Source organism: Vibrio sp. BS-M-Sm-2, assembly GCF_041504345.1.
Taxonomy (GTDB): Bacteria; Pseudomonadota; Gammaproteobacteria; order Enterobacterales; family Vibrionaceae; genus Vibrio; species Vibrio satsumensis.
This window is the reverse complement of record NZ_CP167895.1, coordinates 575,512-633,182: the sequence shown is the minus strand read 5'-3', so window position 1 is coordinate 633,182 and position 57,671 is coordinate 575,512. Positions and strand designations below refer to the sequence as shown.

The following is a 57,671-nucleotide window of genomic DNA, read 5'->3' as shown; positions in this document are numbered from 1 at the left end:
ATGGGCTGGTTGGTCAACAATACGCGCACCCGTTGGGGCAAATTCAAACCTTGGATTTTAATTGGCACGCTCGCTAACTCAGTGGTTCTTCTGATGGTGTTTAGTGCGCATTACATCGAAGGTCCTTGGTTAATCGCATACGCCGCTGTCACTTATATTTTGTGGGGCATGACTTACACACTAATGGATATTCCTTTTTGGTCGTTAGTCCCAACACTCACCTTAGATAAGCGCGAACGCGAAGAACTTGTTCCATACCCTCGATTTTTCGCGAGCCTTGCATGGATAGTAACTGCAGCTATCGCTATGCCTTTCGTGAACTACGTAGGTGGGGACGATAAAGGGTTCGGCTTCCAGATTTTTACTCTCTTGTTGATCGCTTGTTTCTTGGTATCAACTTTCATTACTTTGCGTAATGTAAAAGAACGTTATTCAACCGCCAACCTAGACACAACACAACCCGAAGAAAAGGTTTCACTGAAAAAGCTTCTAGCGCTTATCTACAAAAACGACCAACTGACCAGTGTTCTGTGTATGGCGCTGTCTTATAACCTCGCGACCAACATCATTACAGCGTTCGCGGTTTACTACTTCACTTATGTGGTGGGTAATGAAGAACTTTTCCCTTACTACATGGCTTATGCAGGTATTGCTAACCTCATCACACTGGTGCTGTTCCCTAAACTTGCCCAGATGTTTTCACGCCGAGTTCTGTGGGCGTGTGCGTCCTCTTTCCCTATTTTAGGCAGTGCTGTACTCATCTACGTTGGCATGTACGACAAACAGAGCATTCTGCTGATATCAACAGCAGGCGTTTTTCTACAAATTGGTACAGCGCTGTTCTGGGTGCTTAACGTCATCATGGTGGCAGACACGGTCGATTACGGTGAGTTTAAACTAGGGTCTCGTTGCGAAAGTATCGCTTACTCAGTGCAAACCTTGGTCGTAAAAGCAGGTTCGGCATTTGCCGCTTTCTTTATCGGTATCGCGCTCACCGCTGTTGATTATGTACCTAACGTAACGCAAAGCCCTGAAACCGTATTTGGCATGCAATGCATCATGGTCGGCCTACCTGCTTTCTTCTTTGCCATTGCGTTAATCATCTACTTCCGCTTCTACAAGCTGAACGGCGCGTATCACCAAAAAATTCAAGATCACCTCACTGAAAAGTATGACCACATCACCAACGATGGCTCAAATAAGAACGACAATCACAAACCAGCAGAACCGGTACAAGCAACATAAGTAGTAAAGCAACGTCAATGTGGGTATTAACCCTCATTGACGTTCATACCCACAACTCTCCAACCTCACTAGCCTTCTACTTCCAATAAAAGAGAACTGTATGAAACTCAAAGTCCTTGCTTCTGCCGTCACTTTCTCCCTTATGTTATCTGCTGGAGCAAACGCACAAAAAAACGACAATATTCTTACTAACCCTATCTTTGAAAACAAAGGATTAGGGTGGAATTATTGGTTTTCTAATATCAAAGACGACTTCACTCATAAAGGTGAATACCGAGGTCGTATCGCTCAAGGTAAGAATCACCACATTAGTCAAATAGTGACGATTCCTGAGACGGGCTATTACGATTTATCCGCTTACTTTGTGAGCCCTTCTAACGATGCCACACTTGCGATGACTAACCTCACCGATCAAGTATTGGTAAGTGAACAAATTAAGCCGAGTACCAAGTACAAGCGAAAAAATTTGAAACACATCCCATTAGAAAAAGGCGAACAGCTAAAAGTCTGGTTCTCAGGTTCAGCGCAAAGTGGCGTCAGTGTAGACAGCGTTGCATTAATAAAAAGTAATAAAAACAAACCCCTAAATTTCAACCAAATCATTCAGTTCTCAGTTCAAGAACAAGTCGGAGTCACTAGCGTCAATAAAATTTCTAGGGATATAAAGTTCCAGGTCCCATTCGGCACAGATCTAACCACATTGACCATTGAGAACATCCTAATATCTGAATACAGCTACTCGTCAGTCAACTCGGGGGATGTGATCGATTTCCGTCACCCTGTACAAGTCGCAGTGATAGATGACAACAATAAAGAACAGCTGTGGACGCTCACCGCTATCGAAAAAGAAAAGCAAGTGGTGGTCACCTCTTCGAATGCTAAGCTCCAAGACTCTTTCGAATGGGCGATAGAGAAAACTCAACGCTTCGTAATGACAGGTCAACATGACCTCGTAAATCGGGATGAATACAATAATGACGGTGATGGCAGCGCAAATTACATTCCATCTTATTGGGCTGGCTATTTTGACCGAACCGCTTTTTACTCGAGAGACTTCTTACACCAAGCAAGTGGCGCAAAAATCGCAGGGCTTGAACCAGAAAACTTCTCAATGTTCAAAACATTCGCCAAGCATTCAACGGAATCAAGAAAGTGGTACACACTATGGGCCATTAATTTCGATGGTACGCCACATACTATTGATTATGATGACGACAATTGGTTTGTTCGTGAAGTGCCAGCACAGTTCGAATTTGTTGAAAAGGCATGGAAGCAATATCAATGGACAGGGGACAAACGCTATATAGAAGATGATGATCTCTGGCAGTTTTATACCAAAGTTCTCACCGATTACATCGAGCTACATGATGACCAAGATCCTAATGGAATCGCTGAAGGTTATGGCGGTATTTTTGAAGGATCTGCCACGTACAACGAACGAGGCGAGTTTCCAATTGAAGCTGGCGACGGAATTGGTTCTCAATACCAAGCTACGCTCGCTTACTCAGCAATGCTAGAAGCACGTGAAGAATACAGTGAGGCAACACTATGGCGAGAAAAAGCCCAAGAGCTTAAGCGTTATTTTAATGAAGACTGGAGCATCGTAGATCCAAATAAACCACTAGAGAACTACGTTAACATTGTTCAAAAAGATGGGCTGCGCCTAAACGATTTTGGTAAAGAGAATAGTTGGTTCATGCCGATGAAACTCATCACTGAACCTGGAGAAAGAAACAACAGGTATCTTGATTTCATTGCTAACAATTTAGGTAATGGCATTGGCAGCACACCGGAGGCACCCAACAATATTGAAGCCTACACCTACATTCCTGAAACCTACTTTCCATATAATCGCAATGCCGATGCATGGAAGTGGATGCAGTACATAATGGACACTAAAGATGAGCCGCACGAACGTCCAACTCAAGGAACCAATGGTGACTACCCAGAAATATCCTTTACATTCATTTCGAATACGATTGAAGGCTTAATGGGCATAAAACCAAACGCCACAGAGCACCGAGTTACGACAGCTTCTCACCTCACCAGTGACATAGAGTGGCTAAGTGTGGATCAGTTACCAATGGGTGAACATGAGCTAACCCTGCGTCATGATGGGCTCACGAAGTCAACGCTGACCAATCGCTCTGATCATGTCCTCGAATGGGAAGCATGGTTCTATGGCGACTACCCTACGTTAGTCGTAGATGGTCAAGCCATCCGCAGTCAAAACAAAGAGGTGAACGGGCAACAAGTCAGCTATGTGATTGTACCCATAGCGAAAAACTCTACTCGAGTTATTGAAAAGTAGCACTTAAAACAAAGCCTAGCGATTTATCGCTAGGCTTCTGAGTTCAAATGCCTGATTAGTAAAAAACTAAAAATAAGCTCAGGCATACTTGTTCAACTACAGCTTACTTCAGGGGGTCATTGTCAGGAAGTGCTTTGTGAATCCATAGCGCCAAACGTTTTTTAATATTTGCACCATCAAGCTTATCGTCAGGTAACGGTGTGATCTGATTGACTTCAACAAGGAACAAATACACCGCTTTAACCTTTATTGGTTGGGATGAATGTGGCAAATCAAAACCTTGTAGTTTTGCCATCTTAAAACCGACCTCAACTGCTTTTTTTACCAGCTTATCTTCATTAATGATCTTCGCGGTTTTCGACATATCATCTCCGTCATCTTTTTCGAACGAATTATGAATATATCAAACACGACAACTGACAAGATTACTGTGATCTCAGTTTGAGGCGTCGCTTTGATAAATAACAGAAAAAGTGTAGCTGGTTAAAATTTTGATTGTAGCCTGAGTGATATTTACTAGGTAAATATTAGTAAGCAACCAGCCTCTTAATAGAAGACTCAATAAATGAGATCTTCAGTCAAGAAACCAAAAATCGAACAATATTTGACTTACAATACTAAAGAATACGGAATACCATGATTCTCATATAAATGTTATGTATTCTATCAATATAGAATAACTTTATGTTATTTAACCAGTTTTATACTAGAACGACTTAGATCATATTTATGGGCACCTGTAACTAAAACCTATTTACAAAATACTCATTAAGAAAATAGAATAAATCCACTAATATTGTACGGGTGTTAAAAATGCGTTACCTATGGGCTTCATTCTGTCATAAAAACCCTATTCTTGGACGAATCGTTCATATCCTTATTATGTTGGTCGCGTTGGCTTCTATCGTTGTTCCATTGATATCAAAAGACGCAACAACCATCTTAGTTTCACTGTGCGTCGCTCTGGTATGTTTTGTACTATTTGTCTTCTTTGCTCTTGCCGACAAAATGCGCTCAGGTATGCACTAATAAGCTCAATATTCGCCGAGCATTCTCTTTTCTAAACTTCATTATAAAATGCATGCGACCAAGTACGGAAAAGCCCAAAGTTATTAGCTTTGGGCTTTTCTTCTAGCGACTGTGTTTGATTACAACCGAATGATAAGAATCAATCAGGCATTACAACAATACCCATACTTTCAAGCAGTTGCTCTTGCTGCCACGCGACGATTTTAATCCCCGATGTATCTACCTTGCGAGGATCTAACCCTTCTAATTCAGCATGGCATAAATTAGCACCTTGCATACTGAATTGCCCCCATACATCTTCCGAGAACACGCCTCGGCTGAGATCAGACTCTTTCAGTGACGCGCCGCCAAGGTAAGTCCCTATCCAACGGTTCTCAAACAGCTCGCACTTCTCTAAACAAGCTTGTTCAAAATTGGCGTATGACAGGTTGCAGCCCGTGATATACGCAGAGCAAAAATACATTCTATTGCTTACCTGATTGGCAAAGTTAGCACGAGTGAAGTTCGCCCCTTTTAAGTCGCAATCACGTAACTCAATACCGTAACAATTCGCGTTGCTAAAATTCGCCATCGCCAACTGGCAATTCTGGAAGCTTGCATCTCGTAAGTCGGCAATATCAAAGTGGCATCCCTCAAGATCGCCTTGCTCAATAAACTTACAGTTAATGAACGTTGCATCACATAAGTTCGAACGTCTGAAATCACAACGGATAAACGTGCAGGCTGTAAATGTAAGCTCTGATAAATCTTGCTGAGCAAAACTGTGGTGATGATAAGTGCTGTTATTGGTGTCCATTTAGCCCCCTAAAGAAATTAAGCTAAGACTATCATTGCGATCTTAAGAAAACACTAAATTAAAAATCAACAAAAACAGCAACTTAAAGCACCCGAAATTAGTCATTTTAAGGCACCAAACAAGCTCTGTAAGGCTGTTATTTTCGTTTTATAGCATGCGCTTATCTTGAAAAAAGTTTTGTCGCTTAGAAGGGGGATATAAGAGAAAAGTCACTTTGACGAAGCGAGTCAACTATTGACAGCGTCCTAACGCGCTAGACTGGACGGTTGGTATGTTGCTGGTTACACTATTCCTCATTCTCAGCATAAAGAGTAAGAACAATGAAAGACATGCGACAAGCTATGCTCGATGCAGGGTTTAGCCTTATTAATGAACACGGGTTTGCTGGTGTTGGCCTGATGAAAATCATCAACCAAGCGGAAGGCACCAAGGGTTCTTTTTACCACTACTTTAAATCCAAAGAGCACTTTGGCGAGATCCTTCTTACTAACTACTTTGATGAGCACCTCGCTAAGCTGGACGACTTTTTAAGTGATGAATCGCTTTCTCGTCGTGATCGCGTTAAAGCCTATTTCGATTTTTGGTGCGCGTCGAAGCTGACTGAGGGCTTCAATATCCAATGTCTTGTCGTAAAACTGGCTGGAGAAGTGTCTGGGTCTGCTAACCCGCTGCAATCGACCATGGCGGAAGGCGCAGAAAAGATCATCCTGCGTATGGCAAAGCTATTTGAAGAAGGCAATGAGGACGGTGATTTCACTATCGCAGAGCCAGAATCGCTATCTCGAACGCTTTATGGCTTGTGGCTAGGCTCAACGCTCATGGCCGCGATGCAGCGCAACCGTTCGATTCTAAACAATGCCATGGATGAAACCATTCTTGCCATGAGCCCAGCACAATAATCGGCTGACTAGATACCCCCGTAACCAGAAGCCAAATACCAAAAGGCTCGCACAATTTAGCGAGCCTTCTATCTAACTTTAAATCTTGATTGAATCGATTCACGCCAACTCACTACCCCAGACGAGACGCAATATTATTGGCTTTGAGTAAGCCCTTAATAACCGGGTCGATATGCTTGAAGAAGCTCAGCCACCCTTGACACAGGTAATTTAGTCCGGCTTCACCATCACGACTGTTGATAATTCGGTTCTTAGGGCACTCCCCATGGCATGCGAACTTAAACTCACAGGTTTGGCATTGTTTCGGCAAATACTTCTGTTTGGCGAACCCAAAACTCTGTTGCTTTGGCGAAAAGGCTAAAGATGAAAGTTCTTGTTCCTGAATATTACCCAACTGAAATTCAGGAAAGACATAATGGTCACATGAATACACATCACCATTGGGCTCAACCGCTAACCCTTTTCCGCAGATCTCACTCAAGGTGCACATGGTACTGTCTCTTCCCATCCACACGCCGACGAAATTTTCAAAATAAGGCACGAGTACTCGACCAAAATCGTGTTCGAACCACTCATCAAAAACCGTCGAAAGAAACTCTCCCCATTGCGTTGAACCGACACTCCAAGGATCTACTTCACCAGAAACGGGAATGATCGCTTGTTGGTTGCTCAACCATTTATTGTTGGTATGAGCCTCGTGCTTATCCACCACAGGGATGAACTGCAGCTGCTTTGAACCGACTTCGTCACGCAGAAAACGATAAACCTCTAACGGGTATTTGCCCGTCACATCATTCACACAGGTAAGGGTTGCAAACTCAACGTTATGTTTTTTTAGATAGCCGATTCCCCGTATGGTTTGGGAAAAAGTGCCTTTGCCTGCGCGATTAGTGCGGTAATGATTATGCAGATGCTCTGGACCATCAATGCTCACACCGATGATAAAATCATTGTTCTTGAAGAACTCACACCAATCATCATTCAACAAGGTGCCATTGGTTTGCAGGTCATTGCTAATCTTACTGTGGCTAGGGCAATATTTTTTCTGTAATGCCACGACCCTTTCAAAGTACTCAATGCCGAGCAGAGTTGGCTCACCACCATGCCAAGAAAAGATAATCTCCGGCGTATTCTGCCCCTCAATATACTGCTTGATATACAACTCTAGCAGTTCCTCATCCATCACATATTGAGTGCCCTTAGGGTATTCAAGCAGGTGTTGCTTTTCCAAGTAATAACAGTAGGTACAGCTGATATTGCATACGGCACCAATGGGTTTTGCCAACGCTTGAAGCTTGCTGTGCGCCTTGCCATTAAACTGCGGAACCGAACTCAGGTTTGATAGTGATAAGGTCGTCATGAAGAATTCCTCGATGTAAAAGTTATTGTATTAGCCAAAACAATTCGTAATTCCTTTACATGGTGTTCATCGGCCAACCAAGCCTGATGGCATTAGGTTGGCCGAGTGGTTTTTTTCCTCTATTTCACGTTCTCAAACGGGTTCCACGCTTCATCAACTGGCACAATGTTTTGCGCTTTTTCGTACTCTTGATACTCAGCAACCATCTCTAGGAACAAGTCTGGCATTTGATTTCTTAAGTCATGCTGCTCAGCCGGATCCTGTTTGGTGTTGTACAGATGCCATTCACTGTCACCGCCCATGCCTGTAGAGATTCGGATGATCTTGTAATCCCCTTTGAGCAAAATGCCACTACCGAACAACTCAAATGGAATCGCATTATCGGCACTGTGCACCTCTGTAGTTTCTCCCTTAAAGTAAGGCAACAAGCTCACACCACTCATCGGGGCCACTTCACGACCTTGATACTCTGTTCCTGGATGTTCTACATCGGCAATTTCAAGAATGGTGGCAGCGATGTCTTTTACTTGTGACAAATCATCAGTTTGAGTACCAGGCTCTAACGCTTGCTCCCCCTCTAAGACGACTTTCGCAGGTTTAACAATGAACGGAACTCGGATACCACCTTCCGCGGTATAGGCTTTGTACCAAGACAAGCCACCGGTAGACGCACTCGCCCACTCAGGACCAAGTGACACACTAGAGTTTGCTTTGCCTAAGTTTTCAGTTGAGTTATCAAAGTGATGCGCCGTCCATGTTCGAATCAGATCACTGATGTTTTCACCGGTAATATCTGCAGCTTCTGGGCCGTTATCTGCCAGATACATGATGTAAGTATTGTCGTATTCCCCAATGTCTTTTAGGTAGTCGACAATCTGGCCAACTTGCTGGTCTTGCATCTCCATCATGCCCATCGCGACAGCCATCTTCTTGCCATACCATTTTTGTTTTTTCTCAGAGAGTGAATCCCAAGGGCGACTCAATGAATTACGACCTGAGATATCCGCATCTTTAGGAATCACGCCCATCTCTTTCATGCGTTGAAAACGGTCTTCTCGAACCGAGTCCCAACCATGCTCGACGTAGTAATCGACTTTATCTTGATACGCTGATTCTGGTGCTTGCAGCGGAAGGTGTATCGCAGTGAAAGGAAGATAAGCAAAGAAAGGCTTACCGTCGTCTTTCTTGCCATCGATCATCTTGATGAGTTCGTTGGTGTAGACTTGGTCGGAGTACTCGCCTTTGTATTTGTCCTCAACCACTTCACCGTTTCTGTAGGTAGGCTCAACTTCAACACCGGGAATGTCACCTTTTTGCAGCGCATCTGCTGTCGCTGCATTTTTGGCTGGGAACATCATGTCGCGGTTAAAGTGATTAGAACCGCCCGCTAAAATGCCGTAACTCTCCGAAAAACCTCTGTCGTCTGGTAAAAACCCATCATCATGACCTAAATGCCATTTGCCCGATAAATACGTGTTGTAGCCATTTTCCTTGAGCAGCGTAGCCACTGTTACGCCCTTCTTGGTCAGGTAACCTTCATAACCCGGCTTACCAATCGCACCTGGATAGACAGCATAATCAAAGGTACCTAGCCCAACCTCGTGGCTGTTCGCGCCAGTTAGCATCATTGAGCGAGTGACTGATGAGGTCGGTGAAGCGTGAAAGTTAGTGAATTTAACCCCCTCTTCAGCCAACGCCATCAAGTTCGGTGTTTCGACTTCTGAACCATAAGGCTGGGTATCAGCAAAGCCAACATCATCACCGACAATAACAACGATGTTCGGCTTGTCTGATTCGGCGGCGAAGGCGGCACTACTTGCGGCGGCCATCGCGGTGAATAGTAGGGATTTCTTGAATGTCTGCATAAGACGTCTCCAATAGCTGTGAATAATTTTTCTGTGATTAGCTTTTTCTGTGACTAACTTTGGTTAGAATCTGAATTAGTGCGCGGCTTGGGACATCCAATGTAATAAGTCGAGCGCAGGGTCATAATCTTGAGCTGCTGCCAACCCGATCCAGGTGACAGCTTCCGCCTGGCTAACCTGAACACCACTTCCAGAGAAGTACATTAGGCCAAGCTGTGTTTGAGCTTCAGGGCTACCGGCACTGGCTGCGGTTTCAAACCACCGCGCCGCTTTCTCGTCATTTTGCTCAACACCATCACCGCTCAAATACCGATAAGCGAGAGCAAGTTGTGCTTCAGACTGTCCTCCATAGGCTTCATCCAACACCTGAACAACATCTCGGTGCTGTTCAGACAAAGCCGCGGAGCTTTCACTTCCAACGCTTGCCTTGGCAAAAAGCAGAACAGCCAAAACACCAGTCAGAATCACGGTAGTTAAACGTTTATTGAACATTTATTTCCTCCTCAGGAATAAAGGTCACAACGTCCCTGTCGAGTGAATTAGGTGAAAAGTAGGAATGGCGCGATGATGCACAAGCTCGATAGCAATACGTTTTCAATCTTCATAATTTGTCCTCGATTTTCAGTAAATTTTGGGATGCTTAATCAGACGACTAAATTGATTTTTCTATAATCTGTTCAATCGTTTGTTTTGAGATTGGGTAGAACTGGAAGCAGATATCTTTCTCAATCGCTTGAGCAATATTGCGCTTCTCTTGGTCATCAAATTCCCAGCTACTGAAACGCTTCATCGCACCAACTTGGGTTTGGAAGTTGTGTAAGAAATCCAACACTCGTTGGTAAATCATCTCGTCCGTTCCAGTGCTCTCTAGCGAGAATGCTTGAGCCAATTTAATTGCGTTCGGCATATAGAACTCGGGCAGAGCCTCAATCACAACTGGCATCAGTACCGTGTTAGCGTCGCCATGTGGAATATGGCTAATCGCACCAAAGGCATGGGCGCAGTTATGAATTGGGATGCCACCTAACGATGAATAAAATGCAGAAATCGCCATGGTGCTTGCCTGAAGTAGATTGCCTCGTGCCGTTAGGTTTTCAGGCTCCTCAAGTGCCACGGGTAAGTTTTCAACAATCAGTTTTGCAGCTTGGATACCGTAAGCATCGGTAAAGGCATTGCTCATAGGAGAAACAATGGCCTCAACGGCGTGCGTTAATGCATCCATTGCTGTTGAGCGAGTAAGGTGAGCAGGTAATTTGGTCGTAACTGTAGGATCAAGTATTGCGATGTCAGCTTCTAAACCGGACGCGACTAAACTTGCCTTAATGTTTTCATGCTCGTTGTAAAAAACAGCAATCGGAGAGGCTTCCGCGCCAGTTCCCGCGGTTGTCGGTACGGCAATGTGAGGAACTCGAATGTCTTCATTGTTTGGCCAAACATCCATAAAGCCACCGCCTGCAATCACGGTACGGATATCATCAATCTGCTTATGGAGTGCGTATTTCACGCCCTTAGAAGCATCAATCACGCTGCCCCCACCGACAGACAAAATAGCGTCGGCATTTAAGCTATTAGCAAACTCAATCGCAGCGTTGATATTGTCGCAAGTCGCGTCTGGCGCAATATCTGTATACACACCAGCGAGCTGAGTCGTTTGTTGATTTGCTTCTTGATTCACCGTCTGGTTTGCAAACAACGCTGAAAATTGCTCAACAAAGCCCAAAGACTCCAAACCTTTGTCAGAAAAAAGCACGACTCTTTTTGCACCTAAGCGAGCAAATAAAGAAGGGATATTTTCGATGCCGTTCTCTTGCGCATGAACAATGGTTTTCAGTTGAAAGTTAAAGTTATTGGTAGTCATGGTGTTTACCTCGTTTATGTTTGATGACTAAACAATAATCAATACAAACCGGTCGGTCTAGAGTGGTAATGTCAAAGATATGTCAATTAAGATCGTTGAGGATCATTTGTCGAAAACGAAAAAAGCCCGCAAATGCGGGCTTAGGAATATTAGATTCAACGAGCTGAACAACAGAGGTTAACGCAAGTGAGCGGGTACCTTTGTTTTGTCTCGATTGAGATAGTAGTAGAGATAAACCAAAGAGTAGACGGTTACAAACGCATCGAGCGCAAACACACCACTCCAACCATAAAACCACTCATAGTCATTAATGCAGACGTTGTATAAGAAGATGCCAACAAACATCGACTTCTCAAATGCGCTGTAAATCATGGTCGAAGTGCGCAGCGATTTGTACTTGGCCGAGAACATCAGCAACACACCAATACAGCCAACCATCACACCCCAGTGCTGATATGTCCCCATCAAATACGTACTACTGCCCAACATCGTATCGTTGTAAGAGAACAGGGTCTGCATGCTCCAATCAGGCGCAAGAAAAGTAGCGAAAGCCGTAGCCGTTAAGAAACCAGTAACCATCAAATACGCTTTCATGGTTCGTTCAAAAAATCGTTCTAACATAAAAATAACCTCTCAAAATAAACAGTGTCATACCAACAGTGATTTACTGACCAAGCATGCTCATCACTGCTGTTTTTAATTCGTTTTCTTCTTTTGCAAACAGATGCTTAACTCGATGATCTAAGCCCGTTTCCAAGACTGTTTTGGCATGGGAGAAAGTGATAAACCCTTCTTTACCGTGATAATTGCCCTGCCCTGATTCACCAATGCCACCAAACGGCGCGTCGTCTACCGCCAAGTGGAAAACACAGTCATTGATACACATTCCACCGGAATGAACTTGGTGCTTAACCTGAGACTGTAAACTCAAATCAAAGCTCATCAGATACAGCGCCAAAGGCCTTGGTTTGCTATTGATGATTTGGAACGCCTCTTCTATATTGCGATACGTAATCAACGGTAATAGTGGGCCGAAAATCTCTTCGTTCATCACCTTGGATGACAAGCTTGGTTCAACAATCAGATGCGTCACTAATCGATGAGTATCTAGGTCCATCGCGTCGTCATGGCACGCTACGGTTCGAGTTCCGGCTTGTTGTTCTTCATTCAACAAACCCACTATACGGTCGCATTGGCGAGGGTTGATTAAGGACGTCAAATTCTCGGAATAAACCCCTTCATCAAACAACAGTTGGTACTGTTTTTTGTACTCCAAAATGAAAGCCTCGAGTTTGTCTTCAGACAGTAACACGTAGTCTGGAGCAACACACACTTGGCCGTTATTGAGGCTCTTGCCGTAAATAATTCGCTCGACCGCAATATCGATCGGCATGTCTGCTGCCACGATAACTGGAGACTTGCCACCGAGCTCAAGAGTGACGGGAGTTAACGTGTCAGCCGCTGATTTCATCACTTGACGACCCACTTGGGTTGAACCTGTAAACAGAAGATGATCAAACGGCAACGCAGAAAACGCAGCAGCAATGTCAACCTCACCTTCAACCAAGCACACCTCATCGGCATTGAAAACTTCATCCAATAACTGTCTTAAAACGTCATTGGTTGCTGGCGTAAATTCACTCATCTTGATCATGGCGAGATTGCCCGCCGCTAAGGCTGAAATGAGCGGGCCAATCGACAACATGATAGGGAAGTTCCACGGGGCAATGATCCCCACTACGCCTTTAGGCTGATAAACCACTTCAACGCGAGAAGTTGAAAGCAAAGGGCCAGAGTGGCGAATTGAAGATGTCGACCAATGCGGCAAACACTCGATGGTGTGATCAATATTTCCTAAGCAAGGCAATATGTCAGCCATCAAAGTGTCTTGTCGGCTACGGTGACCATAGTCCTCACTCACCGCGACACACAAACGGTCTGTGTAATCGATAAGAGCAGATTTCAGCGCAAGCAACTGTTCAATTCTCACCGGCACAGTGGGCATCGGATCATCTGCAAAAGCTTCCTGCATACTCTTCAACGTCGCTGTCATTTGTGTAGCCGTCAATTCATGTTTCATACATCACCTCGTGGTTAAGAGATGCACACAATAATACACAACAAACCGGTCGGTCTAGTATTATTTTGTCAGAGAATCGTCAATGCTGTCTGAAAGAAGTGGCTAGATATTGAATAAATAACAGGTAGTAAATTTGAAAAAGTGGGAAGAAGAAAAGGATAAAGAAAAGACAAATCAGGCTGATATAACCAGAGAAATGGGGAGTAACAGGTTCAAAAATGGCCGCTTAAAGCGACCATTAAAAATTATCTTAATACATTGTTTTTAAACAATAAGCTCAGCTAACTAACTAGCTCTTAGCAACGTTGGCAATGCCTTCAAGCTGTAGAACTGGTGCAGCGTCGATGTCTTCTGCATTCATCATTGACGATACGCGTTGCATCGAAGAAAGCAGTAGGCTTTGTTCCCACGGCTCTAGGTTTTGGAATTTTTTAACGAAGTTATCTTGCAGCGGCGGTGGCGCATTGTTTAGCAGCTCTTGGCCTTTTTCAGTCAGATTTGCGTGTACTTTGCGGCGATCTGACGAGCTGCGAACACGTTGTACATAGCCGTTCAGTTCCAAGCGATCGATGATCGTGGTTGTGGTGGCTTGGCTTACATTGGTGTGATTAGACAATTCTTTGATCGTCACATTACCCATTTCTTGGATTGCTCTCATTAAGATTAATTGAGGGCCAGTCAAACCATACTCTTTACTCAGCTTTTTCGAGTGTAAATCGATAGCGCGAATAATTTGGCGAATAGCGACCAGGATTTCGTCATGTTTGTCCAAGATGCAGACCTTTGTACTAATATACTGTGAATGGTTTTACAGCGTCGAAGCGATGAAATATCCTGATTATTTACGTCAGGTGAGCTCGGATTACACTGTAAATTGATAAATTACTTCATTGATTTTTCCGCATTGTACTGATGTTCATACTATTCTCAATCTTTTATATGCCTCTGAATTTGCGCATGGCAACACTTTTGTACAATGAGTAGCGATCTTCAGTCTTAAAGTGGCAAACAAGGCAAGAAAAAGCGAGATATTGTCGGTAAATAAAAAGCCGCATACTCAAAATAATTGGATTTGCTGCTAGGCAACAAGTAAGTTCATCCTTATGAGCATAGAAGTTCTATGTGATTAGGGTGCACTTAAGCAGTTACAACGCTGTAGCTTCAAGTATGAAGAGTATAGATTCATCTAGGTAGCGAGATTTGAACACCTCACTACCTATTTTATTCGTTAGAGAACGAATTATTTCAGTTCAAACCACTAAGCGGCATTATTGAGTTGAAAATTACCCGTTAGCGCGTTGTAAAACTCGCTGTTATCCAGAATGCCCACCAATTGGTTGTCTTCAACGAGAAGAATTGGTGGTTACTGATCTGCTTGAGCTTAATCGCATCACGCATGCCAATTTCCGGGCTTGCCACGACCACACTCGACGCGCTGATCGCAGCTAAGCCATCTGACTCGCTCCACTCGACAAGCGCCAAAGTAGATTCACCTTTTACTGATAAAGCACCTTCACTCTGTTCAATCCAGAGGTCTTTAGAATCGCAGATCTTCCAGCTTTCATTCTCTTGTGTCAGTGAATCAAGAGGCTGCATTAAAGAACGACCTTTAAGCACATTCAATGGATTGGTGTGAGCAACGAAGTCTTTTACGTATTCGGTTTTTGGCGTCAGTACGATCTCTTCAGGCTTACCGTGTTGAATCAGTTTGCCTGACTCCATGATCGCAATGTTATTGCCAATCTTCAGAGCTTCATCTAGGTCGTGACTCACGAACAGAATCGTCTTGTTGAGTTTGTTTTGCAGCGTGATCAGTTCATCTTGCAGTTGAGCTCGAATCAATGGGTCAAGCGCCGAAAACGGTTCATCCATCAACAGGATATCGGTGTCCATTGCAAACGCACGCGCCAAACCAACACGTTGCTGCATACCGCCAGAAAGCTCATGTGGAAATTTGGTTTCCCACTCTGCTAGGCCGACCATTTCTAATTGTTCACGCGCTTTGGCACGACGAATATCTTTCGCCACGCCCTGCATTTCAAGACCAAATGCCACGTTGTCTAATACGTTAAGCCATGGCATCAAAGCAAACTTTTGGAACACCATAGATACGCGGTGAGTACGAAGGTGACGCAGAGTCGCTTCATCACATTGCGCTAAATCGACTTGCTGGTCACCGTCTTTGATTGTTAGTGAACCACGGCTGATCTCATTCAAACCGTTAACTGCGCGAAGCAAAGATGATTTACCAGAACCAGACAAACCCATCAATACACAGATCTCGCCTTCTTCCACCGTCAGCGACACATTATCCACACCAACAACTTGCCCAGTTTCATCGATGATCTCTTGGCGAGTTTTACCTTGGTCGAGTAGATCAAGCGCTTGATTGGCTTTGTTACCGAACACAACATCAAGGTTTTTAATGGTAATCGCGTCCATTGGCTTTTGTTCTTGAGAGGTAGACATGATTAAGCTTCCTTCTGGTTTGGTGTTTTGCACAAGCGGTCAAGGATGATTGCGACTAAAACAATCGCTAATCCGGCTTCAAAACCTTGTGAGATATTCACTGTGTTCAATGCACGAACAACAGGTTTACCAAGTCCGTCAGCACCGACAAGAGCGGCGATAACCACCATCGAAAGCGACAACATAATACATTGGGTTACACCCGCCATGATGCTTGGCAGAGCGGCAGGTAATTCAACTTTGAGCAGTAACTTCATGCGACTTGCACCAAAGGCTTTACCCGCTTCAATCAACTCTTCAGGGACTTTCGTTACCCCTAAGTAGGTCAAACGAATCGGAGCAGCTATCGCGAAAATAATGGTCGAGATTAAGCCAGGAACGATGCCCAAGCCAAATAGAACCAGAGTTGGAATCAGATAAACGAAAGTTGGGACTGTCTGCATCAAATCAAGGATTGGACGCAAAACTGTATAGAGCCAAGGACGGTGAGCAGCCATGATGCCAACCGGTACGCCAATTAATACGGAAATCGTTGTCGCCGCAAAGACGAGAACAAAGGTTTCCAGCATTTCTTGCCAATAGCCAAGGTTAAGAATAGTCAGCAGTGCTGCAACCACAAAGATCACTAGCGAAGGTTTACGGTGTAAGTACCATGCAATCGCAGCAGTCATCACGATTGGCAGTGCAGGCGGCATCCACTTAAATACATCGACTAAAAACATAATGATGGTTTCTAAAAAGATAGAAATAGCATCAAAAAAGCCTGCTGCATTGATTGTTAGCCAATCAACACCCGCTTCCATCCATTGTCCGACAGGGATTTTGTTTTCCGTAATAAAATTCACAATATTGCCTTTTATTATGGGTGGGCTACTTCAAACCAATCGATAAATTGGCAAGCCCACCTTTATTATTTATATAGCTGTTGAGATAGGTAGAACTAAGCTTTTACTTGCTTTAGGTATTCAGTAACGGCTTGAGTTGCTGATTCACCTTTATGTGTTTTTACATTGTCTAACCAAGCTTCAACTTGTTGAGGGTTATTGTTCAACCATTGTTGAGCCGCTTTTTCTGGCTTCACTTTTTGGTTAAGAATCTCTTCCATCAACTGGTTTTCCATCTCTAGAGTGAATTCTAAGTTTTGTAGAAGTTGACCGACGTTTGCACACTCAGACAGGTAGTTTGAACGAACGTTAGTGTAAACATTCGCGCCACCGTAGTTAGGGCCAAAGAAATCGTCACCACCTGATAGGTATTCCATCTCAACATTGCTGTTCATTGGGTGCGGTGCCCAACCAAGGTAAACAATCCACTGGCTACGACGAGCAGCGCGAGATACTTGCGATACCATGCCCGCTTCACTTGATTCCACTAGGCTGAAATCTTTCAAGCCAAACGCGTCAGAATCAATCATTGATTGGATTAAGCGGTTACCGTCGTTACCCGGTTCGATGCCGTAGATGCGGTCTTTAAATTTGTCGGCATGTTTTGCTAGGTCTGCGAAGCTTTTCACGCCAGAGTCGTACACGTATTTTGGTACGGCTAGTGTGTATTTTGCCCCTTCAAGGTTGGCACGCACTGTCTCAACCGTTCCCGCTTCGCGGTACTTAGCGATGTCGCCTTCCATAGTTGGCATCCAGTTACCTAGGAATACGTCAATATCGCCGTTCGCCATTGAAGAGTAAGTCACCGGTACTGAAAGTAGGTCGGTTTTGGTTTGGTAACCAAGGCCTTTTAATAGTTCTGAAGTAACGGCGGTTGTTGCGGTAATGTCAGTCCAGCCTACATCAGCGAAGCGAACGTTTTCACATTGCTGTGGTTCTACTGAAGCGTTGGCGTAAGCACTGAACGCGAATGAACTGATTGCTAGCGTTGCGAGCGCCTTTTTTGTAGCGGTTTGTTTATGTTGAGTCGTCATAATGATTCCTTTTTATCTTTCCTTTTTCTGCCCTAACTCATACTCATCGGGGCTGTTTTGCTGACTTTTGACTAATTTTGCTATTTTTATCTCAATAACAGAGGCTTACGCATCTCTTGCTGGTTTATTTATTCTTTGCTTCTCTTCCCACTCAGGTGCAATCCACACTGGAACGTCTTGCGCTTTGAGCATTGGTTTACCCAAAATCAAATCGGATGCGCGCTCGGCAACCATGATGGTCGGTGCGTTAAGGTTGCCGTTTGGAATAACAGGGAAAACAGACGAGTCGACAACACGCAGGCTATCAATGCCGCGAACACGACACTCTTCATCAAGTACAGCCATAGGGTCATCATCAGCGCCCATTTTGCAGCCACAAGAAGGGTGATAAGCACTTTCAACATTTTGCTTAACCCATTCGTCGATCGCCTCATCAGAAGTTACACTCAGACCCGGCTGAATCTCTTCGCCACGGTAAACATCCATCGCAGGTTGCGACAAAATCTCACGCGTCAGACGAATACAATCGCGCCAATCTTGGCGGTCTTGCTCAGTCGAGATGTAATTGAAAATGATCTCTGGCTTGGCATGCGGATCAGCCGAAGTGATCGCCACCGTACCGCGACTCTCTGGCTTGTTAGGTCCAACGTGTACTTGGAAGCCATGGCCATCAAAGGCTGCTTGTCCGTCGTAACGCATCGCTGCTGGCAGGAAGTGATATTGAATGTTTGGCCACTTCAATCCTTTGCGAGAACGAATGAACGCGCACGATTCAAAGTGGTTAGTGGCACCCAAACCTTTGCGAGTCAGAATCCACTCTGCGCCAATCATGCCCTTGCTGACTAAGCCCAGCTTGCTGTTGAGCGTGATGGGGTCGTTACAGTGATATTGGAAGTACACTTCTAAGTGATCTTGTAGGTTTTCACCGACGCCGCTCAGTTCGTGTTTCAGCTCAACACCCGCCTTTTCAAGCACCGCTTTCGGGCCGATACCAGATAATTGAAGCAGTTGAACAGAACCGATAGAGCCCGCAGAAGAGATCACTTCTTTGTTCGCTACCGCCACTTGGGTATTGCCTGACTTTTCAAACTCGACACCAACGGCTTTCAAGCCTGATTGGCCTGTTGAGTTTTGTGCTTCAAGTAAGAAACGACGCGCCACGATGCCTTTCTTCAATGTTAGGTTTGAACGCTTCAATGCACGGCGTAGGTAAGCGTTAGAGGTTGAGGCTCTAACACCCTTGTCTACCGTCATATGCATGGTGCCGAAGCCTTCTTGCTGGTAGCCGTTATAGTCTTGTGTTTCTGGGTAACCGGCATCTTTACCTGCATCTATGAATGCTTGGTAAAGCGGGTTAAGCTCCATATCGTTACCATTACAAGTACCTACAGGGCCATTGTCACCACGATATTCGTCACCACCTTTATTCCATGATTCAGCGCGGCGGAAGTAAGGCAAGCAAGCTTGGTAATTCCAACCAGCAGCGCCCTCTTCTTCCCATTGGTCGAAGTCACAAGCGTGGCCTCGCACATAAACCATGCCATTGATTGATGAACTACCACCCAACACCTTGCCACGTGGGCAATGCAGTTCACGTCCATCAAGGCCCGGTTCTTGCTCTGTTTCAAATTGCCAAGCGTACTTTTCAGTATTCATTGGGTAAGAAAGTGCGGTTGGCATCTGGATAAAAATGCTCTTATCCGTGCCACCAGCTTCCAGTAATAAAACGCTATGTTCACCGCTTTCCGTTAGCCTATCCGCTAACACACAGCCGGCCGAACCCGCGCCGACGATAATATAATCGTAGCGTTGTTCCATGTTTTGATTTCCCTGAGATGAGTCAGTAGGGCTAGCTCTGTTAAGCTAACCCATAAAATTGAGTGTTACGCGTTAGGCATAAGGGCTGGCGTAGTCGCCAAGTTCAATAAGAATGCTCTTAGTCTGCGTATAGTGGAGTAGAGTCTCTGGCCCGTTTTCGCGGCCAACCCCTGAAAGTTTGTAGCCACCAACAGGCATTTCTGCCGGTGAGTCACCCCACGTGTTCACCCAGCAAATACCCGCCTGCATTTGATGAATAACACGGTGAGCGCGAGAAAGGTTTTGCGTGAACACACCAGCAGCAAGGCCGTATTTGGTATCGTTAGCACGACGAATCACATCGTCTTCGTCCGAAAACTTCAACACTGACATCACAGGGCCGAAGATCTCTTGTTGAACGTGAGGCATGTTGTCTTCGCAATCCACAAATACGGTTGGGATAACAAAGTTGCCGTTTGCTAAACCGTTGTCAGTCACTTGATAACCGCCAGTCAGCAGAGTTGCACCTGACTGTTTAGCTAACTCAATCGCTTCAAGGACTTTTGAAAGATGTTCTTTAGATATCAACGCGCCGATCTGAGTCTCCATGTCCATTGGGTTACCAATGATCAGCTTCTCAGTGCGTGTTTTAAGTTGATCGACGAATGCGTTGTAGATGTTTTCGTGTACATAAACACGAGTACCGTTGGTGCACACTTCGCCTTGGGTGTAGAAGTTAGCAACCATCGAAGCGGAAACCGCATCATCCAATTTCGCATCATCAAACACGATCATTGGTGACTTACCGCCAAGTTCCATTGTGACTGATTTCAGCGTCTTAGCGCTGTCTGCCATTACCGCTTTACCGGTACCGGTTTCGCCCGTGAACGACACTTTCGCGATGTCTGGGTGAGCCGTTAGCATCTGACCAACACGGTAATCGCCCTGAACCACGTTAAACACGCCATCAGGAAGACCAGCTTCAGTAAAGATTTCTGCAAGCTTGAGCGCCGTTAGCGGCGTTTCTTCTGAAGGTTTGAAAATCATCGCGTTACCCGCGGCCAATGCCGGAGCCGATTTCCACATCGCGATTTGAATGGGGTAGTTCCACGCGCCAATGCCCGCACAAATGCCTAGCGGCTCGCGGCGAGTGTAGAAAAATTGAGATTCGCTCAGCGGCTGTTGGTCGCCTTGTAGCGTTGGAGCCAAACCAGCAAAGTATTCAATAACATCAGCGCCAGACGCCACATCCACTTCAATCGCTTCTTGCAGCGGCTTGCCCGTATCAACAACCTCAAGATTTGCAAGGTCATTATTTCGAGCTCTAAGTATTTCCACTGCCTTCAAAAGAATGCGGCTGCGTTCCACAGCGGTCATTGCTGACCATACCGCAAATCCGCGCTTCGCAGATTCAATAGCACTGTCGACATCCGCTGAAGATGCTTGGCCTAACGTCGCGATAGGTTCGCCGTTTGCAGGGTTAATGCTATCAAAGGTTTCACCAGAGGTTGCTTTAACCGCTGCGCCATCGATGTATAACGAGTTCATTTCCATTTGAGATTCTGACTTAATTATTGTTATTAGACTCTACTGGTCTATATGTGAGTATTAGGTGCGAATAGTGGTCGTTCTAGTTCTTTATCTTGATCTAGGTCTAACGCTACCACTGCGATCTATTTGCTGTGACACGAGTAGAACGTAAGTTGTTTATCTAGATAATCATTGATGATGGCACGCGCCTTTTGAGCATCGATACCATCTGGGTTTAGTGTGCCTCTCAGCCACAAACCATCAATCAGAGACGCAATCCCGTGAGCAACGAGATCCGCTTGTTCATGATTAAAAATACCTTTCAACTCAAGACGTAAGTGTGAAATCAAACGTTTTTCATTCACACGCTGCAGTCTTTTCAGTTGCTCGTCATGCATTGAATATGACCAAAATGCCAACCACGCCTTCGCGACCTTATTTTCTGCTTGGTAACCTTCGAAGTTACCATCGATGATCGCGTTAATTCTCTGTTGGTGAGCATCAACAGGAAGTGCTTTTAGTGAAGTGGTGATGGTATTGGAAAGTTGGCGAAGGATTTCACGCATGGTCTCTTCGAGCAGCCCATGCTTTCCACCAAAATAGTGATTAATAATGCCAGTGGAGACTCCCGCTTCTTTGCTGATCAACGCAATACTCGCGGCATGCAAACCCACTCGATCAATCACCGTCATGGTGGCTTGAACAAGCTGTGGTTTACGTATATCAGGCATCCCAACCTTCGGCATTTCTTAGTCCTTTTATTTTATATTGAACGTTCAGTTAAATATAAAATGACAGAAATTTAGTTAGGGTTCAAATGATTATTTAAAACAAATTCGTAACAACACAGCATTCAAAACAACAAAAATCATTATAAAACAATAAATTAAATATCATTTAGAGCACTAACGAAAACAATTAAAGATTTGAGGTGTGATAGTTATTAGTCAAATGTTTTTACTCAACAAGGACAATATTTGAACAGAAAGAGAGATTCTTGAAAAAAAGAGGAATTCGGAAATTAGAGGTATTTAAGTGTAAAAGATGACGAGGTATAGCGAAGTGAAAAAGAAAACCGAGCGTCCAACAAAGTGCTTGAACGCCCTCCTTCACCAGGATTCAGCATTATGACTAGATTCTAAGCGCAATTAGCCGATAATCGGCATCGATTGCCAGGCTCTTTGATGCAGTATCTCGCAGCCAGATTCTGTGATAACAATGTTTTCCTCGTGCACCATCATGCGATTTTTCGCAAATGCCATGCCCGGCTCAAGCGTTAGCACCATACCGGGTTTTAAGATCACATCACCGTTAGGCACATGTGATGGCCACTCGGTTAGCTGCATGCCTAAGCCGTGCCCCATGCGACCCACATCGTTGCCGAGTGCACCGTTCTTTTCGAGCACCGACCACATGGCTTGCCACACGTCTCCGGTTGTTCGTCCCGGTTCAGCAATCGCTAACCCTGCTTCTGTCGACTGATACACCGCGTCATAAGCCGCTATTGTATCTGGCTGCGCATATCCAAACGCATAGTTCCGGTCAAAGTCACTGAAGTAGCCATCAAAGTTAGCACCCGTATCGATGATCAAAACATCTCCTTCAGAAAGCACACTATCGGTTGGTCCCATGATGATGTTGTCATAACCACCTTGGCCGGATGCCGAGATCAGATAAGGACATGCATCAGCGCCCAAGCGTAGCATTTCCAAATGCATGGCTTTACACGCCTGTCGCTCTGTCATACCTATTGCTAAATTTTGGCGAAGATACTCAAAACCCGCCGCCGTGACTTGGCACGCAAAGCGCACTTTATCGATTTCTGCTTGAGACTTAACACTGCGCAGATCGCGAATCATCAGCGATACATCCACCACACTATGTTGGCTTAGTTTCTGCTGTAACAATGCATAGTTAATGGCTGGCATACGCAGATGTGTTTCTGGGCCGACCATCGAACCGATTCGACGAGATCCTCTCGATACTTCAGACAACGTAGCCGCTAGCAAAGAGATACCGTCGTCTTCTGGCCTTGGTGATGGCCAACTGCGCACGTCGTCAATCCATGTATCATCAAAGCCAGCGACACCAATCTCTGGCACCACAGCGATAGGCTTGCCAACCGCAGGCACCACCAAAAACCAAGGTCGAGTTGGACTTTCCCAGAACTGCGATTTAAAGCCACTGAAATAGCGAAACTCAGGTTCGGTCGTAAAAAACGCAGCATCGATGTTTTGAGCACGTAGACGTTGTTGTAACTCGACAGTACGTCGCTCTAGTTCTGCTGATTCAAACCCTCTCTGCGGAGGTGTTAACGGCAATATACTCATATCTCTATCCTTGATTGAATTAGGGTAACTCGGCGAATTAATTGAATAAAACATCTCTTGGTAACAGAGCGATACTTGGGAAGAAAATCAGCAAAGCAGACATCAATATCAAGATGAGGAAAAACGGCAGTGTTCCGCGGATAACTTCCATATAAGGACGCTCGAAAATCGCAATCGCGGTGAAGATGTCACAACCGAATGGCGGCGTTGCCGATCCAATGGCCATTTGTAGCGTTACCATCACACCGACTAAGATTGGATCGATACCTGCAGCGTCAACAATCGGCATAAAGATCGGCGTCAAGATCAGTAGAACCACCAAAGAGTCCACAAACATGCAGCCGACAAAGAAAGTCAGTGCGATGACAAACAGAATGAATTCAGGTGAAGCATCTTCTAAATTAAGAGGAGCCAATAATTCCTGAGGAATTTGTTCAAACGAGATATACCAAGAGAACGCCTGACCGACCCCCACCAGCACAAACACAACCGCGGTAATCAAGCCGGTATTTAACGCTGCATCACAGATGTCTTTTACGCCAAGTTTGCGATAGAAAATGCACTCAACAATAATCGCATACAACACTGCAAATGAGGCTGCTTCGGTAGGTGTGACTACGCCAGAATAAATACCACCGATGATCAAAGCGGGGAAACCAAGAGGAAGAATCGCTTTCTTAATCGCTTCAATGCGTTCTGCAGTGTTGGCTTTTTCAACCAAAGAGATGGTGTCACTGTGTTTCACGCTATAGGCATAGCTGTATAGGGAGAACAAGGTCGCGAGCACTAAGCCAGGGCCAATACCAGCAATGAATAGCTCACCCACACTGGCATTAGCTAAGGTGCCGTAAAGAATCAGACCGATACTCGGTGGGATAAGAAACGCGATGTCACTGGCATTGATGATCAGCGCCATCACAAAACTGTCTTTGTACCCTGCTTGCAACAATTTCGGGCGCATGATTTGGCCAACCGACACCACGGTAGCTTGGGTCGAACCAGAAACAGATCCAAATAGAGTACAGCTAATGCAGGTGGTAATCGGCAGCCCGCCACGCAAGTGACCTACAAACGCTTGAATCAAACCCAGTAGGTTATACGCAGTGTGACCACGCGTCATAATATCCGCAGCCAAGATGAACATCGGCACCGCAATCAGTGCGTTAGGTGAGATACCTGTCACCATTTGCTGAATCAGCACTCCCGGTTCAACCTGAGAGAAATGAATCAAGCCAATCAAAGCCCCAACCGCTAACGGAACAATCATAGGGAAGCTCAAAAACAGCAGAATCACCATCACAGAGACAAGGGTAAATGTGATGACATAAATATCTAATTCGCCGGCAATAATGTCCGAGAAAAACTGTGCAACATCGCTCATTCGAACTCACCTACTTTTGTATTTCTATTTTCAATCACGTCAAATGACACGTAGATCTCTTTGTGCAGCAGGTTCATCAAGAAACTCATGCTGTATTGCAATCCGGCGATGAAAAAGCCGATAGGGATAATCGCGTATACCCAAAACACAGGGAATTGAAGAGCTGGGCTTAATCGATTGATGTCTTTCAACTCTTTGACGTAGAAGAACGCATGGTAGGTGAGATAGAACATCAACATGGCAGTGAGTAGCGCAATAATGGTTGTGAGAACTTTTTGAGCTTTTGTGCTTAGTGAATCGTAGACCGCAGTCATGCGTATATTTCGCCCTTGGCGCACTGCATAAGCGAAGCCAATAAAGGTCACAGACACAATCAGAAATTGATTGAGCTCTTCTGAAAAAAACAGGCTTTTGTTAAAAGCATACCGACCAATCGCATTGGCCGTAGAATTAATCATCATCGTGAGAATGGCGGTCATGATCAAAAAGCGCTCTAGCTTTTCCGTCACAACACTGATTTTATGTAGCAGTTCTTTCATAACAGGCAGTGCTCCATACTTCGTTCAGTGACAAGGGTCCATTGCCACAAATTGGAGAAGGTGGGAATAAGCTACCCGCCGCCAATGAACAGTGGATAGCATTCATCCTTACTAACGCTTTTTATTGCGTTGCTGAAGCAGCCTTCACTTCACCTAGGATTTCTTCGAGAATGTTTTTCGCACCCTCACGAGCTTCACTCTGCTGACCTGCTGGGTAGGCATTTGCCACTACGTCATAGTAGGTGGTGTGCAGTTTTTGGCTGAGTGTTTTAAAACGCTCACGCTCTTCATCCGTCAACACAACCACTTGCATGTTTGGACGCTCTTTCAGGATCTTGTCCATGTTCTCTTTGTTGATGCGAATCTGGTAGTCATAAGCAGCTTGGTCTGCGGCTTTGATCGCTTTGTCGACCATCGCTTGCTTCTCCTCTGACAAACCGTTGTACCATTTGCTGTTGGTCGAAACGGTGCTCACATAAGGTTGCTGACCTGGGAACATCAAGTAGTCTTGAACTTCATGCCACTTCGCGTTGTAGATGAAGTAGATAGGGTTAACCATGCTATCGATGGTCTTAAGTTGCAGTGAACCGTACACTTCACCCCAAGAAAGAGGAGTAGGTGTTGCACCAAACGCTTTGTAGGTTTCAACAGGAATGGTTGAAGTGAAAGTACGGATTTTCTGGTTAGCAAAGTCCTCAGGTGTACGGATAGGTTTGTTACCACCCCACACCATTTCGCCTTCCGACATCATCGACAACAGCTTTAGGTTTACGCTCTCAAACTTGGGTGCCAGCTTGTTGTAGATGGTTGGGCTTTCCGTTAAGACCTTATGCGTGATCGCTTCGTTAGTACCCAGAACATACGGTAAGCTCACCGCTTGTACCTCAGGAACATAAGACCCTAAGTGACCCGCGCCTACAGACACAAATTGAATGGTGCCTTTAGCAGCCAGTTCTACGATGTCGTTCTCTGTACCCAATTGTCCGTAGTAATAGATTCGAACACGGATGTCGCCATCAGATTCCTTCTTAATCACTTCCGCAAATTTTTGCGCATAGATGTCTTGAACGTCTGTTTTGTCCTCTTCTGAAGCAAACTTCCATGTTTCGGCATGAACGCCAAAAACCATGCTCAAACTTAGCAGTGCTACGCCTAATCGTTTCATCCTGTCTTTCCTTTTATTATCCTAATTTCACGCTGATGACTTTGGTCAATTCACGCGCTTCAGTATTGACTGTATCGACAATAAACTCCGTTTAAAGTCGGCCATCTTGCAGTGCCAAATACGTCACTGCTGAATCTTTTTCTCTACTTGTTACTTCTCATTGAGCCGTTTCTAAATTGATCTTGCTAAACGGTCGTTCACCAACTGAATCCAGTAGCTCGCACCGAGCTTTAAGATGCCGTCGTTAAAGTCGTATTTTGGGTTATGCAATGCGCAGCCACCGACCGATTCCGTGCCATTACCCAGCAGCACATAGCAGCCCGGCTTAACGCGCAACATGCTTGAGAAATCTTCCGAAATTGTCAGTGGATCGCAGGCGTCATTAACGTTCTCGACACCAAGCACCTTCTGCGCGGCGGCAACCGAATATTGGGTTTGTAGCTCACTGTTGATGGTTGGATAGAAGGTATTAATAAACTCAAATTCGTAGGTCGCACCTGCAGCCTGACAAATGCCCGCCACGATTCGCTCCATACTTTGCTTGATTCGGTCGAGAGAAGATTCAGTAAAACAACGGCAATCTCCCTTAATAATCACTTGAGTCGGGATGACGTTAACCGTGCCGTCTGTAATAAACTCGGTCGCAGAGACTACAGCCGTATCGTGGATCGCACTAAGATTGCGAGAGACGATGGTTTGCAGGCCAAGGATTACTTGCGAGCCAACGACTAGAGGATCGACCCCTTGATGCGGCAGAGCGGCATGCCCACCCACACCGTTGATCGTGATCTCAAAGCTGCTCTCACTGGCCATTAATGATCCAGGACGAACCATCAATTCACCTTCCGCTAAACCGGGAAAGTTATGCACGCCATACACTTCATCAATCGAGAATCGCTCAAACAAGCCATCATCAATCATCGCTTGCGCGCCACAGCCATGCTCTTCATCGGGTTGAAAAATGAAATACACCGTGCCATCGAAGGTTGGGTTCCCTGCCAATAGGTTTTCGGCTAAATAACTTGCTGCGCCAAGCAGCATTGCAGAGTGTCCATCGTGGCCACAAGCGTGCATCTTTCCATCGTGTTGTGAGCAATGTGCGAAGCTGTTTTGTTCATGAATATGCAGAGCATCCATATCAGCTCTTAGGCCAATACTCACTTCACTTGATCCCGAACGAAGTATCCCCACTAATCCTGTTTTACCGATGTTACGCACCACCTCTATACCAAAACTGTGTAGTTGATTGGCGATGAAATCAGAGGTGAGATTCACGTCAAAGCCGCATTCAGGAAAGCGATGTAAGTGTTGACGCCATTCCGTCATGCTTTGAATAAGTTGCGAAGACAATTGGTCTGGTTTTATCGAGAAAGTAGACGACATAGTAGTGATCCCAAAGTGTAATTCTTTGTATTAACGTTAAATGTAGAGTTAGCTTGGCTGCTGAATGTAAACGTGAAGCGAGCAGCCTTAATCAAAGGTCGTTACAACGACTGCGACCTTCGGCAATTATCTGAGGATGGCTTAAGATGGTGCTCTAGTAGTGCACCAAAGCCTTTAATGGGTATGGGGTAGTTCATCAACTGAAGTGAGTGCCAAGCCAGCACCTGATTGCTGCTCACAACAGGTTTATCTAATTGCGCTTCAATGAATTCGATGACTGATGCAGCACGTAATGCAGTACAAGAGATAAACAGTAAATCGGCATTCGGATCACAGACTTCAATCGCGGCTTGTTTAATGTCCTGTGGTGAAATGAACGTCATCGCGGTGTCATCTTCAAAGCCGAAGCCAGCAATGCTCAACACCTCAATGCCTTGCGAGTCAAAAAATGCGGCCACGTCTTGATTCACAGCTTCGGTATAAGGCGTTAATACCGAGATGCGCTTAGCTTTAAAGCTGTCGAAAGCCGCTAAGGCAGCGGCCACCGGATTCGTTACCGCAGCGTTTGGGCGAGACTGATGAATGAGTTGAGTAATTCGCTCGCTGCCAATCGCTATGGTGCCGGAGGTGCAAGCGTAAATCACCACATCCAACTCTGTGCCCGGTAAGATAGTATCGGCACAATCGGCAATTCCCGGCTCCATTCTGCGTAAATTATCAATGGTCAAAGGATTGTAATTTCGAACACGGCTAGTAAAAGATTGCACATCACTTGGATACAGTTGGGCGAGATCTCGCTCAATATTAAAGTCGGTTGCTAACGCGATCACACCGACGCGTCCTGCTGGTGCTAATGCTTCTAATTCAGACTGTAAAGTAGCGATTCCAGATCTCATACTTACCGATTCCTTGAACTCATTAAGTGTTAATAAAATGTGTACTCACAACTAACATCTTTGCCAATTGACTCTTTACATTTTGTTTACAAGGTTAATAATGCCCCGATAAGTTTAAGGATTATCATCAAATAACGTCTTTATTGTGCAGAAATTCCGCATTTTTATTACGTTATAGTGATTTTTTGTTCTCATAGGTGGCTCACTCGTTGCTAAGGAGAAATACCTTAATCTTGATCACACAATGACCTAAAAGTAACAATTCACTTACAAGCAAATATTGGGAAGCGTTGGTATGGCACAGCAACCGGAAATGACGGTCGACAGTTTTGACAGAAAGATCCTCAACATCGTACAAGACTCAAATCGAGCAACTTCGGACAACATCGCAGAAAAAGTGGGGCTCTCTCCCGCGGCCGTTCAACGGCGTTTAAAACGCATGCGAACTCAAGGGGTCATTCAAGCGGATGTCTCGGTCATCAATCCAAAAGCGGTAGGGCATGCGATGACTTTTATCGTCCAAGTGACCTTGGAGCGTGAACGCGTTGATTTGATGCATAACTTCAAAAAAGAGATGAGTGCCAATCGTTCTGTACAGCAGTGCTACTACGTGACGGGCAGTTCTGACTTTATCTTGATCGTCACTGCAGCAGATATGGAGGGGTATGACAATTTTACTCGTGAGGCTTTCTTCGATAATGCCAACATCAAAAGCTTTCAAACCAATGTGGTGATGGATAACGTCAAAGTCGGCCTGACAATTCCGATTGATGAGCAACGTGATTGATGACCAGACCGATTAGAAAGCAAGGCGTGCCATGAGATGAAGTCAAAAAGAGAGGAAAAAAGACGGTATGAAGAAACCTTACATACCGCCAACTTTGGGGCTTACATTATTATGAGTTGTTCGCGATTAGCTCTTAACCACTAACAGCTAACTATGTACTTCTAGCTATTAGATTTTGTTGTCGATGATTTGTTGGTAGAGATCCGCGTCAGTTGCTCCTTCAGTACCAATAACCAACACTCGACTGTTTTCAGTTAAATTCAATTTTTCAGCGAATTTCGGTTCTTTTTTAGCGATGATCGCAGCAGCAAAACCAGGAACCGCAGACTCACCACCTTCAATCGCCACTTCCGTATATTCCCCACTCGCCAACATACACATCGCTTGCGGAATGGCCTCTTCGCTCAGCGTCATAAAGTCATCCGCGCCATTTTGTAGAATTGTCCACGCCAAGCTTGAAACCTCACCGCATGCGAGCCCTGCCATCAGTGTCTCTAGATCGCCTGTAACTACCACGGGCTTGCCCGCTTGAGCACTCTTCTGTAAGCAGTTAGCCTGCTCAGGTTCGACAATTACAAAGCGTGGGCGATCGGAGCCCCACAGATCCCAGAAGTAGCCGCAAACTGCTGAAGCTAGACCACCCACTCCCCCTTGAACAAAGACATGGGTTGGGATTTCACCATCAAGTTGCTCGACAATTTCAGCCAACATAACAGTGTAGCCAAGTGCCACATCTTTCGGAATTTCCATGTAACCTTCATAAGAGGTATCCGATACAATCACGCGATTTTGCGCTTTAGCTTCTGAGTCGGCCAAACGAACAGATTCATCGTAGTTACCGGTAATGCGTACCACTTCTGCGCCGAACGCTTCCATCGCTTGCTTGCGGCCTTCCGATACGTCACGGTGAATGTAGATAACACAACCACAACCAAACATTTGTGCACCCCATGCGACGGAGCGACCATGGTTTCCGTCTGTCGCACAGCTGACAACGATTTCAGCGACTTCTGATTTCCATTCCCCGTTGAGCAGCTCACTGATGGTTGGATTCTTCCCATAACGGTTGGCGATCTCAATCTGAAGCTGACGGGCAACAGCATACGCGCCGCCCAGTGCTTTAAAACTCTTTAGGCCAAAACGCTGCGATTCATCTTTATACCAAAACTTGTTTACGCCGATCTCAGCAGAAATACGATTCAATTCATGCAAGGGAGTGACGGAATAACCCGGCCATTGTGAAATGTCCTTAATTGCCTGCTCAGAACTCGCAACACTCAGAATCTCAAGTTGCTCACTTGAGTACTCCAATTCAGGGTGTGCTTGAGGGTTAGCATAGTGTGTCAGAGTGCCTGCCAGTAACTGCATAAATGATCGTCCTTATTAGTCATTCACATTGCTCCTTACATCACCAAGCATAATCGTCTTCGGCTTGTAAGGCTTGCGGATATTAAAGTTTATCGGCATCAAAGTGCTGTGATTGTGCTTTCTAAAAACCAAATCTGCAGAAATTAGTTGTTACTTAGCGAATAAATGCGGTTTTTACTCACATTCATGATCTCACGTTGAATTCATGAGCATTACAAGCGGTACCGCCTTCAATTCCAAAACAAAAAAGGCTGGTGATGACAAAGCACAACCAACCTTTCAACATACACACCTAATTTTTAATGCGAGTCAAAGCTACTCAATACGAGTGATGAAACCGTATCTATCTGAATCGGCCTTAGTCACCCAGTGTTCACCAGAGGCAGGAGCTGAATCTAAAGTGAAGATATAAAAATCGATTCCTTTGTCTCCCATCACCTTTTTAAAGTAGGTCGCTTGCTTACGATGGCTTTCATTGGTGTATGGGAATTCTTTGGCTGTTTTATCACCCTCAGCCCAACTGTGCACACCAATCTGCTTATTAAGCTCAATAGCTTTGGTGGTATCAGCGCGTTGCAAAACTCGTGGATTACCCGCTGCGAACAGATCCGTGCCGCCAGAGAACACCGAGCCTGTTGGGGTAACCACCGTCGTCATATGGTTGTTGTTGATCACCCGCCCGGTGTACATATTGATATCGTCGTCAGCGCTGCCACCGATATGGTTAGTGAACTTCAATGTCATCTCACTGCCTTGATACAATTTCACGATATCAAAAAGCTGAGAATAGGTTGATGCCCCCAGAGTAGACCGAATTCGATCAACAGCACCTGTCTCGTTGAGCACATCGCGGTAAAAAGCGTTGAAAGCAAACGATGTGGTAATGGTTACCTTGTTGCCAGTTTTGGTGTTACTCAAAACCGTAGACCCGAGACTAGTCACGTATTGCGACAGCTCGTTTTGGTATTCAAGCTCAACTGCAAGCTTTCTATTGCCCGTTGTCGTTTGGATTAACGTTGTATCATTACTAATTGAACGTAGAGCCGTACCACAATCAAATGAATCAAAAAAATTACCCTCGCTGTAAATTGCACAGTCATCGACTCCTGCATCTGGAAAGTACAGGTCAACGCTTTGGCCTAAGCTATCTACAAGCCTAACTACTTTTTGCTTATCACTAATATCTTCAGCAAACTGAATTTTTTCATACTGAACACCATCATAAGTAAGCTTCATTGCTTCTTGGAGCTCTTGTCGCTCTTGATACAACTCACCAAGCTTAGCCGATGAAAATACGTAATCAGCTTTAGGCTTCGTTTGCGCCTTGGTGTCAGCCTTGCTTGAGCTTGAATTACAGCCAGCTAAAAAAATCAAAGGTAACGCCAGTAATGCCTTTCGATAGTCGTTCATAAAATCATTCCCATAATGTTTTGATGGAAGTGATTCTATTATTTAAACCCGCAAGCATCTGTCCTGTGAATGTATGAGAGTGTAATTCTTTTTGAACGTTGTTTTTTATTTTCCCCAAAAGTCAAAATCATCATTGAACTGACGTGGAAAGTGTTTAATCATTCACGTTAGGTATTTTTCGTGAAGCGTTTAAATTTAATATGCGATATCGACTTGCATAAGATGAGAATCGCTCACGTCATCTCGATAAGTGAAATGCATGATAAGGCTGGGAGTGGAATGACAAAACCTAAAATGATCATCGTGGAAGACGATTTAAAACTTCAGAAAATGTTGCAGGATTACTTTGTCACGCAAGATTTTGATGTCTCCACGTTAGATGATGGCGGTGATGCCGCACATACTATCCTATCTGAGCAACCTGATATCGTACTCTTAGATCTAATGCTTCCTGTAAGTGACGGACTTACAATCTGCCGACAGACGCGTACACACTACAAAGGTAAAATCCTGATGCTCACCGCTAGTGATGACGACTTCGATCATGTCGCTGGTCTAGAGACAGGGGCTGATGACTATGTCACCAAGCCAATCAAACCAAGAGTTCTGCTGGCAAGAGTTCGTTCACTATTACGTCGCCAAGATACCAATACTGCTTCAGCCGACGGTTCAGACAACCTACAGTTTGATAAACTGGTCCTGAAAAACACCTATAAGAAATGCGAACTTTCGGGTGAGGTTTTGTCACTCACAGACAGTGAGTTTGACCTACTTTGGTTATTGGCAAGCAACCCCGATACTCCACTATCACGTGACTACTTGACGAAAACGCTGCGTGGTATTGAGTACGACGGAATCGACCGAACAATTGATAACAAGGTGGTACGTCTAAGAAAAATATTGGGCGACGACCATGCGCCAGCAGAGAAAATTCAGACGATTCGCGGAAAAGGCTACTTATTTGTTTCCACCGCCTGGCATTAAACCTCGCTCAATACGAGCGTAATGAAAGAGAGCGATTATGCGACGTATCTATTTGGAGTCCCTACTAGGGCTATTGATTTGTTTTATTAGCGGTATTGTCGCCTACGAAATTTGTGTTTATCAACTCAATACCGACTACGAATATGTACTGCAAGATTATGAAGCAACAGCCCACCAACAACTGATAGAAAACATCGCCAAGAATCAAGGCCTTGAAGCGGCTCATCAAGCGATAAACCAGTTTGTAGAGACCACTCGAAATAAACTGGTTACGTTCAGCCCTGAAGATGAAATTCCAGGCCCCGTTTCTAAGTTTTTCAGTACCAACCCAAGTACCTTTATCTTTCATGATGAAGAGCGGGATCTTTGGTTTCGCTTAGCAAACAGTGATAACACCTATCACTACCTGCCCAACAGTGAAGCATTCGTTAGGCAAAAAATCGAGTTAGAAGATGACCTCATTTGGTTGTTCTTTTTAGCGAGCTTTATCTTATATGGTTTATGCCATGTACTGATCATCTTCCGCCGAGTAAAAAAACTGGAATCAGCCACTCTGAGTTTTGCAGAAGGGGATCTCTCCTCGCGAGCTGAGACTTCAAGTGGCATTGCGATCGGTTCACTGAACAAATCCTTCAACCTAATGGCCGACCGAATTCATCGCTTAATTGAAAGCAATCGCTCACTCACTAATGCTGTCGCTCATGAACTGCGCACGCCAATATTTCGTATTCAGTGGCAAGCTGAAATGTTGAAAGACACCCTGCTAAACGAAGAGCAAGAAAGTACGATTGAGAGTATTGTCGAAGACACTGAAGAGATGGAAAAGATGGTTGATGAGCTATTGTATTACGCCAAACTTGACAGCTGTGACCTAGAAAACTTGCAACAACCATTAGAGATAAGAGACCTTCTCGACCACGCAATGGCGCGCTGGAACAAAGATACAGAGCTCGACATAAACCTATCACTGCCAGAGCAACCTTATGAAATTCTTGCGGATGAAATACTGCTGAACCGCGCCCTAGATAACCTCGTCCGTAACGCCATGAAATTCGCACGCTCTCAAGTGTTGATTGAAGCCAGCGCGCATCAAGAACAACTACAGATTGCAGTACATGATGATGGTGATGGTGTGGCTCAAGAACATCAAGCGCGCCTATTTGAACCCTTTTACGTTGGCGACAAAGCGCGCAATAAAGCTAAGAGCGGCCATGGTTTAGGGCTCTCTATCGTCGATAAGATCTGCGCTCAACACGGCGCTACCGTGGAAGTAGGTCAAAGCCAAACCTTAAATGGTGCAGTATTCACTATAACCATTCAGCTATGTAATGATTCAGATGACAAACCCATACAGTAACGACAAAACACCTCTGGAATAATGTTCAACATCGGCCGGGAGATGCTGTCTCCCTATGAACCTAAACTCCAACCATTCTTAAGGTGTGTTTATGAAAAAGTTATTAGTTATTTTGGGTATTGTCTCTCTTGCAGGTTGTTCAGGTATTAGCCACAACGATGAAGTTTACACAGCGCACGCTGAGAGCTTCAACATTGTCGGTTTCCAAGTTCCAGGTAATACTCAAGACCGCGCAATGGAATTAGTACCCGAAGGTGCAACCGTTGAGACTATTCACTCAACAAACTCTGATACGAGCTCTGTTCTGGGTATCATCAACCGTATTATCGGTATCGACTACGTTCAAGTTGGCGGTAAGAAGCAGTAATTCGCTTTAGTTACAAACCATAGTTAAGTGTCTTCGTTACGTACCTTATCAATAGCCTGTACAAACTAAGTTAATCTAAGCCAGTGACCCGTCGCTGGCTTTTTTCATCCAGCAGATTTTGTGCTCTGTGCCAAAGAAGTGCCCAATTCCCCTTCACTCTTGTAACTAACAATTCGAAAAATAAGCCTAAAAATCTTCAAACTCTTATCAAAACTGCCCTTAAATTCGCTTAATAACCTTCAGGTTAAAATGATACTTTCAAATCGTTGATCCTTCTATCAGCTCGGAACACCTTAACTGAGGCACAGATCAATTTACTCGAAAATCTTAATTTCCATAAAAAAATAACACTTAATAAAAGTGTCATGATTTTATAAATAAAACCTATGAGTGCGTTCAAAAATAAACAGAAACGATAACTATCTGTAAATACGAGAAATATAAGTTTCATGAATAAAAGAGATCATTGCCATGCTACTAATTAATCGGATCGAATGATGTAAATTCGTTGTGATAATTTTGTTATTTTTTCATGGATTTTACATGGAAAGAGAAAATAACAATGAAAATGAAAAAGCGTTTAGTTGCCGTTGCTATAGCGAGTGCTATGTCTTTATCAGTGCATGCAAGTGAATCCGTTAACATCGATCAACCGATCAACTTTACTAGCTTTTCTGGGTTGAACACTCAGTTAGGTGTCAGTAACGCCTCTAGCTTTAAGATGGTGAAGGAAGTTAACCTCAAAAAGCGTGGTATCTACAAAGTTAAGATCCAGCAGAACATCTGGGGAACACCCGTTTGGGGGCATTACCTAAACGCCACTCAAAGTGTACAAGGTGGCGCACTTAAATCCGTTCAAGGCAGTTACCTCAAAACAACAACCCTTGAGCGTTCTTTTGTTAAGCCATCCATCAACAGCGCTCAAGCGATTGAACTGGCGAGTAAAGATCTTAAGACTCAAGGCTTAACCAGCAAATCTCTAGACAACGTACAACATGAGCTGTTTATTTATCAGGGCACCTCTAACCAAGGAGCCGATAAACAAGGCATTGGCAAACAAGGTGCAGATAAAACACGCCTAGTCTACGTTATCTCTTATCTCGTTGAAGGCAGTGAACAGCCGACCCGACCGTTCACCATGCTAGACGCGCACACAGGCGAAGTCATCGACCGCTGGGAAGGTATTGCCCACGCTCAGATCGGTACAGGCCCTGGCGGTAACGAAAAAACAGGCATGTACGAATACGGCACCGACTACCACTACCTTGATGTTCAAGAAGTGGGCACAGAGTGTGTGATGGAATCGGAAAACGTGGTCACGGTTGACCTGAATGGTGCAACAGACGGCGACACCACTTACAGCTATGAATGTCCTCGCAACGAACACAAAGCCGTGAATGGCGCATTCTCACCACTCAACGATGCCCACTACTTCGGTAACATCGTGTTCGACATGTATAAAAATTGGTTCGACACAGCACCACTCTCCTTCAAACTCATGATGCGTGTCCACTACGATAACAACTACGAGAATGCATTTTGGGACGGCAGAGCCATGACCTTTGGTGATGGTGAAAGCTTCTTCTACCCACTTGTAAGCCTGGATGTATCAGCGCACGAAGTAAGCCACGGTTTCACAGAGCAAAACTCAGGTTTGATCTACGCAAACCAATCGGGCGGCATGAACGAGGCTTTCTCTGACATGGCTGGTGAAGCGGCTGAATACTACATGAAGGGCACCAACGACTGGATGGTAGGACGCAATATCTTCAAAGGCGAAGGCGCTCTACGTTACATGGACGATCCATCACGCGATGGCTCTTCAATCAACAACGCATCTGAATACTACGATGGCTTGAACGTGCACTACAGCTCGGGTGTATTCAACAAAGCGTTCTACCACCTAGCAACCACGCAAGGTTGGGACACCAAGAAAGCGTTCGAACTGTTCGTGCTAGCCAACCAAATCTACTGGTCTGAAAACAGTGATTTCTGGCAGGGCGCTTGTGGCGTGAAGAACTCAGCAACCGACCTTGGTTACAGTGCCGATGACGTTGTTTCTGCGTTCAACTTAGTGGGCGTATCACCTTGTGGCGAGCCACCACTTCCGCCAGAACCGGAATACCAACGTCTTGAAAATGGTGTTGAAGCTGCAGTTGCTGGTGAAACAGGCTCAAAAACTTACTTCGATATCGAAGTACCAGAAGGCCAAGACAAGCTGACGATTGATCTTGCTGTTTCTACGGGTGACCCAGATATGTATGTCGGCCTAGATTACGCACCAAGCCCTCAAGACAACATCTGTAAGAGTGAAAGCGTGACTGACGAAGTGTGTGTGATTGAGAACCCAACCTCAGGTCGCTACACAGTGAACATTCTAGGCTACTCAGATTACGCAGGTGCAAACCTAAAAGCATCGTACGAATCAGGCAACGCTAACGTACCGCCAATTTCTTCTTTCGAGCATACGGTTGTAGGCAAAGAAGTAGAGCTGCGCAGCACAAGTTCGGATAGCGATGGCCAAATCGTTTCTTACCAATGGAACCTAGGCGATGGCAATACGCAAACAGGTGAAGTGACTAGTTATACCTATGCTGAAGCTGGCGACTACGTGGTTACCCTAACCGTGACTGACGATGCAGGTGTTGCGACATCAACAAGCAAGTCGATCACGATTGAAGGTGATTCAGCGGAAGGCTTCCCACTAAAACTGAAGTTTGGTAACAAAAACCCGAACGGCAAGGCACGCGTTAAGCTGGCATGGGATTACGACACCAACGACTACTTCGTGATTAAGCGTAACGGCAAGAATGTTGGTGCGACAGACTTCAACTCATACGTCGACAAGTTCCGTCACAACGGCACAGTAGATGTGGAGTACCAAGTATGTACCTCAAGCGATATCTGTTCAGAAACCAAGCACTACCGTTTCATTAAAGCACAGTAATCAATAGCAAATTCAGGGCTCCGAAAGGGGCCCTTTTCTCTATTGTATGTTTAGCGCATGAAACATCTACACAAAAACATCCACGCATTACACAAAAATCACACCCATTAACATAACAATACTCACCATAAAAAGGACGACAAATGGCTATTCAAAAAAGCATGCTAGCTTTGGCTGTACTAGGAGGTTCTTTAGCCTTAATCCATAGTACTTCGGCTTACGCATCCCTGGGCATCACACCACCAGCGAACGAAGAGGTTTGGATCACCACCGATGCTGACGCACAGCATATAATGACTCAGCATGGCGCAACGGTTTACCCAAGCGTGACGGGAAACAAGCATTCCATCGTCGCGAAAATCAACCAGAAAGAGCTCGCGAAACTATCCAGCCACATGCACGAAGAGACTCACCGTTGTGGTGGCTACATGGTGCACGAAGACAAAGCTAGCGCACTCAAAGCTGCAGCGATGCCACTGACAATGAGCAGCTTCGAAAAGCCGGTGATCAGCCATCAAGACACAGTGAACGACCTACTCGCACAGGTCGAACCGAACAACATGGTCACAACCATTGAGAATCTAACCAACTTCACCAACCGTTTTTATACTACTTCTACTGGTGTCGCTGCTTCAGATTGGCTTTTAGAGCGTTGGGAAACCGAGATTAAAGATGTGCCGTATGCGTCTGCACGCCAAATCACGCATGCCGAATATCCGCAGAAATCCGTTGAAGTGACACTGCTTGGCGCTAAATATCCTGAAGAGATCGTCGTTGTTGGCGGACACCTTGATTCGACCGTTGGATCTTGGACAAGCGAAGGCACCATCTCACCGGGAGCCGATGATGATGCGTCTGGCATTGCAACGGTAACAGAGTCGCTTCGCCTGATGATCGCCAGCGGTATTCAGCCAGACAAAACTATCAAATTCTACGGCTATGCTGCGGAAGAAGTGGGGCTGCGCGGTTCACAAGATGTCGCCAATGCATTAAGGGATAAGCAAGCTAACGTTGTGTCAGTACTGCAATTAGACATGACCAACTACAACGGTTCAGCGCACGATATCACCTTCATCACAGACTATACCGACAGTAACTTAACCGCCTACTTGAGCGAGCTGATCGACACTTACGCTAGTGAGATCAGTTACGGTTTCGATGATTGTGGCTATGCCTGTTCTGACCACGCCTCTTGGCACAATGTTGGCTACCCAGCTGCCATGCCATTCGAGAGCATGTTTAACGACTACAATCCAAGTATTCATACAGAGCACGACACGCTTGAGAACTCCGATCCAACCGCGACACATGCGACCAAGTTCGCCAAACTGGCCATTGCTTACCTTGTCGAAACCAGCCTTGATTCGCCCGTTGCAGGGCCAACAGAGCTTCAATATGACGTCCCTGTAGAAGGGCTATCCGCTGGTTACGGTGAAGAGCAATTCTTTACCGTAACAACAGAGTACTCTGGTCAGTTAACCGTAACCATGACAGGCCCTCGTAGTGGCGATGCCGACCTTTACGTGAAACATAATGGTACCGTATCGAAAGCAAGCTACGATTGCCGCCCATACCAGAACAGCAGCAACGAACAATGTGTATTGAACAAACCTGCGGGTGAATTCAGTATCATGGTGCGCGGCTACCGTAACTTTAACGATGTCACCATCGTCGCTAACTTTGTGCCGGATTGGCTGTAACTAATCACTAGGTTTACTCGGCCAACCAATTGGCTAACCACTTAGGCAAAAAACATAACGCAGCTGACTGGCTGCGTTTTTTGTCAGTGGCAACATAGATGTAGATGAAAATAGTTACTTCACCAAAAACTAATTAAGCATCCCAGAATATAAATAAAAAGTTATATTTTAATTAAGTAATTTGACTACCTTACCCCAATACACCCACCTTATATTCAATTCTATAAATAACCAACACGAATAATAAAGCGTTCACTTAATTAGTTAATGCTTATTCTATTACTCTCTAACCACGAGAACATAATACCCACCACCTAAGTCTCTAAATAATTTAAATATAATTACACAAACTTTCATTTAATGATTTATTTAAAGTAAGCCAACGCTACATACCTATTATAAATAAGGGTAAAACCAAGAAGCGAACTCAAGACAACAACGAAATAACCAATACAAACAACAAGTAAGACCAGTTCAATTACGAGACACCGGTCCAATTAAAATAAGCACTCCATACACCAAATAAATAGGACCTCAATGCATTTAATAAATATTGCATATATTAACTAGATGTATATTATCTATAAATAATCCAGAGTTATATGCGCATTTTATAAGTGTTATATTATTTACATTCAGGAATAACCCTGAATTATAAAAATAATCAAACACTGCTTATATTGGAACTAGTTATGAGTGCTAAACTAAAAATCATTCTTTCTATTATGGGGCTGACTGTCATTTTAATCATGGCGACAAGTTTCTTAAGCTGGAAGAACTTCGAAACATCATCGACCATAAGTTACAAAAAACAGTTAGGGTACAAGTCTCAACTTATCGCAGACACTATTGGACAGAAAATCAATCGTTACTTTGATGTTCTAACTTTGGTAAGCAATGAACTTTCGTTCACTGAGGATGGTCAAGTCGATACTTTGCGTGCAGTCAAAACACTCCAAAGCGCAATGCACTCAACAAATGTCATCAACGTCTACTTTTCATTAGCAGACGGAACCTCTTACTCATCAAAAACCAATGGCATCATCGAAAACTTTAATGCCAAAACCAAACAACGTGAATGGTTTTTGAAAGGTATGAGCGGCCAAGACAAGATCATTACTCGCCCTTATCTAGCGACAACAGGTGATCAGGTGATGTCCCTCGCCATGCCGATCTACAAACAAGGCAAAATTGTGGGTGTTGTCGCGCTTAACATCTTGGTTGAAGATCTCAGCAAGTTCACACAACACCTCACCACGAACAACAAGATCTTTGTCACTCGTGAAGATGGTTTTATCTTGGCTGCACAAAGCTCATCCGTGGTAGGCAAAAACATCTTCAACGAAATTCCATCTTTCAAAAATCGAGATACCTCTCGTGAAGAAAGCTTTGAATATGTTTATCAAAACACTGAGTTCTTGGCATCAGCCGCTAACATTAAAGACCTTGGTTGGAGTGTATGGGCATGGGACAAAGAGTCTAGCGTCAATCAAGACTCACAAGATAACCTTACTGAAACGCTGATCACCTCTTTGACGCTATTGCTTATTTGCGCAGGCTGCGTGTACTACGTTGTCGAAGTATTGGTTTACCGCCCATTAGGGGGAGAGCCAAGCGAGATAGAAGCAACGGTTGCCAAGGTAGCTTCAGGTGATTTTACTGCGATTAACCAGCAACAAGGGAAAGCGATTGGTATTAATGCTGCAGTTAACGATATGGTCAATGAGCTGAGCACCACGATCGACATGATTCGTAGTTCATCAAACGACCTGTTTAAGTTTGCAGAAGGTATCACGACCGCCGCAGACAGTGTGAATTCGAGTTCCGCTTCCCAAATGGAGCAATTAGAACAAACCTCAACGGCAATGAATGAAATGTCGGTCGCCGTCGATGAAGTTGCACAGAACGCTCACCGAGCTTCAGAAGCTGCGATGCAAGCTGCTCAAGAGGCACAATCGGGCAACCAAACCTTCGATACTGTGAGTATCAGTATTGTGAACCTTTCACGCGGTATTGAGGAAGTCTCAGATGTCATTAATACCGTTGGCGAAAAAACCTCGAGTATCGGCACCGTACTGGATGTCATCAAGGATATTGCTGACCAAACCAACCTACTCGCGCTTAATGCTGCGATTGAAGCTGCACGTGCAGGTGAACAAGGGCGAGGCTTTGCCGTTGTCGCTGATGAGGTTCGTAATCTCGCAAACCGCACTCAACAAAGTACCAACCAGATTCAAGAAGTTATCGTCTCACTTCAGCACGAAGCCAATAACTCAATGGAAATGATGCTGACTAACCGAGAAGCTTCAGACCTCACAATGCAAAATGCGAAAAAAGCCCAGGCATCACTCCACGAAATATCGAATTCAATCACCGTTATTGAAGATATGAATACTCAGATAGCCACTGCGACGGAAGAGCAAACCCTTGTCGCAGGCGAAATCAACCAGAGTATCGTTGACGTCAATGACAAAGCCCGTGAGACACACAGCTTGTCTGCATCGAACCAAGAGAAAGCGTCGGAGCTTATTGCACTGTCTGAGAAGCTCACGCAAGCAGTCAGTACCTTTAAGCTAAACAGTTAACCTCAACAAGATTCAATAAAGACTGATTAGGGGAAACGGCTCCCCTAATCACAACACCATAGCTAAACCTCCAATCACCAACTGGGTGATTTGAGTAAACGATTTTTCGAAGTACCCCACACAACAACATCTAGTTTTCTCTTTGCCATATCGGCAAGGAGAGGCTTTTTGCTTTCTAAAATAAGCAAACAACTTTGCAAAAAACAAGGATAACTCTATGAAGTTAAAAAGATTAGCGCTCATTACGACCATGATTTCATCCAGCGTCAATGCTTTTGAAATCTGTAAGATTGGGGACGAATATAACGTCTTAGATAGCGAGAGCTTCCACCAAATCCGCAAAAAAAATTACGATTCATTTAGTGATGGCATTACCCCTGAAAACCTTTTCCCATCGGCGCCGGAACACATTATCGACTTAAAACCATCTCTATCCGAAGCCAGTGATATTTTGCCAGAAACCGCCACATTACTGGAGACAGGGCCAGCCCCGGCGATTGCGATTGAACCGGTAGAAGCGACACGATTAATGGAAACCTTGGGACGCTCGACCAGTGGCATGGCAAAAGGCGCGTTAGAAGCTTTGGGGCCAATTGGTGATGCGGTTGCTGTCGGCCTTTGGGCAAAAAGCGTTGCCAATAGCTTTCAAGACGAATCGCGCACCTCCTATGATAGGTTTGCCACCGTTATGGAGTTAGTCGATTGGTTTGGCGTATTAAAGCTTCCAGCTAGAGAAATAGATCGTCAAATATTGAGTAGCCGTTGGGATAGGATTGCGGCGGGTGACCATTATAGTTATCGCGTTCATGATGACCTGATTACTCAGCAAGATCTAAGAGACAAAAACCATTGGGCTGAACTCGCATCCAAACAGCAGGCCATGTTAAACGCAGTAGCACAAGGCTTCGCGACCGATCTTGCACTCAAATACCAACAGCATTATCAAGAAGTCGTTCAAGCTCAAACCATCATGGCAGAAGAGCTGATTACAGGTGTCGAGCATGAACTGCGTAAAACTCTCTTTAGCCAGCTTGCAATCGACCATCAAGGCTCTCGCCTTTTCGCATCAGACATTGCCTTGAGCTGTAATGAAGAAACCCAAGCATTGGCAGAGCTTTACCCTCAACAAGATGTTGAAGAAAACAATAACCGCCCACCAGCGGTGCCGTCAAAGCGCCAAGCCAATCGAGCTCTTGCCAAACTCCAACACTGCCAGCAACAACTACTGGATGAAGCTATTGCCAAACTTGATGCCTTACGAGCGGGACAAATTCCAGGGCTTGACCAAGCCGCTGTGGAACAACTTTATACCCGAACGCTAGCAGCAAAGACGCAGATCATTGAAACCGCGGACAACCATGTCAATTTGCTCAAGAGTAAGTTGCAAAAAGAGATGTTTACACAAGGCGAAATCGCCGTTGAACGACTATTCCGTTCAGGCTCTGTAGAGACCATGCATAACTTCTTTAAGGCGCAAGCTGAGCGCAATGCCATTGACGAAATGACACGCAGTATTCTAGGACGTCCAGCAACGTCACAAGAAATACGCAACAAAGAGATTGTTCTCCAAAGCGGTTACAGAAAGTGCGTTCGTATTGGTATTCTCGGAGGAGACCCGAATTTTCGTGGCTGTGTCGAATATGCTTGGATACCAGCGGAAACTCGCCCGTTTAATCCATCTGAAGATACGGTTATTGCGCAAATCTATCCGCCGAATAAAGAAGCGGTGAAGCGAGTTCTTTTCGATACGTTAAGCACCTTAATTGCCGATGGCTGGAACTCAGAAGACGAGGAGCATTGGTTAGAGCAACAGATCTTGAACTTTTCTGCGCAGCAGCGCCTAAAACAACAAGCCGAATTCGATAAACAGCAGGTTTATCACTGGTTACTGGACTCCAGCGCAATGCTTGAAGGTGAATGTGGTGGCGGTAGCGCGTGTGCTGGGTGGAGCTTGTCTTACCTTCAAAAAGAGAATCTTTCACGACAAGCGTCGCTGCATTACATCAATAATTGGCACGCTAACTACTCCGGCAAAAGCGCCTATGTGCACTCAAAGCGTTATCAAAAACTTGAAAGCCTCATAGCTGTCGCACTGGCAAGTGAATGGCAGGCCAAACAAGCGGTAGAGTTTTTTAGTTTTACTTATCCAGGCAGTGCCGATCTCGAAACTAACGCGCCATTAATTTACTCAGCACTCAAGTCTTCATCGCTAGACATTACTAACCTGCAAGGTAATACGCTACAGCTAGCGAAAGGGATAGTGAAAACTCGACTTGCCGAGGCGATAAGCGTCTCAGACAGCAACGGTATTGAGTGGCTACATTCGCAAGTGGGCCAATTCCAGCGCTATACGTCGATCATCCACTCTCAACATATCTCTACGGGACATTACGCCTCTGGGGAAGGGGAAGTCACAGCTCTGTTTTCAGAGATGCTGCCTGCGCACCTGATGCGTTACCTGATTTCAGACATCATCCCTGATAGCTATGATGCCCGTATCGAGCGCTCTATTGACGCCATCTTTAACCCAACGTCTGAACTCAATCAACAGCTCGATAAATTAAGTAACACCAACGAAAACTTTACCAATCAACCCGGTCGTAGCTGCATGATCTACTATCCGCACCTTAAGAGCGCACTACTTGATGTTGCGGCAGATGAGCACCTGTACTGGCTTTCACCGCTCTCTGAATGGTACGACGCAGTCACTCGACAACAACTCAATATGTTTGGTGCTCTGAAGTATGCCGTGATCAATCAGAACACTTTCGGCATTCCATGTGATTTAAGCCCTAACAGCTACCAATACCAATAAAGGGCGGACACTATGAATACTCGATTTTTATTGCTGCTCTGTTGTCTGAGTTTTACTGCCTTCTCTCAACCGTTTGATGCGCTCAAACAGCCAAACCGTTTAGAGGAAGAGGTCACCCAGCTAGCAGAAGACTTCAAAGACTGGTCAAAGGCTTCCAATGGTTGGCGCTACTCCTTCATAACTGCCAATGAAAAGGAAGCAGTAGAAGACTTTTCCATTTCCGGCTATCAGACCGCTAATGACTACCTAAGAGCAACTGACACCTCAACATGGGGTGTCGCGGGGGCGGATGCGAGGCAGTACATTCGCACGGTTAAATCGGCTCTCAACAAGCTGCCAAAATACAAAGGGACCGCATACCGAGGGACTTGGGTAAAACTATCTCTGCTTAACAAGCTCGAAGAGGGGGACGTGTTGGTCGAGCCAGCATTTACTTCAACCTCTACTCTCCCAGAAGTCGCTAAGCGCTTTTCGGTAGTGCATCCCAACTCCCCACAAAGGCTCAAGCGAGTGCTGTTTGAAGTCAAGATCAATCAAGGGGGTCACACCATTGCAGGGCTTTCGGAATACAGCAAAGAAGCAGAGGTTCTGTTTGCGCCAAATGCACACTTTCGAATCACCCAGATAGAGCGAACCTCTACCCATACCTACATCGGCGTGGAAACGGTGAAGGCATCTGCCGTCAAAAACACTCAGAAATATAACCTCTATTCAGGCGAAGAAGTAGAAGCATCATTTTGGCACTCTCTCGTTTGTACATAAGCTAAGGATCAAGCAATGAAAAAATTTATTGGAGTGCTTTGCCTCTCTTTAATGACAAGTTTTTCGGCACAGAGTGAGGAGTTTCCTGAGTTTAAAGGGCGTTCACTCTCCTATCAGGCGCAACAACAAATTGCGGATGACCTGATGGATTGGGCAACGACGCACCATGTAAAAGCTGAAAATAAGATGATCAGTGAAGAATACTCTGCTATCAAGAATTACGGCCGAGTGGATCACGACGTGGTCAATGAATACATGCGAGCTGGAGAGCCTGAAGGGTATCTGTCGGAAATGTTTGGTCGTACATTAAAGTCGCGAGTCTTTCATATGCGGAATGTGATGAATAAACTACCTAACTACAAGGGTACGGTTTACCGTGGATCATCAATCAAGAACTCGCTACTGGAAAAGCTCAACATCGGTGACATTCTGCATGAGAAAGCTTTTTTATCGACATCGAAACTGCCTAGTGTTGCCAAGAACTTTTCGTCAGCTGGCGTTTACGAAGGCGCCTCTGCAGCTCAATTCAAAATTGAGTTAAAGTCAGCAGGTCGAGCGATCAATGCTTACACGTTTAAACCGGATGAAGCTGAAATACTCGCTAAACCCAACACTTACTATCGAGTAGAAGCGATTGAGCGAGTATCACCCAACAAAAACCACATCAAGATGCGAGAAGTAAAGAACCCCGCTCGGTACCTGAAAGCGGAACCTGATATCCACATTTATGACAGTTACAGCGGTGAAGAAGTCGCGGTTCGCAACCGTAGCTCACTCTATTGCCTATAGTGCAGCGTGCCTGCTACTTTGTAAGCGGCTGATAAAAAAGACCATCATAATGATGTAATGCCAGTCAGTTAAGCTGACTGGCATTTTTTCTGTTTGTTGCATATTTCTTGGGTTTCAGTTTTACCCAGCGAGGATAGCTTCTATCTTCTCTTCGGGGTGGTAGGATAAACATAGATACTTGCTGTAATAACACTTCATAGTGTTTAGGTAGTTTTCCCGGGCTCGTTAAAGGTAAAGCAGCGAAGTATTGAGTCACAGCCATGGCACTACTCGTAAAGCTTAATTGATTCGGCCAGATGCTATCTAACTTACTCGCTGCTTTTGTCATAACCTGCCTTATAAGGTTATAGGCTAACAAAATTCCCCAGAGCTCCTGTTTGACCATATCTGGCCGCTTACTTCGCAATGTATACTCACTATCCAGCAAGGTTTGCTTCATTTCCCGATAGCCTAATTCGATCTCCCAACGATAGCGATAGAGCTCTACGATGTCTTCACCAGGAAAGCGCAACCCATCACACATTGATGTAAGTACCTGATATTCCTTACCCTTGATAATTTTCGATACTAACCTTGCTTCTATTGTCTCAGGGAGATCACTGAACTTCTTTCTTGCCTGAGGTGTTGTTTTTATGGCAACGATAGCGTCACTCCGGCTGTATTTATGGACGACTTCATACTGAAAGTCCTTTCTCACAGGGAGCATCCAATGCCTTTCTTGACCTACTTTGTTCCAACGATTAAGCAGCCCTAAAGAGTAATATCCTTTATCAAAAATAGTCAGAGAATGATTTGGTGTTTGCTCGATGAGCTCTTCTGCGAGCCGCATTTCGCTGGTGCGATAGTCAGAGAATGCACTATCGATTAGTTGATGACTTGTAAGCTCCATCAAGCAAACCATACGTACCTTAGGGTAAATATTTTCAGATGATTGATTACGCTGTGCTTTAAATTCTTGATGATTTTCAGGTGTATCTGTTGTTCTCCAAACGACACCATCGACGGAGAGAAGGTTTAATCCACACCAAGTTTCGAAGTTAGACGCTTGATAGCTATGCGCTGCCATCTTCTTAAAGACTTGCTTTACACCTTCTTCACCTAATCTCTGCCTCGCTTGAACAACAGCACTTGGTGCAACAAAGCGTTGTTTGTCTGGCAGGACAATATCGAGTTGGTTAGCGATATCCCAAACAGATTGTTGACGAAAGAGACTCATTCCAACAACGGACCAAAGTACTGCTTCCAAAGGTAACCGCCTTCTTCTAACGGTTGCTACGCCAGCTTGCTCAAAGCCTTGCTGGATAAGCTCTGGACTAAGAATGTCAGAGTATTTGTCAAAGTGATGGAAGGTATTACATGACCGAAAAGTATTAGCAAGTTGGCTTTCTAAAGACATAAAAAATCCGATATTAGTTTCCTAATATCGGATTTTGAAGCCTTTTGAGGATCGGTCAAATGATCTCACAAATTTCTTAACTGATCGGCATTACATCATAATGATGGTCTTTTTTATTATTGAAGCAGGGGTAATTTAACTACTTGTTTTACGCATTATCTTGCCACAAATATATTCGCCAATAGGCATCGCTGAAGTCGCCGCTGGCGATGGTGCATTGCACACATGCAAGCTTCTTGGGCTTTCGGCAAACAGGAAGTCATGAACCAAGGTACCATCCTTCAGTACCGCTTGAGCACGAATTCCTGCTGGGTAAGGTTTGAAATCTGACACCGTAATGCTCGGGCAATATTTGTTCACTAATTTTAGGTAACCCGGTTTCCACCACGAGTTCTTAAACTCGATCAAACCGGTTTTCAGATTATTCGCAGTCACTTTCCAAAAGCCCGCAAAGCTCAGCATCTGCCAAGTGTCCTTGAAACTAAAATTAAGCTTGCCATACCCTTCTCGCTTCCAGCCTTGAACTGCATTTGGCCCTACTGTTACGGAGCCATCAATCATGCGTGTTAAATGCACGCCCAAGAATGGCAATTCAGGGTCAGGGATCGGGTAGATAAGGTGGTTCACCACTTGGTTGTGTTTGGCGTCCAACTGATAATATTCACCGCGATATGGGACGATTTGGAAGTCGGTTTCAATGCCAAGCATGCTAGTCATTCTATCGGCCATCAAACCAGAACAAGTGATCAAGAATCGGCTGTTCAGTTGTAGAGTTTGACCATCGACTTTGCACGTTAACTGCACCTCATCTTCTTGCTCATCGGCCAAGATCACTTCAGTACCAAGACGAAGTTTGCCACCTGCTTCAACAAACTCTTGAGCCATCACTTCGGTGACTTTTTTGTAGTCCACGATACTGGTGGTTTTGACATAAATCGCGCCCAAGCCCGTGATGTTCGGCTCGGCGAGTTTGAGCTGCGCTTGATCCAAGAGGTCGACATCAATGTCGTTATCATGACAACGTTGATAGAGCGCGTTCATGCGCTCCACTTCCTGCTCATTGGTCGCGACCAACAGCTTGCCACAGTTTTCAACAGGGATATCGTGTTGGCTGCAAAAGGCGATGGTGCGCTCTACGCCACGCTTACAAAAATCCGCCTTTAAACTGCCCGGAGCATAGTAAACGCCAGCGTGAATCACACCACTGTTATGACCCGTTTGGTGCTGCGCAAAGCCACGCTCCTTTTCGACTAAAAGGATACTTTTATCAGGGTAAGCTTGCTGTAATTGCCATGCCGTCGACACGCCAACAATGCCACCACCAACGATAATATAGTCGTATGTTGAGTTCATAATATTCCTACATTCAATCCTTTTAATTATAGGGAAGACGCGACAGTGTCAGGTTCGGTTTGAGGCAAAGATTCTTGCTCATCTTCCGATTCCTTTTTCACTTGATTAGCATCGTATTGACGAGCCGTGTGAATAAAGAGACCAACGAAAAGTGCAACGCACACTAGGCGAATCACAACGGAAATGTCAGGCCAAACCAATGCCACACCCAACACGATTAACACAGCACGAGTCAGCAGATTAATTTTATTTTCTAGATAGCCTTCAATCGCAGCAACAAACGCGTAAGTACCAATAATAGCAAAGCCTCCTGTGACCAAAACCGAGGTCACATCCCAACTTACTAAGTTGGTGTAGGCAATCAACAATGGCACTAAGTACAGGCCTTTTGCGATCTTCCATGCCATTAAACCGGTTCTCATTGGTGGCGTTTTAGCAATGGTCGCAGCCGCAAATGCGGTTAAGCAAACTGGCGGGGTTACGTTGCTGTCTTGCGATAGCCAGAAAATGATCAAGTGTGCAGAAAGCAGTGCAAGACTGATCGCTTCTAAGCCCAAGCTTTGCTCAAGCAGAGTTTCGACAAAATCAGCAGGGACTAACGCAATCATCTCTTTGGCGGTTTCGAGTGCCATTGGCGCATTCAGTAAATCTAATTTTTCTGGCGCCGCCAACATGAAGATAGCTTTCGCCTGTTCAGGTAACTGGCCCGAAACCAACAAGTCGAGCAACTGACTTTCAGCAATCAGTTTGTATAAGGCAGGAGCCGACAGAGTACCCAACACGATGTAAGCCGCGGTTACCGGTAAGCCCATACCCAGAATCAAAGATGCCAGCGCGATTAAGGCTATCATCACCAACAAGTCGCCGTTCGCCCAACTGTTGATCATCAATGAGAAGGTGTTACCAATTCCGGTCGTGCTGATCACGTTGATAACTAATCCAATGCCTACCAGCAACACCGCCGTGGTCGCCATGTTTTTTGCGCCTTGAGAAAGCGCTTCAATGATCGCCTTTGGACCCATTTTGTGATTTTTAGAGAACCATGAAGCCACGACGACAGACAGAATCGAGATACCCGCTGCGTAAGTCGGCGTAAAACCCTTCACCAACAGAGTCACCAACACCGCTAATGGGATCAGGTTGTGCCAGCCCGACAGCAATACCTTCAATAGAGGTTCACAGCCAGAAGTAACTTTTTGCACGCCACTGCGTTTTGCTTCAATACGCACAAAAAATGCCACAGACAAAAAGTAGATAAGCGCAGGTAAGAAGGAAACCGCAATGATGTCGACATAAGGGATCTGCGTGTAAGACGCCATGATAAACGCCCCCGCCCCCATCACTGGTGGCATCAACTGCCCGCCCGTCGATGCCGCCGCTTCAACACCGGCCGCGAAACGCGAAGGGAAGCCTGCCTTTTGCATTAACGGAATACTGATCACACCCGTCGATACGGTATTTGCTACGCTCGAACCAGACACCGATCCCATCAAGCCTGAGCCAATTACCGCGATAAAGCCCGGGCCACCAATCACTTTGCCAGCTGCTGCGCGAGACACATCAATGATGTAATCACCGACACCCGAACGCACTAAGAATGCGCCAAATAGGATGAACATAAACACGAAGGTCCAGCTGATTCTAGAGATAGAACCGAACATCCCTTCTGATGAATAAAAGCTTCGATAAAGCAGTGTTTCAAGGCTCAAACCCGGAAAGTGAAAGATGCCACTGGTCCATTGCCCCCACAGCACCACATAGCTCAAACACACCAAGATAAGCACCGGAATAAACCAGCCCATAGTGCGGCGAATCAGTTCAATAACGATGGCAATCGCCAAGATAGAGAAGAACCAATCACTGGCGATGAACTTAACCCCTCGCTCATACAAAGCATCTTCTGCAAAGGGAATGTAGATAAGACAAGCCAAAGCCGCCAAGGCAATTCCGATGTCGACCGCCAAAGCAATTTTGCTTTTTTTCAGTGAGATATGGGCGGGATACCAAAGTGCACAAATGATCGCAAAGCCAGCAAAGTGGGTCGCCGAGATCCAAAGTTCTGGCAAAGTAGATAAGGTGTTAAACCAAATGTGTAATAGGGAGAGGATTACTCCCATTGTCGTTATCGCTTTGCCCACCCACGGAAAATCCGTTCGGGTCGGCAGTTCAAATTTTTTCAGTTCCTGCTGCAGCGAATCGCTCATAGAAAACTCCTGCTCTCCGCAGCAAACACGAAGAGAAAATCCATAAAGTGAAGAGGGGCACGAACACATTCTTAAGCGAACGTGCACCAAGCAATTAAGTCACGAAGGGGTAGTTGATGGCAAACAGCTAGTTAACGATCAACTCAGAAGGGATATCGATGCCCACTTCTTGGTAGTAACGTGCAGCGCCCGGGTGAAGTGGAACAGGCAGACCTGCGATCCCTTTCTCGAGTGCCATTGCTTTGGTTGCTTTATGGATACCTTGTAGGAAAGGTAGGTTTTCATAGATAGCTTTGGTCAGCTGATACACGTCTTCTTCAGAAATGTCTTCACGAACCGCTAGGAAGTTGGGTTGAGCGATAGTGGTGATCGGCTTATCAACACCTGGGTAAGTGTTTGCAGGGATCTCATATTTAGTCCAGATATTGTAATCGCCGTTCGCTTGTTTGATTTGCGCATCGGTAAACGACAGGATTTGAATGTCTTCACCCAAGGCTGCAAACGCTTGAGTTACCGCGCCAACAGGCACGCCAGCAGGCGTATTCATACCATCAATGGTGCCATTTTGTAGTGCGCTGGCACTGCCGCCGTAACCCATAAAGGCGAGTTTAAATTGTTCTGGGTTAACCGACAGGCCCTGCATGATCTGGCGTCCTGAATTCTCTGTACCTGAGTTCTTCTTACCAATAGAGAATTTTTTGCCGTTTAGATTTTCTAAATCACTCATGGTGCCCGTTTCTGTCAGATCAGAACGCACAATAAAGTGCTCAACGTTTTGCCATAGCATAGAGACTGAACGCAGTTGTTTTTGACTGCCTGACTTCTCATATGGACCAAGCCCTTGCCACGCCCACGCGCCATACAAACCCTGAAGAATGGCAAACTGTGCTTCGTTCTCATTGAGAAGTTTCACGTTCTCGCCCGATCCTGCTGAGCTGATAGCCGCCAAAGAAAAGTGCTGCTTTGGCGCAAGCTTAACTTTACTCAATGTCGCTAAAGCCACACCCACTGGATAGTAAGTACCACCCGTTGAGGCCGTCGCTAAAATGTAGCTACGCTCTTCTTGAGCGGAGGCGTTACTGATAAGGCCAATAGAGGCCATTGCGATTGCTAAAGTTTTAACTAGCTTGTTGTATTTCATTATTACTCTCCATGTAGAGTTATTCACGTTATATTTTTGTTAACAACAATTGCTAGATAGCAAGCACAATGCCAGTTTTTAAATTACTGTTTTTATTGATATTTATTTAAAAACCTACCTGAGGTAAGCCATTTCTTGCTTATTTGACTACGAATCAATGAGCTATTTTTTGCTTATCCCAAGCAGCGAATAACATCGGTTTAAAGGTAGCCAAGTCACACTGTGTTACATTTGCGTGATCAATGTTTATAAAATGATAAATATCTGATGAGCCATTTTTTGCTCATTGATTCCAGACAACACTTCTAATCTCATCATCAATTACGAATCGACATAATCGCTTCGGTTCAACGCATAACGCACCATCTTTTGGTTCAATGTTCGACGAGGTAAATCCAAGTCTTGCATAACATCATTGATGCGCCCCTGATAACGCACCAGCGCATCATGAATCACTTTTCGCTCAAAGCTCTGCACTTGAACCGCCAACGGGATGCCTGCCGCTGTGGACTCTGTGACAGAATTGGGGCGACACGCCAAAATATCGCCGACGGTCAGGCTTTCATCCAACGCAAAACGAATCGCCACGTTACGCAGTTCGCGCACATTACCCGGCCATGCATACGACAACAAGGCATAACGATCAGCCTCACTGGCAACTCGAGTTTCGCTGTTCGCTTCTTGAGTAAAGTGTTCAAAAAGGATCAAAGCATCGTCTTCTCGTTCGCTAAGGGGAGGTAAATGCAGTTGGGCAACGTTCAAACGATAGAAAAGGTCTTGGCGAAAATCGGGGTGATTCAGTAGATCGCTTTTCGAGGCAGAGACCACTCGTAGATCAACATGTTGTTGCTGATTACCACCTACGCGTTCGACAACATTATCTTGCAAGGTACGCAGCACTTTGACCTGCATCGACAGCGGCATACTCTCGATTTCATCAAGAAACGCCGTGCCTTTGTCGGCAAATTCAAGCTTACCAATCCGTCGCTTGGCGGCACCAGTAAACGCACCAGCTTCGTGTCCAAACAGCTCACTTTCAAACAGGTTTTCTGGGATCGCGCCACAGTTCAGCGGTACAAAAGGGTGACTTTTTCGCTCGCTAAACTCATGCAGACAAGAGGCAACCAGTTCTTTACCACAGCCGGTTTCACCATAGATGATCACATTGGTATCAATCGAGGCGACTTTTTGTATTTGCTCTCTCAATTCACACATTACTTTACTGCGACCAATCAGCACCTGTTCAATGCCTTTCAGATTATCCAGATAGTTCTGACGACTGTTTCTGTCTTGGCCACTTTGATGTTTGTCGACCGCTTCAGATACTGTTTGAGACAGACGCTCGGGGTCGAATGGCTTTTCAATGAAATCATACGCCCCTTGTTGTAAGGCTTTTACTGCCATATCGACATCGCCATGACCCGTGATCAAGATGACAGGCACGTCTGGCACAAGATGTTTAAAGCGCCCTAGCAGTTCCACACCATCAATATCTGGTAAACGCACATCACTAATGATGGTTTGGAAATCACCCTGCTCTACCGCGTGTAACGCATCTTGCCCAACCTCAAATGCGGTGACATCGAAGCCCGCTAATTGCAACCATTGGCTAGTTGCTTGACGCACAATTGCATCATCTTCAATCAAAGCTATACGCTGCATGGTTTGGTTCCGCCACTTACCTCTGAATAATGTCGCCCACGGTATGTAAAAAATCCGCAGACGAAAAGGAGCTAGCTCCCACTTTGAATAACACTCCTTTAACAGTTTTATAATGTTTGTTAGCTTCAACTTGTCTCACTCTCCATTCGCTTAAAAAGCAAACAGAAAACCTTCTCAAGTCACTAGTTTTAAAAGGATTTGATCACCAATGATGAATAACAATCGATATTGGTTATTCCTATGTGCCTGTTTATTAATTGGTTTGGTTCAGGTAACCACCAAAAGTGGTATAAGCCAATGGAAGCTCGAACAAGCCCAACGCTATGCAGAACAGCGCTTCCTCGGATACATTGCTGAAGCAAGGCGAACCCTTAAACGTTTCTATTATTTGCCCTATCTGGTAACCAACGATGAGACCAGTGTCCGTTTCATTGATGGTGAACAACGACTCGAAAAACGCATCAAGAAACAGCTGATTCAATTGGATAAAGCCGCCAATACCAAGGGTTGGTATCTGCTTTCTGGCGAAGGTGAGTTGTTAGTATCGAGTGTTGAAAGAAGCAAACTGAGTAAAAAGAACGCCAGCACGATTGTGTCTAAAATCCACCAGCAAGGTGGTGCTATCTCTGTAGTGACAAAAAATAAAGGGGTGACACCCGATTACTTCATTGCCGCGCCTGTTTATCGAGCGTCAGATATAGTAGGTATTGTCGCGGTACAAATCGACTTGTCGTTACTGACCGATCAATGGTTCGCCGATGGTGAAGCCATCTTATTTCAAAACCCTCGCGAGCAGTTTTTTCTGTCGAGTGATAAACGACTGAGCGCAGACTGGTTCAACGACACGTTCAACTCACAACCAAGCACAACAAAACGCGAGCTGTATGACCAAACTCATATTCGCGTGTGGCGACTGCAAGATAAAGACTACCTTATCCAATCCATTAAGTTAGATGACCTTAATTGGCGTTTAACCTACCTGACGCCATTAACCAGCCTCAACCAGACAACTAACTGGATCAGCTGGAGTGTGGCGGTTGGCTGTCTTTTCATTCTGCTGTTGCTGGTTATTCTTTATCAAAGACGTCAGAAAAAGCTCAGTAATCTGCGAATCCAAAAACTCATCGAAGAGTCAGAAAAACGACTGTCTGGAATGATCAATAAAACCCACGTTGGGCTGGTGCTGATCGATAAACATGGTCATATCCACGATATTAACCTGATGGCGAAGAACTACTTTTGCCTTTCTGATTCGATGATCAGCAACATTAAGGCATGGCAGTTATTTGAGGCAGGTAACCCGAATTCAACCACCTTGCAGTTGCTCAAGAACTTAGATCAACACCAAGAGCTGGCCGAGATCACCAGCGTCGAAACCATGGCAAGACGGAGCGATGGCAGCTACTTCCCGGTGTTGTTCTCTATTAGCGCCTTTCCTTGGCATGCCACGACCTATTACTTGTGTACCGTGATTGATATCAGTAAACGTAAGAAAGCGGAGATCGCGGTTCAGGAAGCCAATAAAACGCTGCAACTGCGAGTAGAAGAGCGAACACAAGACCTCAAAGATGCGCAGCAAGAATTGGTGGAATCAAGCAAGCTTGCCGCACTAGGTCGCATGTCGAGTGCGATTACTCACGAACTTAATCAGCCTCTTACTGGCCTAAAAACCCTGCTTTCAAGTAACCAGTTACTGATGGAAAGAGGCGAGACTAAGATGTTGAAAGCGAACATGGACTTGGTAATGAGCCTCATCGACAGAATGGCTAACATGACCAGCCAGTTAAAGTCGTTCGCCTTCCAAAGACTAGAAAAACCTTACCCAGTTTCGCTAACAGACGCGCTTCAAGAAACCCTGCGTATTCACCAAGCAGCATTAGAAAACGTCGATATCCGCGTGCGTGTCGCCTCTAATATTTCGATAGTAATAGGAGAAGAAGCGCGACTAAGACAGGTACTTGGTAATCTCTTAAAAAATTCCATCGATGCCACGCAAAATCAGAAACCAGCAACCATTGTGATCAGTGCACATACCGATCAACAACGTGTAATCATCAAAGTGCAAGATAATGGCTGTGGCGTATCAGAAGATCAACTCGAAACCATTTTCGAACCGTTTCATACCAACAAGAAGATGGGTGAAGGCTTGGGGCTAGGATTAGCCATCACAGCAAACAACGTGCGTGATATGCAAGGCACCTTGATAGCCAAGAACAATTCAGACCAAGGTATGACATTTACGTTAACACTGAAAAATGTCGATAGTGAGTAATCACTCATATAACTTAGACACCACATTTCATTTGAGTGCTACAACTAAAAAACCGCCCACAGAGGGCGGTTTTAATTCACTTATTGGCGTGTGACTTATTCGCTAATCCGTTAACGACTTACTCAGCCAACTGCTTCAGCAATAACTCTGTCGGGCGAACAATCGCGATGATCGATTCATCATAAATTTTCGCTGATTCAGACAATATCGCTTGGTAGGCATTCACGTCTGCTGCTCGAACTTTTTCACCCGCTCGTACTTTCGCAATCAAGGTTAACGCCAAGTCTGCAACTTCCGCCGTTTTCTCTGCAACAACCACAGTCTCGACCGAAGACACATTACCTGCGAAGACAGTCTCTGCGGCGAGAGCTGCCGATTTTGCTTGCTGGTAGTGCTGAGTGAGTTGTTCCAGCGCTTGTTGATTACCTGTCGCCACTTCATTGACTAAGTCTTGCATCTCATACACCGCGTAGCTTTCCACTGGCAGCGCATCAACAAATCGGTTTAGGCGCTCGTATTGGCTGTACAAAGTGCCTTTAGGTTCAGTAGAGTTCCACTTCTCCCAGTTACGTGCGTAGTACTGTGCTGGTTCGGTGTATCTCGCTAACACGCGCAGATCGTGAATATCTTGACCTTTAGCAATGCGTTTTAACAGCATATCGGCGTCCGCATGATGACGTAAGCCAACCGACACTTCAGACCATGTATCCATAGCCTTCATGCGCTTGTACATGCTGCGTTCGTCCGTTAATTCCGCATCAGACCAGAAGCGCTCTGCAATCGCATAGCTGCGTGGCCATAGGTAGTTTTCAACCGTGAGGCTGTCTTTGTTCTCTAGCCACATGGTGATCTCGCCACCTAAAATCAGCTCTTTTTCTTTATCTGTTAATTCCGCAGGGTAACCACCATTTGGTTCAGGAA

At 45.1% G+C, this 57,671-nt stretch carries 43 protein-coding genes and 1 pseudogene (2 of these 44 only partly in view); 15 read left to right on the top strand and 29 right to left on the bottom strand.

Translation table 11 applies throughout. The features are described 5' to 3' along the window. Nucleotides 1-1,245, top strand: partial view of a melibiose:sodium transporter MelB gene (gene melB / locus AB8613_RS18915; protein WP_372385577.1) — the 3' portion only. The gene continues 183 nt to the left of window position 1, outside the view; 1,245 of the gene's 1,428 nt are visible here — the last part of the coding sequence; its start codon lies off the left edge, out of view; the stop codon is at nt 1,243-1,245. 100 nt (nt 1,246-1,345) lie between these two features. Beyond that, nucleotides 1,346-3,556: a hypothetical protein gene (locus AB8613_RS18910; protein ID WP_372385576.1), complete on the top strand. Its 2,211-nt coding sequence runs from the start codon at nt 1,346-1,348 to the stop codon at nt 3,554-3,556. 103 nt (nt 3,557-3,659) lie between these two features. Here the strand turns inward: AB8613_RS18910 and AB8613_RS18905 are convergent, their stop codons facing one another. After that, nucleotides 3,660-3,920: a DUF5062 family protein gene (locus AB8613_RS18905; protein ID WP_004732406.1), complete on the bottom strand. Its 261-nt coding sequence runs from the start codon at nt 3,918-3,920 to the stop codon at nt 3,660-3,662. A 449-nt stretch (nt 3,921-4,369) separates the two neighbouring features. Between AB8613_RS18905 and AB8613_RS18900 the strand changes: the two genes are divergently transcribed. Next, on the top strand, nt 4,370-4,585 hold the full coding sequence (locus AB8613_RS18900) for a hypothetical protein (RefSeq protein ID WP_372385575.1): 216 nt from the start codon (nt 4,370-4,372) through the stop codon (nt 4,583-4,585). A 139-nt stretch (nt 4,586-4,724) separates the two neighbouring features. On the opposite strand, the gene AB8613_RS18895 is transcribed toward AB8613_RS18900, so the two are convergent. After that, on the bottom strand, nt 4,725-5,381 hold the full coding sequence (locus AB8613_RS18895) for a Qnr family pentapeptide repeat protein (RefSeq protein ID WP_372385574.1): 657 nt from the start codon (nt 5,379-5,381) through the stop codon (nt 4,725-4,727). Nucleotides 5,382-5,701: 320 nt separating this feature from the next. On the opposite strand from AB8613_RS18895, the gene AB8613_RS18890 reads away from it, so the two are divergent. Then, on the top strand, nt 5,702-6,280 hold the full coding sequence (locus AB8613_RS18890) for a TetR/AcrR family transcriptional regulator (protein WP_146491135.1): 579 nt from the start codon (nt 5,702-5,704) through the stop codon (nt 6,278-6,280). 112 nt (nt 6,281-6,392) lie between these two features. On the opposite strand, the gene AB8613_RS18885 is transcribed toward AB8613_RS18890, so the two are convergent. From AB8613_RS18885 to AB8613_RS18795, 19 genes and pseudogenes are all read right to left on the bottom strand, one after another. Then, nucleotides 6,393-7,640, bottom strand: a complete 1,248-nt coding sequence (locus tag AB8613_RS18885; RefSeq protein ID WP_372385573.1) for an anaerobic sulfatase maturase — start codon at nt 7,638-7,640, stop codon at nt 6,393-6,395. Between the two features lie 119 nt (nt 7,641-7,759). Further along, nucleotides 7,760-9,505, bottom strand: coding sequence for an arylsulfatase (locus AB8613_RS18880; protein ID WP_327784662.1), 1,746 nt, complete (start codon nt 9,503-9,505; stop codon nt 7,760-7,762). A 75-nt stretch (nt 9,506-9,580) separates the two neighbouring features. Beyond that, nucleotides 9,581-9,997 (bottom strand): tetratricopeptide repeat protein, encoded by a 417-nt coding sequence (locus tag AB8613_RS18875; protein ID WP_210442044.1) that lies wholly within the window; start codon nt 9,995-9,997, stop codon nt 9,581-9,583. A 160-nt stretch (nt 9,998-10,157) separates the two neighbouring features. Continuing rightward, the gene (locus tag AB8613_RS18870) at nt 10,158-11,363 is read right to left on the bottom strand and encodes an iron-containing alcohol dehydrogenase (RefSeq protein ID WP_146491139.1); all 1,206 of its coding nucleotides are present in this window, start codon (nt 11,361-11,363) and stop codon (nt 10,158-10,160) included. A gap of 177 nt (nt 11,364-11,540) precedes the next feature. Continuing rightward, nucleotides 11,541-11,984: a hypothetical protein gene (locus AB8613_RS18865; RefSeq protein ID WP_146491140.1), complete on the bottom strand. Its 444-nt coding sequence runs from the start codon at nt 11,982-11,984 to the stop codon at nt 11,541-11,543. A 43-nt stretch (nt 11,985-12,027) separates the two neighbouring features. Then, nucleotides 12,028-13,443, bottom strand: a complete 1,416-nt coding sequence (locus AB8613_RS18860; RefSeq protein WP_372385570.1) for a coniferyl aldehyde dehydrogenase — start codon at nt 13,441-13,443, stop codon at nt 12,028-12,030. Between the two features lie 289 nt (nt 13,444-13,732). Further along, entirely contained in the window at nt 13,733-14,215 is a 483-nt protein-coding gene (locus AB8613_RS18855) for a MarR family winged helix-turn-helix transcriptional regulator (protein ID WP_017061075.1), read from the bottom strand. 486 nt (nt 14,216-14,701) lie between these two features. After that, a pseudogene (gene choV / locus AB8613_RS18850) lies at nt 14,702-15,912 on the bottom strand (choline ABC transporter ATP-binding protein). A 2-nt stretch (nt 15,913-15,914) separates the two neighbouring features. After that, nucleotides 15,915-16,757 (bottom strand): choline ABC transporter permease subunit, encoded by an 843-nt coding sequence (gene choW / locus AB8613_RS18845; protein WP_372385568.1) that lies wholly within the window; start codon nt 16,755-16,757, stop codon nt 15,915-15,917. 95 nt (nt 16,758-16,852) lie between these two features. After that, nucleotides 16,853-17,830, bottom strand: a complete 978-nt coding sequence (locus AB8613_RS18840; RefSeq protein ID WP_146491143.1) for a choline ABC transporter substrate-binding protein — start codon at nt 17,828-17,830, stop codon at nt 16,853-16,855. A 105-nt stretch (nt 17,831-17,935) separates the two neighbouring features. After that, nucleotides 17,936-19,648 (bottom strand): choline dehydrogenase, encoded by a 1,713-nt coding sequence (betA, locus tag AB8613_RS18835; RefSeq protein ID WP_372385566.1) that lies wholly within the window; start codon nt 19,646-19,648, stop codon nt 17,936-17,938. A 72-nt stretch (nt 19,649-19,720) separates the two neighbouring features. After that, a complete protein-coding gene (gene betB, locus AB8613_RS18830) occupies nt 19,721-21,181 on the bottom strand; it encodes a betaine-aldehyde dehydrogenase (RefSeq protein ID WP_372385564.1) in 1,461 nt (486 codons plus the stop codon). A gap of 119 nt (nt 21,182-21,300) precedes the next feature. Further along, the gene (betI, locus tag AB8613_RS18825; RefSeq protein WP_108082496.1) at nt 21,301-21,903 is read right to left on the bottom strand and encodes a transcriptional regulator BetI; all 603 of its coding nucleotides are present in this window, start codon (nt 21,901-21,903) and stop codon (nt 21,301-21,303) included. 402 nt (nt 21,904-22,305) lie between these two features. Then, complete coding sequence (locus tag AB8613_RS18820) at nt 22,306-23,487, bottom strand: M24 family metallopeptidase (protein WP_372385563.1); 1,182 nt, start codon at nt 23,485-23,487, stop codon at nt 22,306-22,308. 37 nt (nt 23,488-23,524) lie between these two features. After that, complete coding sequence (locus tag AB8613_RS18815; protein ID WP_372385561.1) at nt 23,525-24,868, bottom strand: TRAP transporter large permease; 1,344 nt, start codon at nt 24,866-24,868, stop codon at nt 23,525-23,527. Further along, nucleotides 24,865-25,407, bottom strand: a complete 543-nt coding sequence (locus AB8613_RS18810; protein WP_332409120.1) for a TRAP transporter small permease — start codon at nt 25,405-25,407, stop codon at nt 24,865-24,867. The genes AB8613_RS18815 and AB8613_RS18810 overlap by 4 nt, the downstream gene beginning before the upstream one ends. A gap of 121 nt (nt 25,408-25,528) precedes the next feature. Continuing rightward, nucleotides 25,529-26,572 (bottom strand): TRAP transporter substrate-binding protein DctP, encoded by a 1,044-nt coding sequence (gene dctP, locus AB8613_RS18805; RefSeq protein ID WP_239718648.1) that lies wholly within the window; start codon nt 26,570-26,572, stop codon nt 25,529-25,531. A 171-nt stretch (nt 26,573-26,743) separates the two neighbouring features. Beyond that, nucleotides 26,744-27,955, bottom strand: a complete 1,212-nt coding sequence (locus tag AB8613_RS18800) for a M20 aminoacylase family protein (protein ID WP_372385559.1) — start codon at nt 27,953-27,955, stop codon at nt 26,744-26,746. A gap of 101 nt (nt 27,956-28,056) precedes the next feature. Next, nucleotides 28,057-28,851 carry an Asp/Glu racemase gene (locus AB8613_RS18795; RefSeq protein ID WP_372385558.1) on the bottom strand — a complete coding sequence of 265 codons (795 nt, stop codon included), beginning with the start codon at nt 28,849-28,851 and terminating at the stop codon, nt 28,057-28,059. Nucleotides 28,852-29,146: 295 nt separating this feature from the next. Here AB8613_RS18795 and AB8613_RS18790 point away from each other — a divergent pair, with 295 nt between their 5' ends. Further along, on the top strand, nt 29,147-29,638 hold the full coding sequence (locus AB8613_RS18790) for an Lrp/AsnC family transcriptional regulator (RefSeq protein ID WP_086714699.1): 492 nt from the start codon (nt 29,147-29,149) through the stop codon (nt 29,636-29,638). A gap of 168 nt (nt 29,639-29,806) precedes the next feature. Here the strand turns inward: AB8613_RS18790 and AB8613_RS18785 are convergent, their stop codons facing one another. After that, nucleotides 29,807-31,006 carry a diaminopropionate ammonia-lyase gene (locus tag AB8613_RS18785; protein ID WP_372385556.1) on the bottom strand — a complete coding sequence of 400 codons (1,200 nt, stop codon included), beginning with the start codon at nt 31,004-31,006 and terminating at the stop codon, nt 29,807-29,809. A 315-nt stretch (nt 31,007-31,321) separates the two neighbouring features. After that, nucleotides 31,322-32,416, bottom strand: a complete 1,095-nt coding sequence (locus AB8613_RS18780) for an alpha/beta hydrolase (protein ID WP_372385555.1) — start codon at nt 32,414-32,416, stop codon at nt 31,322-31,324. Between the two features lie 279 nt (nt 32,417-32,695). Here AB8613_RS18780 and AB8613_RS18775 point away from each other — a divergent pair, with 279 nt between their 5' ends. From AB8613_RS18775 to AB8613_RS18735, 9 genes are all read left to right on the top strand, one after another. Continuing rightward, on the top strand, nt 32,696-33,400 hold the full coding sequence (locus AB8613_RS18775) for a response regulator (RefSeq protein WP_146491156.1): 705 nt from the start codon (nt 32,696-32,698) through the stop codon (nt 33,398-33,400). A 37-nt stretch (nt 33,401-33,437) separates the two neighbouring features. Further along, nucleotides 33,438-34,757 (top strand): cell wall metabolism sensor histidine kinase WalK, encoded by a 1,320-nt coding sequence (locus tag AB8613_RS18770; RefSeq protein ID WP_146491157.1) that lies wholly within the window; start codon nt 33,438-33,440, stop codon nt 34,755-34,757. Between the two features lie 91 nt (nt 34,758-34,848). Next, complete coding sequence (locus AB8613_RS18765) at nt 34,849-35,124, top strand: hypothetical protein (protein ID WP_146491158.1); 276 nt, start codon at nt 34,849-34,851, stop codon at nt 35,122-35,124. Nucleotides 35,125-35,686: 562 nt separating this feature from the next. Continuing rightward, nucleotides 35,687-38,071 (top strand): M4 family metallopeptidase, encoded by a 2,385-nt coding sequence (locus AB8613_RS18760; protein ID WP_372385554.1) that lies wholly within the window; start codon nt 35,687-35,689, stop codon nt 38,069-38,071. Nucleotides 38,072-38,214: 143 nt separating this feature from the next. Then, on the top strand, nt 38,215-39,771 hold the full coding sequence (locus tag AB8613_RS18755) for a M28 family metallopeptidase (RefSeq protein WP_372385553.1): 1,557 nt from the start codon (nt 38,215-38,217) through the stop codon (nt 39,769-39,771). Nucleotides 39,772-40,463: 692 nt separating this feature from the next. After that, nucleotides 40,464-42,356, top strand: coding sequence for a methyl-accepting chemotaxis protein (locus tag AB8613_RS18750; protein ID WP_146491161.1), 1,893 nt, complete (start codon nt 40,464-40,466; stop codon nt 42,354-42,356). A gap of 217 nt (nt 42,357-42,573) precedes the next feature. Beyond that, nucleotides 42,574-45,171 carry a hypothetical protein gene (locus AB8613_RS18745; protein ID WP_372385552.1) on the top strand — a complete coding sequence of 866 codons (2,598 nt, stop codon included), beginning with the start codon at nt 42,574-42,576 and terminating at the stop codon, nt 45,169-45,171. A gap of 12 nt (nt 45,172-45,183) precedes the next feature. Then, entirely contained in the window at nt 45,184-45,933 is a 750-nt protein-coding gene (locus tag AB8613_RS18740) for an ADP-ribosyltransferase (protein ID WP_146491163.1), read from the top strand. Nucleotides 45,934-45,948: 15 nt separating this feature from the next. Continuing rightward, nucleotides 45,949-46,722 carry an ADP-ribosyltransferase gene (locus AB8613_RS18735; protein ID WP_372385551.1) on the top strand — a complete coding sequence of 258 codons (774 nt, stop codon included), beginning with the start codon at nt 45,949-45,951 and terminating at the stop codon, nt 46,720-46,722. A 64-nt stretch (nt 46,723-46,786) separates the two neighbouring features. Here the strand turns inward: AB8613_RS18735 and AB8613_RS18730 are convergent, their stop codons facing one another. From AB8613_RS18730 to AB8613_RS18710, 5 genes are all read right to left on the bottom strand, one after another. Next, nucleotides 46,787-48,118: an IS4 family transposase gene (locus AB8613_RS18730; protein ID WP_372383695.1), complete on the bottom strand. Its 1,332-nt coding sequence runs from the start codon at nt 48,116-48,118 to the stop codon at nt 46,787-46,789. 135 nt (nt 48,119-48,253) lie between these two features. Further along, nucleotides 48,254-49,471, bottom strand: coding sequence for an L-2-hydroxyglutarate oxidase (gene lhgO / locus AB8613_RS18725; RefSeq protein WP_372385550.1), 1,218 nt, complete (start codon nt 49,469-49,471; stop codon nt 48,254-48,256). Nucleotides 49,472-49,497: 26 nt separating this feature from the next. After that, nucleotides 49,498-51,675: a TRAP transporter permease gene (locus tag AB8613_RS18720; protein ID WP_061021047.1), complete on the bottom strand. Its 2,178-nt coding sequence runs from the start codon at nt 51,673-51,675 to the stop codon at nt 49,498-49,500. Between the two features lie 127 nt (nt 51,676-51,802). Continuing rightward, nucleotides 51,803-52,816, bottom strand: a complete 1,014-nt coding sequence (locus AB8613_RS18715; protein WP_372385549.1) for a TAXI family TRAP transporter solute-binding subunit — start codon at nt 52,814-52,816, stop codon at nt 51,803-51,805. Between the two features lie 321 nt (nt 52,817-53,137). Next, nucleotides 53,138-54,478, bottom strand: a complete 1,341-nt coding sequence (locus AB8613_RS18710) for a sigma-54-dependent transcriptional regulator (protein ID WP_372385548.1) — start codon at nt 54,476-54,478, stop codon at nt 53,138-53,140. Nucleotides 54,479-54,686: 208 nt separating this feature from the next. Between AB8613_RS18710 and AB8613_RS18705 the strand changes: the two genes are divergently transcribed. After that, on the top strand, nt 54,687-56,750 hold the full coding sequence (locus AB8613_RS18705) for an ATP-binding protein (RefSeq protein ID WP_372385547.1): 2,064 nt from the start codon (nt 54,687-54,689) through the stop codon (nt 56,748-56,750). A 118-nt stretch (nt 56,751-56,868) separates the two neighbouring features. Here AB8613_RS18705 and AB8613_RS18700 read toward each other — a convergent pair whose 3' ends face one another. Next, nucleotides 56,869-57,671, bottom strand: the final stretch of a protein-coding gene (locus AB8613_RS18700) for a family 20 glycosylhydrolase (RefSeq protein ID WP_372385546.1). Its footprint extends 1,648 nt past the window's final position; only the last 803 of its 2,451 coding nucleotides appear in the window; its start codon lies off the right edge, out of view — the gene reads right to left on this strand; its stop codon occupies nt 56,869-56,871.

Bases quoted from the DNA above. Each gene is read 5' to 3' on its own strand.
- AB8613_RS18910 (WP_372385576.1), top strand. From the start codon at position 1,346: ATGAAACTCAAAGTCCTTGCTTCTGCCGTCACTTTCTCCCTTATGTTA.
- AB8613_RS18905 (WP_004732406.1), bottom strand. From the start codon at position 3,920: ATGTCGAAAACCGCGAAGATCATTAATGAAGATAAGCTGGTAAAAAAA.
- AB8613_RS18900 (WP_372385575.1), top strand. From the start codon at position 4,370: ATGCGTTACCTATGGGCTTCATTCTGTCATAAAAACCCTATTCTTGGA.
- AB8613_RS18895 (WP_372385574.1), bottom strand. From the start codon at position 5,381: ATGGACACCAATAACAGCACTTATCATCACCACAGTTTTGCTCAGCAA.
- AB8613_RS18890 (WP_146491135.1), top strand. From the start codon at position 5,702: ATGAAAGACATGCGACAAGCTATGCTCGATGCAGGGTTTAGCCTTATT.
- AB8613_RS18885 (WP_372385573.1), bottom strand. From the start codon at position 7,640: ATGACGACCTTATCACTATCAAACCTGAGTTCGGTTCCGCAGTTTAAT.
- AB8613_RS18880 (WP_327784662.1), bottom strand. From the start codon at position 9,505: ATGCAGACATTCAAGAAATCCCTACTATTCACCGCGATGGCCGCCGCA.
- AB8613_RS18875 (WP_210442044.1), bottom strand. From the start codon at position 9,997: ATGTTCAATAAACGTTTAACTACCGTGATTCTGACTGGTGTTTTGGCT.
- AB8613_RS18870 (WP_146491139.1), bottom strand. From the start codon at position 11,363: ATGACTACCAATAACTTTAACTTTCAACTGAAAACCATTGTTCATGCG.
- AB8613_RS18865 (WP_146491140.1), bottom strand. From the start codon at position 11,984: ATGTTAGAACGATTTTTTGAACGAACCATGAAAGCGTATTTGATGGTT.
- AB8613_RS18860 (WP_372385570.1), bottom strand. From the start codon at position 13,443: ATGAAACATGAATTGACGGCTACACAAATGACAGCGACGTTGAAGAGT.
- AB8613_RS18840 (WP_146491143.1), bottom strand. From the start codon at position 17,830: ATGACGACTCAACATAAACAAACCGCTACAAAAAAGGCGCTCGCAACG.
- betA (WP_372385566.1), bottom strand. From the start codon at position 19,648: ATGGAACAACGCTACGATTATATTATCGTCGGCGCGGGTTCGGCCGGC.
- betB (WP_372385564.1), bottom strand. From the start codon at position 21,181: ATGGAAATGAACTCGTTATACATCGATGGCGCAGCGGTTAAAGCAACC.
- betI (WP_108082496.1), bottom strand. From the start codon at position 21,903: ATGCCGAAGGTTGGGATGCCTGATATACGTAAACCACAGCTTGTTCAA.
- AB8613_RS18820 (WP_372385563.1), bottom strand. From the start codon at position 23,487: ATGAGTATATTGCCGTTAACACCTCCGCAGAGAGGGTTTGAATCAGCA.
- AB8613_RS18815 (WP_372385561.1), bottom strand. From the start codon at position 24,868: ATGAGCGATGTTGCACAGTTTTTCTCGGACATTATTGCCGGCGAATTA.
- AB8613_RS18810 (WP_332409120.1), bottom strand. From the start codon at position 25,407: ATGAAAGAACTGCTACATAAAATCAGTGTTGTGACGGAAAAGCTAGAG.
- dctP (WP_239718648.1), bottom strand. From the start codon at position 26,572: ATGAAACGATTAGGCGTAGCACTGCTAAGTTTGAGCATGGTTTTTGGC.
- AB8613_RS18800 (WP_372385559.1), bottom strand. From the start codon at position 27,955: ATGTCGTCTACTTTCTCGATAAAACCAGACCAATTGTCTTCGCAACTT.
- AB8613_RS18795 (WP_372385558.1), bottom strand. From the start codon at position 28,851: ATGAGATCTGGAATCGCTACTTTACAGTCTGAATTAGAAGCATTAGCA.
- AB8613_RS18790 (WP_086714699.1), top strand. From the start codon at position 29,147: ATGGCACAGCAACCGGAAATGACGGTCGACAGTTTTGACAGAAAGATC.
- AB8613_RS18785 (WP_372385556.1), bottom strand. From the start codon at position 31,006: ATGCAGTTACTGGCAGGCACTCTGACACACTATGCTAACCCTCAAGCA.
- AB8613_RS18780 (WP_372385555.1), bottom strand. From the start codon at position 32,416: ATGAACGACTATCGAAAGGCATTACTGGCGTTACCTTTGATTTTTTTA.
- AB8613_RS18775 (WP_146491156.1), top strand. From the start codon at position 32,696: ATGACAAAACCTAAAATGATCATCGTGGAAGACGATTTAAAACTTCAG.
- AB8613_RS18770 (WP_146491157.1), top strand. From the start codon at position 33,438: ATGCGACGTATCTATTTGGAGTCCCTACTAGGGCTATTGATTTGTTTT.
- AB8613_RS18765 (WP_146491158.1), top strand. From the start codon at position 34,849: ATGAAAAAGTTATTAGTTATTTTGGGTATTGTCTCTCTTGCAGGTTGT.
- AB8613_RS18760 (WP_372385554.1), top strand. From the start codon at position 35,687: ATGAAAATGAAAAAGCGTTTAGTTGCCGTTGCTATAGCGAGTGCTATG.
- AB8613_RS18755 (WP_372385553.1), top strand. From the start codon at position 38,215: ATGGCTATTCAAAAAAGCATGCTAGCTTTGGCTGTACTAGGAGGTTCT.
- AB8613_RS18750 (WP_146491161.1), top strand. From the start codon at position 40,464: ATGAGTGCTAAACTAAAAATCATTCTTTCTATTATGGGGCTGACTGTC.
- AB8613_RS18745 (WP_372385552.1), top strand. From the start codon at position 42,574: ATGAAGTTAAAAAGATTAGCGCTCATTACGACCATGATTTCATCCAGC.
- AB8613_RS18740 (WP_146491163.1), top strand. From the start codon at position 45,184: ATGAATACTCGATTTTTATTGCTGCTCTGTTGTCTGAGTTTTACTGCC.
- AB8613_RS18735 (WP_372385551.1), top strand. From the start codon at position 45,949: ATGAAAAAATTTATTGGAGTGCTTTGCCTCTCTTTAATGACAAGTTTT.
- AB8613_RS18730 (WP_372383695.1), bottom strand. From the start codon at position 48,118: ATGTCTTTAGAAAGCCAACTTGCTAATACTTTTCGGTCATGTAATACC.
- lhgO (WP_372385550.1), bottom strand. From the start codon at position 49,471: ATGAACTCAACATACGACTATATTATCGTTGGTGGTGGCATTGTTGGC.
- AB8613_RS18720 (WP_061021047.1), bottom strand. From the start codon at position 51,675: ATGAGCGATTCGCTGCAGCAGGAACTGAAAAAATTTGAACTGCCGACC.
- AB8613_RS18715 (WP_372385549.1), bottom strand. From the start codon at position 52,816: ATGAAATACAACAAGCTAGTTAAAACTTTAGCAATCGCAATGGCCTCT.
- AB8613_RS18710 (WP_372385548.1), bottom strand. From the start codon at position 54,478: ATGCAGCGTATAGCTTTGATTGAAGATGATGCAATTGTGCGTCAAGCA.
- AB8613_RS18705 (WP_372385547.1), top strand. From the start codon at position 54,687: ATGATGAATAACAATCGATATTGGTTATTCCTATGTGCCTGTTTATTA.